At 57.7% G+C, this 55999-nt stretch carries 56 protein-coding genes and 1 pseudogene (1 of these 57 cut by a window edge); 17 read left to right on the forward strand and 40 right to left on the reverse strand.

Going from position 1 to position 55999, the window contains the following annotated elements:
- The 9 genes and pseudogenes from ACMGEE_RS16565 to fkpA form a co-directional block, all read right to left on the reverse strand.
- Nucleotides 1–81, reverse strand: a pseudogene (locus tag ACMGEE_RS16565) (GTP-binding protein); the annotation flags it as partial.
- Between the two features lie 70 nt (nt 82–151).
- Complete coding sequence (gene fusA, locus ACMGEE_RS16570; protein ID WP_253457736.1) at nt 152–2266, reverse strand: elongation factor G; 2115 nt, start codon at nt 2264–2266, stop codon at nt 152–154.
- Nucleotides 2267–2353: 87 nt separating this feature from the next.
- Nucleotides 2354–2824, reverse strand: coding sequence for a 30S ribosomal protein S7 (rpsG, locus tag ACMGEE_RS16575; protein ID WP_125289829.1), 471 nt, complete (start codon nt 2822–2824; stop codon nt 2354–2356).
- A gap of 96 nt (nt 2825–2920) precedes the next feature.
- On the reverse strand, nt 2921–3295 hold the full coding sequence (gene rpsL, locus ACMGEE_RS16580) for a 30S ribosomal protein S12 (protein WP_075182598.1): 375 nt from the start codon (nt 3293–3295) through the stop codon (nt 2921–2923).
- A 124-nt stretch (nt 3296–3419) separates the two neighbouring features.
- Complete coding sequence (tusB, locus tag ACMGEE_RS16585; RefSeq protein ID WP_253457734.1) at nt 3420–3707, reverse strand: sulfurtransferase complex subunit TusB; 288 nt, start codon at nt 3705–3707, stop codon at nt 3420–3422.
- Nucleotides 3708–3714: 7 nt separating this feature from the next.
- The gene (gene tusC, locus ACMGEE_RS16590; protein WP_253457732.1) at nt 3715–4074 is read right to left on the reverse strand and encodes a sulfurtransferase complex subunit TusC; all 360 of its coding nucleotides are present in this window, start codon (nt 4072–4074) and stop codon (nt 3715–3717) included.
- Nucleotides 4074–4460, reverse strand: coding sequence for a sulfurtransferase complex subunit TusD (gene tusD / locus ACMGEE_RS16595; protein ID WP_253457730.1), 387 nt, complete (start codon nt 4458–4460; stop codon nt 4074–4076). Before tusD ends, tusC begins: the two co-directional genes overlap by 1 nt.
- Nucleotides 4460–5182 (reverse strand): helix-turn-helix transcriptional regulator, encoded by a 723-nt coding sequence (locus tag ACMGEE_RS16600; protein ID WP_253457728.1) that lies wholly within the window; start codon nt 5180–5182, stop codon nt 4460–4462. The genes tusD and ACMGEE_RS16600 overlap by 1 nt, the downstream gene beginning before the upstream one ends.
- 179 nt (nt 5183–5361) lie before the next feature.
- Complete coding sequence (gene fkpA / locus ACMGEE_RS16605; RefSeq protein ID WP_253457725.1) at nt 5362–6192, reverse strand: FKBP-type peptidyl-prolyl cis-trans isomerase; 831 nt, start codon at nt 6190–6192, stop codon at nt 5362–5364.
- Nucleotides 6193–6467: 275 nt separating this feature from the next.
- Here fkpA and ACMGEE_RS16610 point away from each other — a divergent pair, with 275 nt between their 5' ends.
- The gene (locus ACMGEE_RS16610; protein ID WP_125289835.1) at nt 6468–6686 is read left to right on the forward strand and encodes a protein SlyX; all 219 of its coding nucleotides are present in this window, start codon (nt 6468–6470) and stop codon (nt 6684–6686) included.
- A 51-nt stretch (nt 6687–6737) separates the two neighbouring features.
- Here ACMGEE_RS16610 and slyD read toward each other — a convergent pair whose 3' ends face one another.
- The 4 genes from slyD to kefG form a co-directional block, all read right to left on the reverse strand.
- Entirely contained in the window at nt 6738–7286 is a 549-nt protein-coding gene (gene slyD, locus ACMGEE_RS16615) for a peptidylprolyl isomerase (RefSeq protein ID WP_125289836.1), read from the reverse strand.
- 126 nt (nt 7287–7412) lie between these two features.
- Nucleotides 7413–7607, reverse strand: coding sequence for a YheV family putative zinc ribbon protein (locus tag ACMGEE_RS16620; RefSeq protein ID WP_125289837.1), 195 nt, complete (start codon nt 7605–7607; stop codon nt 7413–7415).
- A 67-nt stretch (nt 7608–7674) separates the two neighbouring features.
- The gene (gene kefB, locus ACMGEE_RS16625) at nt 7675–9480 is read right to left on the reverse strand and encodes a glutathione-regulated potassium-efflux system protein KefB (protein WP_253457721.1); all 1806 of its coding nucleotides are present in this window, start codon (nt 9478–9480) and stop codon (nt 7675–7677) included.
- Nucleotides 9481–10032 (reverse strand): glutathione-regulated potassium-efflux system ancillary protein KefG, encoded by a 552-nt coding sequence (kefG, locus tag ACMGEE_RS16630; RefSeq protein ID WP_125289994.1) that lies wholly within the window; start codon nt 10030–10032, stop codon nt 9481–9483. It lies immediately after the preceding gene.
- 125 nt (nt 10033–10157) lie between these two features.
- Here kefG and ACMGEE_RS16635 point away from each other — a divergent pair, with 125 nt between their 5' ends.
- Entirely contained in the window at nt 10158–12059 is a 1902-nt protein-coding gene (locus tag ACMGEE_RS16635; RefSeq protein ID WP_301730890.1) for an ABC transporter ATP-binding protein, read from the forward strand.
- A gap of 37 nt (nt 12060–12096) precedes the next feature.
- On the opposite strand, the gene ACMGEE_RS16640 is transcribed toward ACMGEE_RS16635, so the two are convergent.
- Nucleotides 12097–13584, reverse strand: coding sequence for a nicotinate phosphoribosyltransferase (locus ACMGEE_RS16640; RefSeq protein ID WP_370734926.1), 1488 nt, complete (start codon nt 13582–13584; stop codon nt 12097–12099).
- Nucleotides 13574–14446, reverse strand: coding sequence for a ribose-phosphate diphosphokinase (prs, locus tag ACMGEE_RS16645; protein ID WP_436830359.1), 873 nt, complete (start codon nt 14444–14446; stop codon nt 13574–13576). Before prs ends, ACMGEE_RS16640 begins: the two co-directional genes overlap by 11 nt.
- A 210-nt stretch (nt 14447–14656) precedes the next feature.
- Here prs and ACMGEE_RS16650 point away from each other — a divergent pair, with 210 nt between their 5' ends.
- The gene (locus tag ACMGEE_RS16650; protein WP_253457709.1) at nt 14657–15382 is read left to right on the forward strand and encodes an NUDIX hydrolase; all 726 of its coding nucleotides are present in this window, start codon (nt 14657–14659) and stop codon (nt 15380–15382) included.
- Nucleotides 15383–15392: 10 nt separating this feature from the next.
- On the opposite strand, the gene tauD is transcribed toward ACMGEE_RS16650, so the two are convergent.
- The 5 genes from tauD to ACMGEE_RS16675 form a co-directional block, all read right to left on the reverse strand.
- Nucleotides 15393–16250, reverse strand: a complete 858-nt coding sequence (gene tauD, locus ACMGEE_RS16655; RefSeq protein ID WP_125289843.1) for a taurine dioxygenase — start codon at nt 16248–16250, stop codon at nt 15393–15395.
- Nucleotides 16247–17074 carry a taurine ABC transporter permease TauC gene (gene tauC, locus ACMGEE_RS16660; RefSeq protein ID WP_253457706.1) on the reverse strand — a complete coding sequence of 276 codons (828 nt, stop codon included), beginning with the start codon at nt 17072–17074 and terminating at the stop codon, nt 16247–16249. Before tauC ends, tauD begins: the two co-directional genes overlap by 4 nt.
- Nucleotides 17071–17838: a taurine ABC transporter ATP-binding subunit gene (tauB, locus tag ACMGEE_RS16665; protein ID WP_253457703.1), complete on the reverse strand. Its 768-nt coding sequence runs from the start codon at nt 17836–17838 to the stop codon at nt 17071–17073. Before tauB ends, tauC begins: the two co-directional genes overlap by 4 nt.
- A gap of 9 nt (nt 17839–17847) precedes the next feature.
- A complete protein-coding gene (gene tauA, locus ACMGEE_RS16670) occupies nt 17848–18825 on the reverse strand; it encodes a taurine ABC transporter substrate-binding protein (protein ID WP_253457700.1) in 978 nt (325 codons plus the stop codon).
- 277 nt (nt 18826–19102) lie between these two features.
- On the reverse strand, nt 19103–19705 hold the full coding sequence (locus tag ACMGEE_RS16675) for a LysE family translocator (protein WP_301730892.1): 603 nt from the start codon (nt 19703–19705) through the stop codon (nt 19103–19105).
- 83 nt (nt 19706–19788) lie between these two features.
- Between ACMGEE_RS16675 and ACMGEE_RS16680 the strand changes: the two genes are divergently transcribed.
- From ACMGEE_RS16680 to ACMGEE_RS16690, 3 genes are all read left to right on the forward strand, one after another.
- A complete protein-coding gene (locus ACMGEE_RS16680; RefSeq protein WP_369896209.1) occupies nt 19789–20823 on the forward strand; it encodes a hydrolase in 1035 nt (344 codons plus the stop codon).
- Entirely contained in the window at nt 20780–20995 is a 216-nt protein-coding gene (locus ACMGEE_RS16685; protein WP_253457694.1) for a YheU family protein, read from the forward strand. Before ACMGEE_RS16680 ends, ACMGEE_RS16685 begins: the two co-directional genes overlap by 44 nt.
- A 221-nt stretch (nt 20996–21216) precedes the next feature.
- On the forward strand, nt 21217–22086 hold the full coding sequence (locus tag ACMGEE_RS16690; protein WP_125289852.1) for a phosphoribulokinase: 870 nt from the start codon (nt 21217–21219) through the stop codon (nt 22084–22086).
- On the opposite strand, the gene ACMGEE_RS16695 is transcribed toward ACMGEE_RS16690, so the two are convergent.
- Nucleotides 22079–22483, reverse strand: a complete 405-nt coding sequence (locus ACMGEE_RS16695) for an OsmC family protein (RefSeq protein ID WP_253457690.1) — start codon at nt 22481–22483, stop codon at nt 22079–22081. The two genes, ACMGEE_RS16690 and ACMGEE_RS16695, sit on opposite strands and share 8 nt — an antisense overlap.
- 305 nt (nt 22484–22788) lie before the next feature.
- Between ACMGEE_RS16695 and crp the strand changes: the two genes are divergently transcribed.
- Both crp and ACMGEE_RS16705 read left to right on the forward strand, forming a co-directional pair.
- On the forward strand, nt 22789–23421 hold the full coding sequence (crp, locus tag ACMGEE_RS16700) for a cAMP-activated global transcriptional regulator CRP (RefSeq protein WP_017803012.1): 633 nt from the start codon (nt 22789–22791) through the stop codon (nt 23419–23421).
- Between the two features lie 58 nt (nt 23422–23479).
- Entirely contained in the window at nt 23480–25558 is a 2079-nt protein-coding gene (locus ACMGEE_RS16705; RefSeq protein ID WP_253457687.1) for a YccS/YhfK family putative transporter, read from the forward strand.
- A 94-nt stretch (nt 25559–25652) separates the two neighbouring features.
- On the opposite strand, the gene argD is transcribed toward ACMGEE_RS16705, so the two are convergent.
- The 4 genes from argD to ppiA form a co-directional block, all read right to left on the reverse strand.
- Entirely contained in the window at nt 25653–26870 is a 1218-nt protein-coding gene (gene argD, locus ACMGEE_RS16710; RefSeq protein WP_394150159.1) for a bifunctional acetylornithine/succinyldiaminopimelate transaminase, read from the reverse strand.
- Between the two features lie 85 nt (nt 26871–26955).
- The gene (locus tag ACMGEE_RS16715) at nt 26956–27531 is read right to left on the reverse strand and encodes an aminodeoxychorismate synthase component II (protein ID WP_253457682.1); all 576 of its coding nucleotides are present in this window, start codon (nt 27529–27531) and stop codon (nt 26956–26958) included.
- A 32-nt stretch (nt 27532–27563) separates the two neighbouring features.
- A complete protein-coding gene (locus ACMGEE_RS16720) occupies nt 27564–28124 on the reverse strand; it encodes a putative adenosine monophosphate-protein transferase Fic (RefSeq protein WP_301251824.1) in 561 nt (186 codons plus the stop codon).
- A gap of 72 nt (nt 28125–28196) precedes the next feature.
- Nucleotides 28197–28769: a peptidylprolyl isomerase A gene (gene ppiA, locus ACMGEE_RS16725; protein ID WP_253457676.1), complete on the reverse strand. Its 573-nt coding sequence runs from the start codon at nt 28767–28769 to the stop codon at nt 28197–28199.
- A 266-nt stretch (nt 28770–29035) separates the two neighbouring features.
- Between ppiA and tsgA the strand changes: the two genes are divergently transcribed.
- Nucleotides 29036–30217 (forward strand): MFS transporter TsgA, encoded by a 1182-nt coding sequence (gene tsgA, locus ACMGEE_RS16730; protein ID WP_436830360.1) that lies wholly within the window; start codon nt 29036–29038, stop codon nt 30215–30217.
- A gap of 30 nt (nt 30218–30247) precedes the next feature.
- On the opposite strand, the gene ACMGEE_RS16735 is transcribed toward tsgA, so the two are convergent.
- Nucleotides 30248–31528: a cytosine deaminase gene (locus ACMGEE_RS16735; protein ID WP_301730896.1), complete on the reverse strand. Its 1281-nt coding sequence runs from the start codon at nt 31526–31528 to the stop codon at nt 30248–30250.
- Nucleotides 31529–31747: 219 nt separating this feature from the next.
- On the opposite strand from ACMGEE_RS16735, the gene nirB reads away from it, so the two are divergent.
- From nirB to cysG, 3 genes are read left to right on the forward strand one after another with little or no spacing between them, the layout of a single operon-like run.
- Nucleotides 31748–34279, forward strand: a complete 2532-nt coding sequence (gene nirB / locus ACMGEE_RS16740; protein ID WP_436830361.1) for a nitrite reductase large subunit NirB — start codon at nt 31748–31750, stop codon at nt 34277–34279.
- Nucleotides 34276–34602, forward strand: a complete 327-nt coding sequence (gene nirD / locus ACMGEE_RS16745; RefSeq protein ID WP_253457664.1) for a nitrite reductase small subunit NirD — start codon at nt 34276–34278, stop codon at nt 34600–34602. Before nirB ends, nirD begins: the two co-directional genes overlap by 4 nt.
- A gap of 57 nt (nt 34603–34659) precedes the next feature.
- The gene (gene cysG / locus ACMGEE_RS16750; RefSeq protein ID WP_369896187.1) at nt 34660–36024 is read left to right on the forward strand and encodes a siroheme synthase CysG; all 1365 of its coding nucleotides are present in this window, start codon (nt 34660–34662) and stop codon (nt 36022–36024) included.
- Between the two features lie 59 nt (nt 36025–36083).
- On the opposite strand, the gene trpS is transcribed toward cysG, so the two are convergent.
- The 12 genes from trpS to pilM all read right to left on the reverse strand — a co-directional run bounded on the left by trpS (nt 36084) and on the right by pilM (nt 46010).
- Nucleotides 36084–37085 carry a tryptophan--tRNA ligase gene (gene trpS / locus ACMGEE_RS16755; RefSeq protein ID WP_436830362.1) on the reverse strand — a complete coding sequence of 334 codons (1002 nt, stop codon included), beginning with the start codon at nt 37083–37085 and terminating at the stop codon, nt 36084–36086.
- A 17-nt stretch (nt 37086–37102) separates the two neighbouring features.
- Nucleotides 37103–37780 carry a phosphoglycolate phosphatase gene (locus ACMGEE_RS16760; protein ID WP_436830363.1) on the reverse strand — a complete coding sequence of 226 codons (678 nt, stop codon included), beginning with the start codon at nt 37778–37780 and terminating at the stop codon, nt 37103–37105.
- Nucleotides 37764–38450: a ribulose-phosphate 3-epimerase gene (gene rpe, locus ACMGEE_RS16765; protein WP_125289868.1), complete on the reverse strand. Its 687-nt coding sequence runs from the start codon at nt 38448–38450 to the stop codon at nt 37764–37766. The genes ACMGEE_RS16760 and rpe overlap by 17 nt, the downstream gene beginning before the upstream one ends.
- Before the next feature lie 53 nt (nt 38451–38503).
- Nucleotides 38504–39322: an adenine-specific DNA-methyltransferase gene (dam, locus tag ACMGEE_RS16770; RefSeq protein WP_253457652.1), complete on the reverse strand. Its 819-nt coding sequence runs from the start codon at nt 39320–39322 to the stop codon at nt 38504–38506.
- A gap of 119 nt (nt 39323–39441) precedes the next feature.
- Nucleotides 39442–40449 carry an SPOR domain-containing protein gene (locus tag ACMGEE_RS16775; protein WP_301251834.1) on the reverse strand — a complete coding sequence of 336 codons (1008 nt, stop codon included), beginning with the start codon at nt 40447–40449 and terminating at the stop codon, nt 39442–39444.
- A gap of 62 nt (nt 40450–40511) precedes the next feature.
- On the reverse strand, nt 40512–41603 hold the full coding sequence (gene aroB, locus ACMGEE_RS16780; RefSeq protein WP_253457647.1) for a 3-dehydroquinate synthase: 1092 nt from the start codon (nt 41601–41603) through the stop codon (nt 40512–40514).
- A 38-nt stretch (nt 41604–41641) separates the two neighbouring features.
- Entirely contained in the window at nt 41642–42163 is a 522-nt protein-coding gene (gene aroK, locus ACMGEE_RS16785) for a shikimate kinase AroK (protein WP_034934892.1), read from the reverse strand.
- Between the two features lie 389 nt (nt 42164–42552).
- Nucleotides 42553–43815: a DNA uptake porin HofQ gene (gene hofQ / locus ACMGEE_RS16790; protein WP_370734934.1), complete on the reverse strand. Its 1263-nt coding sequence runs from the start codon at nt 43813–43815 to the stop codon at nt 42553–42555.
- The gene (locus ACMGEE_RS16795) at nt 43715–44167 is read right to left on the reverse strand and encodes a hypothetical protein (protein WP_369896181.1); all 453 of its coding nucleotides are present in this window, start codon (nt 44165–44167) and stop codon (nt 43715–43717) included. Before ACMGEE_RS16795 ends, hofQ begins: the two co-directional genes overlap by 101 nt.
- Nucleotides 44157–44654: a HofO family protein gene (locus ACMGEE_RS16800; RefSeq protein ID WP_253457640.1), complete on the reverse strand. Its 498-nt coding sequence runs from the start codon at nt 44652–44654 to the stop codon at nt 44157–44159. The genes ACMGEE_RS16795 and ACMGEE_RS16800 overlap by 11 nt, the downstream gene beginning before the upstream one ends.
- Nucleotides 44647–45186 carry a PilN domain-containing protein gene (locus ACMGEE_RS16805; protein WP_436830364.1) on the reverse strand — a complete coding sequence of 180 codons (540 nt, stop codon included), beginning with the start codon at nt 45184–45186 and terminating at the stop codon, nt 44647–44649. Before ACMGEE_RS16805 ends, ACMGEE_RS16800 begins: the two co-directional genes overlap by 8 nt.
- Entirely contained in the window at nt 45186–46010 is an 825-nt protein-coding gene (gene pilM / locus ACMGEE_RS16810) for a pilus assembly protein PilM (protein WP_394150145.1), read from the reverse strand. Before pilM ends, ACMGEE_RS16805 begins: the two co-directional genes overlap by 1 nt.
- A 116-nt stretch (nt 46011–46126) precedes the next feature.
- Here pilM and mrcA point away from each other — a divergent pair, with 116 nt between their 5' ends.
- Nucleotides 46127–48673 carry a peptidoglycan glycosyltransferase/peptidoglycan DD-transpeptidase MrcA gene (gene mrcA / locus ACMGEE_RS16815; protein WP_253457629.1) on the forward strand — a complete coding sequence of 849 codons (2547 nt, stop codon included), beginning with the start codon at nt 46127–46129 and terminating at the stop codon, nt 48671–48673.
- Between the two features lie 82 nt (nt 48674–48755).
- On the opposite strand, the gene nudE is transcribed toward mrcA, so the two are convergent.
- Nucleotides 48756–49322 carry an ADP compounds hydrolase NudE gene (gene nudE, locus ACMGEE_RS16820; RefSeq protein ID WP_253457626.1) on the reverse strand — a complete coding sequence of 189 codons (567 nt, stop codon included), beginning with the start codon at nt 49320–49322 and terminating at the stop codon, nt 48756–48758.
- Between the two features lie 406 nt (nt 49323–49728).
- Between nudE and ACMGEE_RS16825 the strand changes: the two genes are divergently transcribed.
- The 4 genes from ACMGEE_RS16825 to pckA all read left to right on the forward strand — a co-directional run bounded on the left by ACMGEE_RS16825 (nt 49729) and on the right by pckA (nt 55211).
- Complete coding sequence (locus ACMGEE_RS16825) at nt 49729–51867, forward strand: intracellular growth attenuator family protein (RefSeq protein WP_301251841.1); 2139 nt, start codon at nt 49729–49731, stop codon at nt 51865–51867.
- Between the two features lie 140 nt (nt 51868–52007).
- Complete coding sequence (gene hslR, locus ACMGEE_RS16830) at nt 52008–52409, forward strand: ribosome-associated heat shock protein Hsp15 (protein ID WP_301251843.1); 402 nt, start codon at nt 52008–52010, stop codon at nt 52407–52409.
- A 23-nt stretch (nt 52410–52432) separates the two neighbouring features.
- Nucleotides 52433–53311 carry an Hsp33 family molecular chaperone HslO gene (gene hslO / locus ACMGEE_RS16835; RefSeq protein WP_253457617.1) on the forward strand — a complete coding sequence of 293 codons (879 nt, stop codon included), beginning with the start codon at nt 52433–52435 and terminating at the stop codon, nt 53309–53311.
- Nucleotides 53312–53597: 286 nt separating this feature from the next.
- Nucleotides 53598–55211 (forward strand): phosphoenolpyruvate carboxykinase (ATP), encoded by a 1614-nt coding sequence (gene pckA, locus ACMGEE_RS16840; protein WP_253457614.1) that lies wholly within the window; start codon nt 53598–53600, stop codon nt 55209–55211.
- Between the two features lie 58 nt (nt 55212–55269).
- Here pckA and envZ read toward each other — a convergent pair whose 3' ends face one another.
- Nucleotides 55270–55999 carry the 3' portion of a two-component system sensor histidine kinase EnvZ gene (envZ, locus tag ACMGEE_RS16845; protein WP_253457611.1) on the reverse strand. 620 nt of this gene lie beyond the right edge of the window, so the window shows 730 of its 1350 coding nt (coding positions 621–1350); the start codon falls outside the window, past its right edge — the gene reads right to left on this strand; the stop codon is at nt 55270–55272.

Below are 55999 nucleotides of genomic sequence, written 5' to 3' on the forward strand. Positions count from 1 at the left end.
GGTAGTTTTACCGTGGTCAACGTGGCCGATAGTACCAACGTTGACGTGCGGTTTGGAACGTTCAAATTTTTCTTTAGCCACGGCGATATTCCTTACTTTCTGTGCTCTCCCCTGTGGAAAGGAGAGCACGGGATCAATTGGTTAAACCCGATTATTTACCACGGGCTTCAATAACAGCCTGAGCGACGTTGTTTGGCGCGTCATCATACTTCAGGAATTCCATGGAGTAAGATGCACGGCCTTTGGTGATAGAACGCAGCTGTGTAGCATATCCGAACATTTCGGACAGCGGCACTTCAGCGTGGATCACAACGCCAGTCACGTTGGATTCCTGACCGCGCAGCGTACCACGACGACGGCTCAGGTCACCGATAACGTCACCAGTGTTCTCTTCTGGCGTTTCAACTTCAACCTTCATGATAGGCTCAAGCAGCACAGGCTGTGCTTTCTTAAAGCCATCTTTAAAGGCGATTGATGCCGCCAGTTTAAACGCCAGCTCAGAGGAGTCAACGTCATGGTAAGAACCGAAGTGCAGACGCACGCCCAGATCTACTACCGGGTAACCCGCCAGTGGGCCAGCTTTCAGCTGTTCCTGAATGCCTTTATCAACCGCAGGGATGTATTCGCCAGGAATTACACCACCTTTGATGTCGTTGACAAATTCGTAGCCTTTCGGGTTTGAACCCGGCTCCAGTGGGTACATGTCGATAACAACATGACCGTACTGACCGCGACCACCAGACTGCTTGGCGTGTTTACCTTCGACGTCAGTTACTTTAGAGCGAATCGCTTCGCGGTAAGCAACCTGAGGTTTACCGACGTTCGCTTCAACGTTGAATTCACGCTTCATGCGGTCAACGATGATGTCGAGGTGCAGCTCACCCATACCGGCGATGATAGTCTGGTTAGACTCTTCATCAGTCCATACGCGGAATGATGGGTCTTCTTTAGCCAGACGGCCCAGAGCCAGACCCATTTTTTCCTGGTCAGCTTTGGTTTTCGGTTCTACAGCGATAGAGATTACCGGCTCAGGGAATTCCATGCGCTCCAGAATGATAACGTTGTCCGGGTCACACAGGGTGTCACCGGTAGTCACGTCTTTCAGACCGATAGCCGCAGCGATATCGCCTGCGCGAACTTCTTTGATCTCTTCACGCTTGTTAGCGTGCATCTGTACGATACGGCCCAGACGCTCGCGCTGAGATTTAACCGGGTTGTACACGGTGTCGCCAGAGTTAACGATACCAGAGTAAACGCGGAAGAATGTCAGGTTACCAACAAACGGGTCGGTCGCGATTTTAAACGCCAGCGCAGCAAACGGCTCGTTGTCGTCTGAGTGACGAACTGCCGGCGTATCTTTACCGTCGTCCAGAATACCGTTGATCGCTGTAACGTCAGTTGGTGACGGCAGATATTCGATCACGGCATCCAGCATCGCCTGAACACCTTTGTTCTTAAATGCAGAACCACAGGTAACCAGGATGATTTCGTTGTTCAGTACGCGCTTACGCAGAGAAGTTTTGATCTCTTCTTCGGTCAGCTCTTCGCCGCCAAAGAATTTCTCCATCAGCTCATCAGAGCCTTCAGCTGCGGCTTCAATCAGTTTCTGGCGCCATTCTTCAGCCAGTTCCTGCATATCAGCTGGGATCTCTTCGTAATCGAAGGTCACGCCTGCGTCTGCGTCGTTCCAGTTGATCGCTTTCATCTTGATCAGGTCAACAACGCCGGTGAAGTTCTCTTCTGCGCCGATAGCCAGCTGCAGAGGGACCGGAGTTGCGCCCAGACGTGCTTCAATCTGGCCAACTACTTTCAGGAAGTTAGCACCCATGCGGTCCATTTTGTTAACGAACGCAATGCGTGGAACTTTATATTTGTTAGCCTGACGCCATACGGTCTCAGACTGTGGCTGAACACCACCAACTGCACAGTAAACCATTACTGCGCCGTCAAGAACACGCATGGAACGTTCTACTTCGATGGTGAAGTCAACGTGTCCTGGGGTGTCGATGATGTTAACGCGGTGCGGCTCGAACTGCTTAGCCATACCTGACCAGAAAGCGGTAGTCGCTGCGGAGGTAATGGTAATACCACGCTCCTGCTCCTGCGCCATCCAGTCCATTGTGGCTGCGCCATCATGAACTTCACCGATTTTATGGTTTACACCGGTGTAGAACAGAATACGTTCGGTAGTGGTCGTCTTACCGGCGTCGATGTGTGCACTGATACCAATGTTACGGTAGCGTGTAATGGGTGTTGTACGAGCCATTTGATTCCTCTGATTCTAGGACGTTCAAAGTTAAATCCCAGCGGGGTCAACTGAACGCCCGCTGGGTTAATAACAACTACTGAGCTGTTACCAGCGGTAGTGTGCGAACGCCTTGTTGGCTTCGGCCATACGGTGAACGTCTTCACGTTTCTTCACTGCGGTACCTTTGTTTTCCGCAGCATCAGAAAGTTCGTTCGCCAGGCGCAGAGCCATTGATTTATCACCGCGTTTACGAGCAGCTTCAACGATCCAACGCATTGCCAGAGCATTACGACGAACCGGACGGACTTCAACTGGTACCTGATAAGTAGAACCACCAACGCGACGGGATTTAACTTCCACGGTTGGGCGGACGTTGTCCAGGGCTACTTCGAATGCTTCCAGTTCGCCTTTACCAGCACGCTGAGCCAGGGTCTCAAGTGCAGTATAAACGATTGATTCGGCAGTAGATTTTTTACCATCTACCATCAGGATATTTACAAATTTGGCCAGCAGCTCTGATCCGAACTTAGGATCTGGCAGAATTTTACGCTGACCAATGACGCGACGACGTGGCATGGAAATACTCCGTTGTTAATTCAGGATTGTCCAAAACTCTACGAGTTTATTATGACATTTAAGATAAAACGTTTGGCCTTACTTAACGGAGAACCATTAAGCCTTTGGCTTCTTCACGCCGTACTTGGAGCGAGCCTGCTTACGGTCTTTAACACCTGAGCAGTCCAGCGCGCCACGAACGGTGTGGTAACGCACACCTGGCAAGTCTTTAACACGACCGCCACGGATCAGGATCACGGAGTGTTCCTGCAGGTTATGACCTTCACCGCCGATATAGGAGGTGACTTCAAAACCGTTGGTCAAACGCACACGGCAAACTTTACGCAGTGCGGAGTTTGGTTTTTTAGGGGTAGTGGTGTACACACGAGTACATACGCCACGTTTCTGCGGGCAAGCTTCCAGCGCAGGCACGTTGCTCTTTGCAACTTTGCGTGCGCGTGGTTTGCGAACCAGCTGGTTAACTGTTGCCATTAAATAGCTCCTGGAATTTGCTTTTGCTTCGTAAACACGTAATAAATCGCCTCGTCAGATAACGAGGACGCGGAATTTTAGGGCTGAGCAGAAAAGGTGTCAAGAAATAACCAGGATATCGTACTCACCAGGTCATTTGTTGAGTCTGTTTTACCGTCAGCGCGACGAACTCAGTATAGCTTACTGCGGCCGCGCTGGATGAAATTTGAGCAGAAAGCCCGCGAGCGATAACATCGTCCTGCAGCACGTAAAGAGAAATGGGGGCGGCACGCAGCGATTCAAGGGCCTGGCTACCTTCCAGCGCCGCCAGCACGCCGTCCTGAAGCAGCAGCACCTCGTCCCCTTCCGCCAGCAGCCGCAGCATGGCGTTGAAATCGCACTTAAAAGGCGAGTTGATCAGCGTATGCAGCATACTTCCCTCAGAAAGAAATTATTTGATCGTATTTTTCCAGCTCCGCACGCAATGCGTGAGGCGACAGCACCGCTACCGGCAGTGCCTTTAACGCGGCGGCGTCAATGCCTCGCTCGGCCAGCGAAGCTGAACAGGCATAAAAATTTTCCAGATCGTAGAGCGGCAGCACGCCAAAGGTGGCGACGTAGTTGCGCGCCAGCACTTTTTCCGGCTGCTGGTCGCCCAACAGCTGCATCACGCCGTCGCTGATAAAAAACAGCGCCACGTCCTCGCTAAGCGCGGAAACGGCCAGCACCGCATCCAGCCCCTCTCTTCCGGCGCTGGAGCCGTGCGGCGCCTGGCTGAATACAAAGGCGATTCGCTTCATCAAAACTGCACCATTCGTTCACTGCTTAATGCGGCTTCCGCCAGCGCGCCCAGGCCGGCAAGCTGAAAGCCTTCAGCCAGATTGGCGGCGGGCAGGCCCTGGTTTTTCGCTTCCTGCTCGTCCGTGATACCGCGGCGCAGCGCGGCGGCCACACAGATATTGAGCGCAACGTGATGGTCACGATGCAGCTGCTGCCAGGCCTGGGTCAGATTGAACTCGTCGCTGGCGGGCGAGGTCAGCGCGCTGGCGTTAAGTACGCCCTCGCGATAAAAAAAGACGCTTTCCAGCTCGTGACCTTCCGCCAGCAGCGCCTGCGCGAACAGCCAGGCCGAGCTGGCCTGCTGGGTGCCATAGGCCGGGCCGGTAACTAACAGCGTGTAACGCATCAGCGCTCGCTTCCCTGGAAGTCGCCGTTTTTAAACTGGCGGATATAGAGATAAACGGTGTGCTTGGAAATATTCAGTCGATCCGCCACCTGATTTATCGCGTCTTTGATGTCGAAGATGCCTTTCTCATAGAGGTTCAGCACAATCTGGCGGTTCTTGGCATTGTTGGAGATATTACGGTCGTTGCTGACCTCTTCAATCGTAAACTCCAGCGTCTGCATTACCAGATCCTCTACCGAGGAGGCGAAGTTGACGGAAGAGTCCATCTCCGGCGTTTCCGGCGGGATAAAAGTCGCCATAATCTGCGAGAAAGGCACGTCCAGGTTCATATTGATACACAGCAAACCGATAACGCGCTGTTTGCCGTTACGGATAGCGATGGTCACGGATTTCATCAGCACGCCGCTTTTGGCGCGGGTGAAATAGGCTCTGGAAACATTACTTTCCGCATCGGTCATATCATGCAGCATTCGCAACGCCAGATCGGTTATCGGTGAACCGATTTTGCGGCCGGTATGTTCGCCATTAGCGATCCTGACCGCCGAGCATTTCAAATCTTCCAGCGAATGCAGGACGATTTCGCAGTGCGAGCCGATCAGCATCGCCAGCCCGTCGACCACGGCTTCGTAAGATTTAAGAATATCAAAATCGGTTTGTTCGAAGGGATGCTGCTCCAGTAATTCCAGATCGTTCACATCACCGGTAAAAATTGAACCAGACATTAAGACACCACCCTTAAAAGAGCCCGCGGTATGCGGCTCGCGCAGGTTAGTTTCGAAGAGCGTCAGTCTAGCAAATATCGGAAATGCCTGTCCTGACCTTTGTCATGTATTTCTTGTGGACATAGCGCGGGGGAGGAAAAAGCGGGGAAAATGCCGCCACGAGCGTGGCGGCACGGGCATTATTTGGTCTGGGCAGCGGCTGGCGCTTCGGTCGGTGCCTGCGCGCTAGCGTCCGCTTTAGCGGCCGGTTTGATGTCCAGCAGTTCTACATCGAACACCAGCGTAGAGTTAGCCGGGATACCCGGTACGCCGTTTTTACCGTAGGCAAGCTGCGGTGGGATCACCAGCTTGATCTTGCCGCCTTTTTTCACGTGCTTCAGGCCTTCGGTCCAGCCAGGGATCACGCCGTCAAGACGGAAAGAGAGCGGCTCGCCGCGCGTGTAGGAGTTGTCGAACTCGGAGCCGTCGATCAGCGTCCCTTTGTAGTTAACCACTACGGTATCGCTGTCTTTCGGCGCGTCGCCGGTGCCTTCTTTCTCTACCTGATACAGCAGGCCGGATTCGGTTTTCTTCACGCCTTTTTCTTTGGCGAATTTAGTCGCGAAAGCGTTGCCTTTCTCGGTGTTTTCTTTCGCATCTTTTTCCATCTTCGCCTGAGCGGCGGTTTTCACGCGGCCTTCAAACGCCTGCAGGGTCTGCTCGATCTCCTGATCGGAAAGCTTGCTCTTGCCGGCGAAAGCGTCCTGGACGCCGGAGATCAGCTGCTGCTTATCCAGCGTGATGCCCAGTTTCTCCTGCTCTTTCAGCGAGTTTTCCATGTAGCGGCCAAGCGATGCGCCCAGTGCATAGGCAGACTGCTGGTCTTCGTTTGTAAACGCGGCATTCTTCGGTGCCTGCTGTGCGGCTGGAGCTGATGGCGCCGCGGCGGTTTCGGCTGCTGAGGCCAGCGGTGCGTTCAGCGCAACGCCCAGGGTGGTGGCTAACAGTGTGACTTTAAATAGTGATTTCATCCATTTCTCCAAAACCGAAGCCTCTCACCTCGGAAATCGTTTTACAGACAGAGCCTGTACTCTAACAACCGTGCGCGAGCAAACTGCATACTCTCGCAATGAAAACTAACTACTTCCGACCGCTTGTCTGTCCGAAAGTTTCACTATGAAGATGCAGGCAACCAGGGCTTTTTTCAACGGTAAGGGCGAAATTAAACCGGCTATGCCTGTGCTGGCCCGGTTTTTGTCGTTAGAATCGGAACAATCCAGCCCTGGCGGCAGCAAGAGGAAAGAATATGCAACAATCCGTGTTTGAGCAGCGCTTAGAGCTGTTGGAAAGCCGTTTGGCCTTTCAGGAGCACACTATCGAAGAGCTGAACCAGACGGTGGTTCATCACGAGCTGGAAATGGCCCGCCTGCGCGAACAGATGCGCCTGCTGACCGACAAACTGAAGGCGGCAGCGCCGTCAATGGTCGCCTCGCAGTCGGAAGAGACGCCGCCGCCGCACTATTGATTTCGCGCCAAAAAAAAGGCCACCTTATCGGTGGCCTTTTTTCATTTAAGCTTAGTGGCTGCAGCCGCAGCCGCCGGTGCCACAACCGCCTTTGCCGTGGTCATGATCGTGGTCGTGATCGTGATGATGGTCGTGCTCGCCGTGAACATGGCCATGAGCCAGCTCTTCTTCGGTCGCTTCACGGATCGCCACCACTTCCACGTTGAAGTTCAGGTTCTGGCCAGCCAGCATATGGTTACCGTCAACCACCACGTGGTCATCTTCCACTTCGGTGATTTCAACCGGTACCGGGCCCTGATCGGTTTCCGCCAGGAAACGCATGCCAACCTGCAGTTCATCAACGCCCATAAAGACGTCTTTCGGCACGCGCTGCACCAGGTTGTCGTCGTACTGGCCGTAGGCTTCGTCAGCTGCGATGTGCACTTCAAACTTGTCGCCGGCTTCGTGATTTTCCAGCGCCTTTTCCAGACCAGAAATCAGGGAACCATGACCGTGCAGATAGTCCAGCGGTGCGGTCACCGGAGACTCATCAACCAACACACCGTCTTCCGTACGTACCTGATATGCCAGGCTGACTACCAGGTCTTTTGCTACTTTCATGATTACTCCTAACCGTTGAGAGCTTGAAACATCGGCGGATTTGCCGGCAAGCTCTGAGTTTGCGCTGATTGTAATGAATTTCAACGCCGCTGTAAGATACAGCTTAAAAAAAGCTGAGCCATAACGCTACTCAGGATGAAAAATTCCGATCACTTGCTCATTAGTGCGAACTTCGTCACGAACATGCTTGTCTGCTTCGCGCATCTGATGACCGCACTTAACGCATTCAACCACATCGACATTATTTTCAACCCACAGAGCAAGGGTATCTTTAGCCTGGCACTTTGGACAAGTCGCCCCGGCAATAAATCTTTTACGCATAGGTTTTCCGATTAAATAAAAGGCAACGCAAAGCGATGCCGACTCAGTAAGAGGCTTTCGCCCCGCCCTATTCCGATTCGTCCCAGCCGTCAAACTGGCGCTTTTCGTGCCGCATTTCGGCCTGGAAGATATCTTCCAGCTCGCGCCGGGCTTCTTTCACGCGGGAAATCTGCTGGCTGTCGCCGTGGTTCGGCATCAGCTCGCGCAGCATGCGCATATCCAGACGGCGGAAGTGCTGCTGCGCGCGAAAGGCCTGATGCGGATGCATCCCCAGCGACATCAGCGTTTTACGGCCAAGCTCCAGCGCGCTGGAGAAGGTTTCACGCGAGAACTGGGTGACGCCGGCCTGCAACAGTTCGTGCGCCTCCACGCGGCCGCGCGCCCGCGCCAGGATTTGCAGATGCGGGAAATGATGCTGGCAGAGCCGCACGATTTCCATCGCGTCTTCCGGGCCGTTGCAGGTAATGACGATAGACTGCGCCGTTTCTGCGCCTGCGGCGCGTAACAGCTCCAGCTCGGTGGCATCGCCATAGTATACTTTATAGCCATAGGTTCGCATCAGGCTGACCGCGCTGATATCGCGCTCCAGCACCGTGATCCGCTTTTCGTTGGCCATCAGCAAACGCGCCACCACCTGACCAAAACGTCCGAAGCCGACCACGATAACCTGCGGCTTGTCGTCTTCGACAAAGTGCTTCTCTTCGCTGTCGTCGCCGTCGTTAAACCGCTTCGCCAGGATTTTATCCACGCTCTGCATCAGCAGCGGCGTGGTCATCATCGATAGCGTTACCGTCACCAGCAGCAGCGGCATCTGGTCGCCGCTGAACAGTTTTGCCGACGAGGCGGCGGAAAAAAGCACGAACGCGAACTCGCCGCCCTGGCTCAACACCGCCGAAAACTGTAGCCGCTCAGAACTGCGCAGGCCAAAGATACGCGACAGCAGATAAAGCACGCCCGCTTTGATCGCGACCAGCAGCACCACGCCCACTAAAATCTCGACGATATGGGTATAAAGCACGCCCAGATTCAGCGCCATGCCTACCGAGATAAAGAACAGCCCCAGCAGCAAGCCTTTAAAAGGATCGATAGCGACTTCCAGCTCGTGTCGGTATTCGCTTTCCGCCAGCAGAATGCCGGCGATAAAGGTCCCCAGCGCCATCGACAGCCCCAGCGCGTCCATAAACAGCGCCGATCCCAGCACCAGCAGCAGGGCAGCGGCGGTAAAAACTTCCCGCACGCCGGAAGCGGCGATAAAGCGGAAAATAGGCCGCAGCAGAAAACGGCCGCCGACCAGCATCCCGGCAAACGCCAGCACCTTCATGCCCACTTTCATCCAGTCGGTGTGGCCGCTGTCGCCGCCCGCCAGCAGCGGCACCAGCGCCAGCGCCGGGATCACCGCCAGATCCTGGAACAGCAGCACCGAAAAACCCAGCTGGCCGGATTCATTGCGCTTCATGCCCTTGTCGCTCATCAGCTGCAGCGCCATCGCCGTAGAGGACATCGCCAGGCCAAGACCGCCGATCGCCGCCGCCTGCCAGGAGAAGTCGGTCAGCCAGAGCAGGCCGCCCAGTATCGCCGCGCTGAAAATAACCTGCGCCGCGCCAACGCCGAAAATCGAGCGCCGCAGCTCCCAGAGTTTGGAAGGATTCAGCTCCAGACCGATGATAAACATCAGGAAGACCACGCCCAGCTCGGAGAAATGCAGAATTTCCTCTACGTCGCTGATAAAGCCCAGTCCCCACGGCCCGATAGCGATACCGGCCAGCAGATAGCCCAGCACCGCGCCAATGCCGAGCCGGGCCGCGATCGGAACGGCAATAACCGCCGCAAAAAGATAGACCACGCCAGCCGTGAGCAGGGTTTGTCCTTCCATTCAGGTGCCTCCATAGGGCAAAGGTGACGACAGCCAGTCGCCGTAGGCGCGCGCATAATTTTTCATGACTTCCGGGGTCTGCCGTCGCGCCCAGTAGATAATCATCGGCGTCAGCCAGTGCATACGGCACATTTGCGCCGTCAGCTCGAACGGCCGCATGATGGCCGACAGCGGATAACGGTTAAGCCCTTCCTGGTGGTAGGCCGTTTCCGGTTCGCCGGTGGTCACCACGCTGCGCCAGTATTTTCCTTCCAGCACGTTGCCGCCAGGGCCGCTGGCGAAGCCGCGCGACAGCACGCGATCCAGCCACTCCTTCAGCAGCGCGGGGCAGCTGTAGGTATAAAGCGGATGTTGAAAAACAATGATGTCATGCTCGCGCAGCAGCTGCTGTTCGTAGTGGATATCAATAAAAAAGTCTGGATAGTGCGCGTACAGGTCGTGAACGGTCACGTTAGGTAACGCTTTAGCCGGCTCCAGCAAAACCCGATTGGCAATCGAGTCCTGGGATTCCGGATGCGCGTAAAGCAGCAAAACTTTGGGCGGCTGCGACATCAATCCCCTCCAAATCGTCGTCACGGCGGGGAAATTCCGCTACCATGCTCGACACCGCGGAATCGTGCATTCCGCAAAGCATTTATGATGTTTCAATTTAACATATTCTGGTTATTACGGCGCTTATGATTCTCTTCTCATCGTTACAAATCCGACGCGGCGTGCGCGTCCTGCTGGATAACGCCTCCGCCACCATCAATCCCGGTCAGAAAGTGGGGCTGGTAGGCAAAAACGGCTGCGGTAAATCCACGCTGCTGTCGCTGCTTAAGAACGAGATAAGCGCCGATGCGGGCAGCTTTACCTATCCGGGCAACTGGTCGCTGGCCTGGGTTAACCAGGAGACGCCCGCGCTGAATACGCCCGCTATCGAATATGTCATTGATGGCGATCGCGAGTACCGCCAGCTGCAGGCGGAGCTGGCGAAGGCCAACGAGAACGACGACGGGCACGCTATCGCCACGCTGCACGGCAAGCTGGACGCCGTCCAGGCATGGACAATACAGTCGCGCGCCGCCAGCCTGCTTAACGGTTTGGGCTTTTCTCAGGAACAGCTTCAGCGCCCCGTCAGCGACTTCTCCGGCGGCTGGCGGATGCGCCTGAACCTGGCGCAGGCGCTGATTTGCCGCTCCGACCTGCTGCTGCTTGACGAACCAACCAACCACCTCGATCTGGACGCGGTGATCTGGCTGGAGCGCTGGCTGAAAAGCTATCAGGGTACGCTGATCCTGATTTCCCACGACCGCGACTTTCTCGATCCCGTGGTGGATAAAATCCTGCATATCGAACAGCAGTCGATCTTTGAATACACCGGCAACTACAGCTCGTTTGAGATCCAGCGCGCCACCAAACTGGCGCAGCAGCAGTCGATGTTTGAAAACCAGCAGCAGAAGGTGGCGCATCTGCAAAGCTTTATCGACCGCTTTAAGGCCAAGGCCAGCAAGGCGAAGCAGGCGCAAAGCCGCATCAAAATGCTGGAGCGCATGGAGCTTATCGCGCCCGCCCACGTCGATAATCCTTTTACTTTCAGCTTCCGCGCGCCGGAAAGCCTGCCTAATCCGCTGTTGAAGATGGAAAAAGTCAGCGCGGGCTATGCCGATCGCATCATTCTGGATTCTATCAAGCTGAACCTGGTTCCCGGCTCGCGCATCGGTCTGCTGGGCCGCAACGGCGCGGGCAAATCCACGCTGATTAAGCTGCTGGCCGGCGAGCTGGCCCCGCTGCAAGGCGATATCGGCCTGGCGAAAGGCATCAAGCTCGGCTACTTCGCCCAGCATCAGCTGGAATTCTTACGGGCGGATGAATCACCGTTGCAGCATCTGGTGCGGCTGGCGCCAAAAGTGCTGGAACAGCAGCTGCGCGACTACCTGGGCGGCTTTGGTTTTCAGGGCGATAAGGTCACCGAGCAGACCGAACGCTTCTCCGGCGGCGAAAAAGCGCGGCTGGTGCTGGCGCTGATTGTCTGGCAGCGCCCTAACCTGCTGCTGCTGGATGAACCGACCAACCACCTCGATCTGGATATGCGCCAGGCGCTGACCGAAGCGCTGATCGATTTTGAAGGGGCGCTGGTGGTGGTTTCGCACGACCGCCATCTGCTGCGCTCCACTACTGACGATCTCTACCTGGTCCACGACGGTAAAGTAGAAGCCTTTGACGGCGATCTGGAAGACTACCAGCAGTGGCTGAGCGATCTGCAAAAGCAGACCAGCGCCGCCGCTGAACCTAAACAGGAGAGCGGCAACAGCGCGCAGGCCAGAAAGGATCAGAAGCGCCGCGAGGCGGAACTGCGCACGCAAACGCAGCCGCTGCGCAAGCAGATCGAAAAGCTGGAAAAGCAGATGGAAAAACTCAACGCCACGCTGGCCGATGCGGAAACAAAGCTGGCGGATACCGCGCTGTACGATCAGAGCCGCAAGGCCGATCTTACGGCGGCGCTGCAGCAGCAGGCTGAAGCGAAATCCGCGCTGGAAGCGTGCGAGATGGACTGGCTGGATGCGCAGGAGCAGCTCGAAACGATGCTGGCTTCATAAACAGAGCCGGGAGAAAGGTTTCTTTCTCCCGACCTGATTACCGCTCCGCCAGGCGTCGACGCAGCGTGGACAGATCCTCAGCGTTAAGCAGTTTGCCGTTTAAAAAACGGGTTTTCAGTTCGCCGCCCTGCTCCTGCTCCCGGCTCTGCCGATCCAACAGGTAGTAGTCGCCTGCGCTATCCCGCTCTACCCGTAGCAGCCCTCTGGCGGATTTTTTCAGGCCGCCGTCGGTTTTCGGCTGCTTGAAAATCTCACGCTCAACGCCCCGCACCTCGCCCCATGTCGCCTTCATCGCAAAGCCGAACGTATCGCGCGTACTGTATTGATAAGTATAAGATCCGACGCCGAAGACCACGTTGCTGCTGGCGAAACCTTTAGCCTCCAGACGGGCAAGGATCTGGTTAGCCCGCTCCAGCGTAATCGAGTCGCCATAGATCAGCCCAACGTGCTCATCCAACACCCGGTAGCCTTTCGCATTAACGGTGCCGCCAAAAATATCCCACAGCACCTCTACCGAGCCTTTTTGCTGTGGCGTCCGCGCCGGATCGCTGTCGCTATCGTCGCTGGTTCCGCAAAGGATCTCCACCGGGTCGCCGCTGTCCGGGCGAAAAACCAGACGCCCCTGCCGCGCCATGATGTCTGCTTTCAGCTCGCGGCTGTATTCCGTAAGCACCTTCCAGTAATCCCAGGTATCCGAGACGATGGAAACGAAGCCGTGGGGATAGAGCTCGGTGATCAGACGACGAAAGGTGGCGATCTCTCCCTGCTCTTCGCCCATGCACATAACGCTGTGCTCCGTCGCCGGAATGCTGCCCGCAATAAAATAGTCTTTGGGCGGCGTGTAGTACTGACGAAGATAAAGAATCGAAGGAATGCTGTCGGTGCCGGTAAAGCTCAGCAGATGGCCGGCGCCCGCCTGGGCGGCATCATGCAGCCCGGACATGCCCCGCAGCGAAAAATCATGGCACTGAAAATCCAGATGGCTCTGGTCATCACAGGTCAGGGCCGCCCAACGCTCGCAGACCAGCCGGTAATGGTAAGCGATAGTGGCGTTAGTAGAGGCTTTCCATAATTCTGCTGACATCACGCTTTCCAGGTAATTAACCAGCCAGAAAAAATCATCAACGGTGTTGGTAATGGTCAGAACCGGCACCTGCATCGGCACCTTGCTGCCTTCATCCAGGCTTTTGATTTCCAGCGGCAGATAGCCCAGGCGATGCAGCGCCCGGATGTGTTCCACATCAATACGCGCTTTGCCAAGATAGCTGTCCATCAGCTGTTGGTATTCCGTGACGACTTCCTCTTCGGGTCGGGCAAAAAACGCCTCGTTAAACAGATCGACCATAAACCACTGCAGAAAGCCCTGTAGCCCAAAGAATACCAGCCGGTTATCCGACAGCGGCGAGGTAAAAAAGCGGTTACCGCGCGGCGTAAAATTTGAGTAAATGCGGCTGGTTCCCTGCGGGTACTGTTCGCGATGGGAGGTTTTATAGCCGTCGATAGCCAGAATGGGATTAATGCGCATGGGCCGCTCTTTCGTTGTTATAAATAGTTTCAATATCAATCAGTTCAACCCGCTCCCCGGCTATCGCCGGATCGGCTACTGAAGTCGTCGTCCAGATATGGTCGATGCCCTGCTGCAACAGCGCGGCGACGCCCCGGCTAAACAAGCCGTGGGTAACGTACAGGCTGACCGAACGCGCGCCCGCCGCACGCAGCACCGCGGCCGAGCCGATAAAGGTGCCGCCCGCATCGCACAAATCATCGGCTATCAGCACATCTTTGCCGGCTACGTCGCCCTGCAGCAGTGAAAAACCACTCAGCGCACCGCTGCCCAGGTCGCGGTGTTTCCCCAGGATGCCGTACTCGCGGGCCGCCACCTGCTGCGCAACAGCGTGGATTTTTTTTAGCGCGCCCGCGTCCGGCGCCATCAGCATCATGCCGCTTTGCAGTTTTTCTATCAGGTTCGCGCTGTGTCGCAGGCAAAGGTGCTGCGGAATAGCCACCATGTTATTGACCACGGCACCCGCCACGTCGCTATGGGGATCCAGCACCCGTATCCGGTCAAAGCCCAGCTGATTCAAAAAACCGGCAAAGATCTTCAGGGCGAAACTGTCGCCTTCCTGCATACTGCGGTCCTGACGGGCATAGGGAAGCCAGGGCAGCTCCAGCGTTGTCCAGTGCAAATCGTATTGGCTGCGGGCGGCGTCCATAACCTGCGCCAGCAGCATCAAATCGTCCATATTGCGCATGGCCGTGGCGCGGATTTTCAATTTTTCCGCCCGGGGAAGCCGTGGCGGCAGCAGCCTTACGCGGACTGCGCCATCGGGAAAGCGGCCTGTTTCCAGCGCGACTTTGTTTCCATCAAGAAAGAGTTCCAGCAGCATTGTTTTCCTCCGGGGCTAATAATGTCCTTGTGACATTTATATAATTGTCCCTGTGACATTATTTAGCAAGCGGAATTTACCATCCTGTAGAAAAAATCAATTAACAAGCTGATTAATAATGATTAAAAAAAGGAAAAGGCGGTCGTACATTGCAGGATATCCGTCCGCAATGCTAATGTGTCTGAGCGACAATTATTTACGGAAAAGCTTATGCTTTCAGAATCAGAGTATCTGGCCAGCTACGACGCCTCGCGCTACCCCTCTCCCATTGTGACCGTCGACAGCGTACTTTTTACGCTGCACGAGCAACAGCTCTGCGTACTGCTGGTACAGCGGGCCAATCATCCGCAAAAAGGCTGGTGGGGATTGCCGGGAGGGTTTATCGATATGCAGCATGATGCTTCAACGCGCGCCACCGCGTTAAGGAAGCTGCAGGAGAAAACCGGTGTGGTTCCGCCGTGGCTGGAACAGCTCGAAACTTTTTCCGGCCCCGATCGCGACCCGCGCGGCTGGAGCCTGACCACCGCCTGGTATGCGCTGATTGCGCAGGAGAGCTGTCGATCGTACAGCGGCGATGTCAGCGACGCCGCGTGGCTGCCGGTCAACACCGTGATGCAGCGCAAGGATATCGCCTTCGATCACCAGACTATTATTACCAGCGCCTTAAAAAGGCTGCGGCAAAAAACGCTGTATACGCTGCTGCCGGTGTTTTGCCTGCCGGAACGCTTTACGCTGACTCAGCTACAGGAAGCCACCGAAGCCATCCTTGGCCGCCCGGTGCAGCGGAAAAGCCTGATCCGCCGCTTTGATTCCTCAGAGATGTTTGAGGAAACGGGCGAGAGCGTAGCTACCGGCGCGCGCAAAGCCAAACTGTACCGCCGCAGGAAAGAGGCCGACGTGCACAACTTTACGCGTAATCTTATGCCTGCCGATTAGGCCGTGGCGTTTATGCCCGGCCAGGCTGATAGAAAGGCTTGTCGCCCAGAATAGTGGCGCGATGCATAATCCGCCGTGCAGGCAGGTAGTCTGCATTGGCGTAGTGCTGGGTCACGCGGTTATCCCAAATCGCCACATCGTCCTGCTGCCATCGCCAGCGCACCTGGAACTCCGGTTTGGTGATATGCGCAAACAGGAAATTCAGCAGCGCGTCGCTCTCTTTCGGGCTGAGATCGACAATGCGCGTGGTGAATCCCTCATTAACAAACAGCGCCGACTTGCCGCTAACCGGATGCGTGCGCACGACCGGATGCAGCAGCGGCGGATTCTTCGCCACGGCCTGCCGCCAGCGCGCATGCTCCTCCTCGCTGCCGCGATACTTAAATTCCTGAAACGATTTGGTGAAGTCGTGCTCCGCCCGCAGGCCGGCAAGCAGGGCCTTAAAAGGCTCTGAAAGCGCGTTGTAAGCAGCAATGCCGCTGGCCCAGAGCGTATCGCCGCCCGTTTCCGGCAGCTGCTTTGCCGCCAGGATCGCCCCGGCCGGCGGCGTCTCGATAAAGGTCACGTCGGTGTGCCAGTTATCGTTGTCCGGCGGGTTATCATCATGCGTATCCAGCACGATAATCTCTTCCACATCCGGCGCGTGCGGATAGACGGGATGGATGTGCAGATCGCCAAAACGGGCCGCCAGCGCTCGCTGTTGGGCAGGCGTAACGGGCTGATTGCGGAAGAACAGCACCTGATGACGGATCAGCGCATGGTAAAGCTGCTCAAACTGCGCGTCGCTCAGCGGGCGGCTGAGATCCACGTCAGCGACCAGCGCGCCGATATAGGGGCCAAGCGCGGTAACAGACAGACGTTCGTTCATGATGTGACTCCATGCCAGGGGGTTAAACGGCGCTGTAAGGCTCGCAGCCCCAGCTCAAGCGAAAAAGCAATCAGCGCGATAACGGCGATGCCTGCCAGTACCACATCGGTTGCCAGAAATTCACCGGCAGACTGCACCATAAAGCCCAGCCCGCGCGTGGCGGCGATAAGTTCGGCGGCCACCAGCGTTGACCAGCCGACGCCAAGACCGATCCGCAGCCCGGTTAAAATTTCCGGCAGCGCGCCGGGCAGCACCACGAACCACAGCGTTTGCCAGCGGCTGGCGCCCAGCGACTGCGCGGCGCGCAGACGAACCTGCTGCGCGCTTTTGACGCCCGCCAGCGTGGACATCACCACGGGCGCGAAGATGGCCAGATAGATCAGCAGGATTTTGGACGTTTCGCCGATACCGAACCAGATCACCATCAGCGGCAGATAGGCCAGCGGCGGCACCGGTCGATACAGCTCAATCAGCGGGTCAAGGATGCCGCGCGCGGTGGCGTTCAGCCCCATCAGGATACCAACCGGCACGCCGATCAGCGTGGCCGCCAGCAGCGCTATCGCTATCCTTGTCAGGCTGGCGGCAAGATGCTGCCAGAGCGTCGCATCCATAAAACCCTGCGGGCCGGCAACCACCAGCAGCTGATGGAAAACCTGCTGCGGCGCGGGCAGAAAGAGCGGCGCGATCAGGCCAAAAGCGGTTACTGCCCACCAGATGCCCAGCAGCACCAGCAGGGTCGCCACGCTCAGGGTAAGCTGACGGCCAAACGGCCAGCGCAGCCTCAATCGGCGCACCGCGACTTTCTCCGTGGATAACAGGCTCATGAAAACACCTCGCGCTGTTGGAACACCCGGCTTAATACATATTCCCGCGTGGCGATAAAAGCGGGATCGGATTTAATGCTGCGGCAGGCTTCGCCGGCGGCATAGCGGCGGCCAAACGCCAGCGGCAGACGCTCGATAATTTTGCCGGGGCCGGGCGACAGCAGGATCAGCTCGCTGGCCAGAAAAACCGCCTCCTCGATATCGTGCGTAATCAGCAGCACCTGCTTGCCGCTGTCCCGCCACAGGTTCAGCAGCAGCTCCTGCATTTGCTCGCGGGTAAAGGCATCCAGCGCGCCGAAGGGCTCATCCAGCAACAGCAGCTGCGGATCGGCGGCTAAGGCTCTGGCAATACCTACGCGCTGGCGCATCCCGCCGGAAAGCTGCCAGATAAATTTCTTTTCCGCGCCGCCCAGCCCGACGCTTTTCAGCATCTGACGGGCCGTTTGATGGCGCGTCGCTTTATCCATCCCGGCCAGCTGCAGGCCAAAGGCGACGTTATCCAGCACGTTGCGCCACGGCAGCAGCCCTTCATGCTGAAACACCACGCCGCGCTCGGCTCCCGGCCCGGTTACGCGCTGGCCGTCCAGCGTAATGCTGCCCGACTCCGGCGTCAGAAAACCGGCAATCAGATTCAGCAGCGTGGTTTTGCCACAGCCTGAAGGCCCCAGCACCACCACCAGCTCTTCCCCGGCAATCGTCAGGTTAATATCTTCAAGCGCGAGGTGGCCGTCGTAACGGGCCGTCAGATGCGAGACTGAAAGCATGGCGGCTCCTTACTGGGTAAGATTTTTAACAAAGCGGTTGGTGACAAAGCCACTGTAATCGCTGGCAACCTGCGGCACTTTGCCCTGCTCTTTTAAAAACTGTGCGGTATCGCCGATAGCCTTATCGACCGGCTGGCCCAGCTGTTCAACCTGCTGCTGCGCCGTCAGGTAAGTGTTGCCTTTTACCAGCCCCGGCACCTGCTGTGTCGGCACGCCGCTCAGACGCGACAGCTTGTTGAGGTGATTGTCATCTTTCAGCCACTGCTCAGGGCTGTCCAGGTAGGCTTTTTGCGCCTCCAGCGCGCTACGGGCGAAAGCGGTGACCACTTCAGGATGCTGCTGCGCGAAATCTTTACGCACAACCCAGACGTCCAGCGTTGGCGCGCCCCACTTGCCGACCTGCGCGGAGTCGGTCAGTACCTTTCCTTCCTTCTCCAGCTCGTTCACCGCCGGCGCCCAGACGTAGGCGCCGTCAATGTCGCCACGTTGCCAGGCAGCGATAATCGCGGGCGGCTGAAGATTGACGATTTGCACCTGGCCCGGCTTGATGCCCCAGTGCTTAAGCGCGGCCAGCAGGCTGTAGTGAGTGGTGGAGATAAAAGGCACGGCGATACGTTTGCCGATCAAATCTTTGGGATCCTTGATGCTTTTCTTCACCACCAGCGCTTCGGAACTGCCGAGCTGCGACGCCAGCAGAAACACCTCAATCGGCACCTGCTGGCTGGCCGCTACGGCAAGCGGGCTGGAGCCGATATTGCCGATTTGCACATCGCCCGAAGCCAGCGCTCTGACCACGCTGGAGCCGCTGTCAAACTTGCGCCAGTCCACTTTTGCGCCGCTGGCTTTGGCAAAAGCGTCATCGGCCTGGGCCACTTTGGCCGGTTCTGCCGAGGTCTGATACGCCACGGTAACGTCCAAAGCCTGTGCGCTCAGCGCCGAAAAAGAAAGGCTGAAGGCCAGCAGTGAAAGAGTAAATTTATGCGCCATGCTTTGCTCCGGTCGTTATTGTTATAAAAGTGAACAACGCCTTTGTAACCGAGAGCGCTTGCCGCGATAAAGTAATAAAAAATTATCGGTTATAACGATAAGTCCTTAGAAGAAAAACAGGATTTTAATGCCGGAGAGTGGGATTGCCTTTAAGACGTCAGAGGCTGGCAGCAGCGTAAGTAGCGGGTTCGAAAACCCGCCGCAACGGCGCCCGCTGCTTACGAATTGAGAATGGGGAAAGCACTTTGCCCGAAGCGACGTTCGCCAGGCACTCTGCTTAGCGCCAGATAAGCAGCACGCAGGCCGCTGTCAGCACGCCCATCGCCATATTGAACAGCGTCCAGGCGCGACGGCTGCGCAGCAGGCGGCCAATCAGCGTACCAAAGCCAAGCCAGATCAGGCCGGAAACCAGGTTGACCAGCGCCATCGCAAAGCTGATAGCCATTACCGATCCCCGATAGGCCTCACCGCCCAGGCTGAAGCTGGCGACCGCGCCCAGCGCCATCAGCCAGGCTTTGGGATTGATCAGCTGTAGCAGGCCGCCCTGCCAGAACGGCATTGGCGCTGTGGGGAGAGTGCCGGTATCCAGCCGCTCATATTTCGCCGTGGCGATTTTCCACGCCAGCCACAGCAGATAGACGCTCCCGGCGATTTTCAACACCAGATGCAAAGCAGGATAAAGCAGGATCAGGCCGCCAATACCGAACGCGACCAGCAGCAGCATGACCTGCATCCCGATCATGATGCCGATCAGCAGCCACAGCGAACGCAGAAAACCAAAGTTGGCGCCCGAGGCGGTGAGTAACATATTATTAGGGCCTGGCGTGATCGCAGCGACCCACAAAAAACCCAGCATCGACAAAAACAGTTTCAGTTCCATATGAAACGGGCGCTCCTCACCCCACTTAACAACAAACTTATCGAAGCTAACAGTATGACAAGGATCCGGGAAGCCTTTTGAAGATGAATTTTGACGGGTCGCTGGAAAATACTTTTCGTCCGCTGGCGGGCATGAGCAACGCGCATTTGCAAACCATCCTGCCGCGCCTGGTTCGTCGCCGTATCGCTTTGCAGCCGCACTGGCAGCGCCTGACGCTGCCGGACAGTGATTTTGTCGATCTTGCCTGGAGCGAAGATCCGGCGCAGGCGAGCCACAAGCCGCGCGTGGTGCTTTTTCATGGCCTTGAGGGCAGCTTTCACAGCCCTTACGCGCACGGGCTTTTGCAGGCCTGTCGACAGCGCGGCTGGCTGGGCGTGGTGATGCATTTTCGCGGCTGCGGCGGCGAACCGAACCGTCTCGAGCGCATTTATCATTCGGGCGAAACCGAAGACGCCAGCTATTTTTTACGCTGGCTACGGGAAACCTGGGGAACGGTGGCGACCGCTGCCGTGGGCTTTTCGCTTGGCGGTAATATGCTGGGCTGCCTGATGGGCCAACAGGGCGACAGCTGTTTGCTGGATGCCGGCGTTATCGTTTCCGCGCCGCTGATGCTGGAACCCTGCAGCCAGCGGCTGGAGCAGGGATTCTCGCGTGTCTATCAGCGCTACCTGCTAAACTTGCTGAAGCAGAACGCCACCCGCAAACTGCACGCCTGGCCCGGCACGCTGCCTGTCGATCTGACGCAGCTTAAGGCGCTTAAGAGACTCAGGGAGTTTGACGACGCCATTACCGCCAGAGCGCACGGTTTTGTGGACGCAACGGATTACTATCGCCGCTGTAGCGCGCTGCCGCTGCTTTCCGGCGTGCGTAAACCTCTGCTGATTATTCATGCTAAAGACGATCCCTTTATGACCGACGAGGTCATTCCTGCAACCGAGAGGCTGCCCGATTGCGTAACGTATCAGCTGACGCAGCACGGCGGACATGTGGGATTCGTGGGGGGAACGCTGCGCAGGCCGCAAATGTGGCTGGAGCAGCGTATACCGCAATGGCTTTCAACCTGGCTGGACAACGATGATTATTCCCTGGAAAGAACTGGACCCGGACACGCTCGCTAACCTGATTGAAGCCTTCGTGCTGCGGGAAGGCACCGACTATGGCGAGCAGGAGCGCTCGCTGGAGCAAAAAGTCAATGACGTTCGTCGTCAGCTGACAAACGGCGAGGCGGTGCTGGTCTGGTCAGAGCTGCACGAGACGGTCAATATCATGCCTAAAGGCCAGATCCGTTAACGCCTCCCTCTGAGGGGGCAAAAGCCTATCGGCGACGCCGTGTTCTTCTTACCGCTTGGCTAGTCGGAAGACGGCGATCTCGTTTTCCTGACGGCTAAACCGCTGTTCGCGCTTGGCTTTATTGCATAACCTCTGCCGCGCGCTCACCCCTGGGCAGAAGATGACAGGCTATAGCAAAACGTGATAACAATGGCGGAATAACGTTCACAGGAAACTCGTTTATGTCCGCCATACATCCAGTGATTGCCGTGACCGGTTCCAGCGGCGCGGGCACCACCACCACCAGCCTGGCCTTCCGCAAAATTTTTCAGCAGCTGAACCTGCACGCGGCGGAAGTGGAAGGCGACAGCTTCCATCGTTATACCCGTCCCGAAATGGATATGGCAATCCGCAAAGCGCGCGATATGGGCCGCCATATCAGCTATTTCGGCCCGGAGGCCAACGATTTTTCGCTGCTGGAGCAAACCTTCGCGGAATATGGCCGCAGCGGCAGCGGCCAGTCCAGAAAATATCTGCACACCTATGACGAAGCGGTGCCCTGGAACCAGGTGCCCGGCACTTTTACGCCGTGGCAGCCGCTGCCCGAACCCACCGACGTGCTGTTTTACGAAGGGCTGCACGGCGGCGTGGTGACGCCGCAGAACAATGTCTCGCAGCATGTCGATCTGCTGGTGGGCGTGGTGCCTATCGTCAACCTGGAGTGGATCCAAAAAATGATCCGCGATACCAGCGAACGCGGTCATTCACGCGAGGCGGTGATGGATTCCGTGGTGCGCTCAATGGACGATTATATTAACTTCATTACGCCACAATTTTCCCGCACCCATATTAACTTTCAGCGTGTCCCTACCGTGGATACGTCCAACCCTTTTGCCGCGCGCGGCATTCCTTCGCTCGACGAGAGCTTCGTGGTTATCCATTTCCAGGCGCTGGAACAGATTGACTTCCCCTATCTGCTGGCGATGCTGCAAGGCTCTTTTATCTCCCATATCAACACGCTGGTGGTGCCGGGCGGCAAAATGGGCCTGGCGATGGAGCTGATTATGGGGCCGCTGGTCAAGCGCCTGATGGAAGGCAAAGCTATCAAGTAACGCCCATCTCATGGCTATGGGTAAGGGTCACGCCCTTACCCAGCATCAGCGCGACCGGGCAATATTTCCCGACCGCAAGGCTGACCGCGCGCGCCAGCGCCTTATCCGTCAGCCCGCTGCCGCTGACAATAAAATGCAGGTTGATGCGGGTAAACAGGCGCGGCGGCTTCTCGCGCCGGGTTGACGTCAGCTTCACCTCGCAGTTGTCTACCGTGAAACGCCCTTTTTGCAGAATGGCAACCACTTCCGCCGCGCTACAGCCGCCTGCCGCCATCAGCAGCATTTCCATCGGGCTGGGCGCTTTATCGCCCGCGTTGCCGTCCATCACGATCTGATGGCCCGATGAGGATCCTCCCAAAAAGGTCAGCCCTTCCACCCATTTGACGCTCGCTTGCATAACAAACTCCTCTAATTCATTTAGTTAAGCCGCGGTCGGCTTAGGGCAACTAAAACAGCAGCGCGGCAGATTTCCCGCTATGCTGAAGCGAGACAACAGAAGACACCCATGCAAAGCTGTGCTACAAACAAGGCTGTATTTCGTCAGTACTCTACAGACCAGACGAAACGGGACGACATAACGAGCCCGGCACTCAACAGAGAGCCGAATAACTTTCCTGCATGGGAAGCGCTTGACTATTTCAACGCCTGTCAGGGAACTCTGCCCCTGTATTTAGGCACGATAACAACAGAGGATAACAGCGAATGGTTCTCGGCAAACCGCAAACAGACCCGACACTTGAATGGTTCCTGTCACATTGCCATATTCATAAGTATCCATCCAAAAGCACGCTGATCCACCAGGGTGAGAAAGCAGAAACCCTTTACTACATCGTCAAAGGCGCGGTAGCGGTGCTCATCAAGGATGAAGAAGGTAAAGAGATGATCCTGTCTTACCTTAACCAGGGCGATTTTATCGGCGAGCTTGGCCTGTTTGAAGAAGGCCAGGAGCGCAGCGCATGGGTGCGGGCAAAAACGGCCTGTGAAGTGGCGGAAATCTCCTATAAGAAGTTTCGCCAGCTGATCCAGGTCAACCCGGATATTCTGATGCGTCTCTCTTCACAGATGGCGCGCCGCCTGCAGGTTACCTCCGAGAAAGTGGGCAATTTAGCTTTCCTCGATGTGACAGGTCGCATCGCGCAAACGCTATTGAATCTGGCCAAACAGCCGGACGCTATGACCCACCCGGATGGGATGCAGATCAAAATTACCCGCCAGGAGATTGGCCAGATCGTCGGCTGCTCGCGCGAAACCGTCGGCCGTATTCTGAAGATGCTGGAAGATCAGAATCTGATCTCCGCACACGGTAAAACCATCGTGGTCTACGGTACACGCTAAACCGCTCTGATTGCATGGCGCAATGCCTTCGTTGCGCCTTTTCAGCGGGTACAAAGCAATGTGGCGCCGACTCATCTACCATCCCGAAGTTAACTACGCCCTGCGGCAGACGCTGGTGCTTTGCCTGCCCGTCGCCGTCGGCTGGCTGCTGGGCAATTTGCAAAACGGCCTGCTGTTCTCGCTGGTGCCGGCCTGCTGCAATATCGCCGGTCTGGATACGCCCCATAAACGCTTCTTTAAACGTCTGCTGATCGGCGGCGGCCTTTTCGCCTTCAGCAGCTTTCTGGTGCAGTATCTTGGCGACTATGCCGTTCCCCTGCCCATTATCCTGTTTTCCATGGCCATGCTGCTGGGCGTGACCGGCGAAATCAGCCCGCTGCATGGCAGACTGCTGCCCGGCGCGCTGATTGCCGGCATCTTTACCCTGAGCCTGGCCGGTCGGATGCCCATCTGGCAGCCGCCGTCGCTTTATATCCTGGGCACGGTCTGGTACGGCCTCTTTAACTGGTTCTGGTTCTGGCTGTGGAAAGAGCAGCCGATGCGGGAAACGCTCAGCCTGCTTTATCGCGAGCTGGCCGGCTACTGCGAGGCCAAATACAGCCTGCTGACGCAGCTTGCCGACCCGGAAAAAACGCTGCCGCCGCTGCTGGCTCGCCAGCAAAAAGCGGTCGACCTTATCAATACCTGCTATCAGCAAATGCACATGCTGGCCGCCAGCAACGATAATCACCATAAGCGGTTGACCCGCGCTTTTCAGGTTGCGCTGGATTTGCAGGAGCATATCGCTGTCAGCCTGCATCAGCCGGAAGAGGTGCAGAAACTGGTGGAGCAGAGCCATGCCGAGGCGGTGATCCGCTGGAACGCGCAGACCATTGCGGCCAGGCTGCGCGAGCTGGCGGACGATATTCTCTATCACCGTCTGCCGACACGTTTCAGCATGGATAAACAGCTGCAGGCGCTGGAAAAAATTGCCCGCCAGCATCCCGCCAACCCGGTCGGCAACTTTTGCGCCTGGCATTTCAGCCGTATCGCCCGCGTGCTGCGTACCCAGCGTCCGCTTTACCAGCGCGATCTGATGGCGGATCGTCAGAAACGACTGCCGCTGCTATCTGCCATCAGAAGCTATCTGTCGCTGAAATCCGCCGCGCTGCGCACCGCCGCCAGGTTTGCGGTTATGCTCGCTTTCGCCAGCACCCTGGCGCTCTCGTTTAATCTGCCCAAGCCTTACTGGCTGCTGATGACGGTGATGTTTGTCAGCCAGAACGGCTACAGCGCGACCAGGGTACGTATTCAGCACCGTGCGCTGGGCACGCTGGGCGGGCTGGTGGTGGCCGCGCTGACGCTACGCTTTCAGGTGCCGGAATCGGCTGTGCTGCTGGTGATGCTGACGCTGACGCTGGCGGGCTATCTGGTGATCCGCAAATATTACGGCCTGGCGACGATCGGCTTTACCGTGACGGCGGTATATTCGCTTCAGCTGCTGTCGCTGAACGGCGCCGACTTTCTGCTGCCGCGCCTGCTGGATACGCTGATGGGCTGCCTGATCGCCTTTGCCGGGATGATCTGGCTGTGGCCGCAGTGGCAAAGCGGCCTGCTGCGGCAGAATGCGCACGACGCGCTGGAAACCTATCAGGAAGCGCTCCAGAAACTGCTGGGGGACGAAGAGAGTCCGCAGAAGCTTGCCTGGCAGCGTATGCGCGTTAACCAGGCGCACAACGCGCTGTTTAACTCGCTGAACCAGGCGATGCAGGAGCCGGGTTTCGACGCCCGCTACCTGGCCGATATGAAGCTTTGGGTTACGCACAGTCAGTTTATCGTTGAGCATATCAACGCCATGACCATTTTAGCGCGTGAACATACCATGCTGACGCCGCAGCTGGCCGAGCGCTATCTACAGGCGTGCGAAATTGCGCTACAGCGCTGCCAGCAGCGGCTGGAGTATGACGGGCCGAGTTCCACAAACAACGTGCTGGAGACGGATACGCCCTTTCAGCAGGGCGCGACCACGGTGATGGAGAGGCACATAAAGCGCATTCTGGAACATCTTGGCGTGATGCACACTATTTCTTCGTTGGCCTGGAGCAGCCGACCTCATCATGGCCGCTGGCTGTCGCGCCATTTACGGAAATCAGCCTGATGATGCTGAGCAGAAGTTTTTCGGCGCGTGTAAGCGGCCTGGTGCAGACGACGCGCCTGTTTAGCCGGAAGCGCGAGGCTTCCGGCCTGACGAGTTAAGCCAGCAGTTTTTTCACGGCGGTGGCGAAGCGGTTCATGCCCTCTTCGATATCGGTCGGTTCAATGACCAGCGACGGCGCAAAACGGATCACGTCCGTCCCGGCATTGAGGATCATTACGCCTTCGGCGGCGGCGGCGTTCAGAATATCGCGCGCTTTACCGGCATGCTGCGGCTTCAGCGCCGCGCCAATCAGCAGGCCTTTGCCGCGAATGTCGCTGAACAGATCCAGCTGCGCGTCCAGCGCTTTCAGCGCGGCGACAAACTGTTCGCGGCGCGCCTCTACACCGTTCAGCACTTCTTGCGTATTGATGATATCCAGCGCCGCTTCCGCTACCGCGCAGGCCAGCGGGTTGCCGCCATAGGTGGTGCCGTGCACGCCGGGCGCCATCACCGAGGCGATCTCGTTGGTGGTCAGCATGGCGCTGACCGGAAAGCCGCCGCCCAGCGCTTTGGCGGTGGTCAGAATATCGGGCTGGACGCCGTAGTGTTCATACGCAAACAGCTTGCCGCTGCGGCCCATGCCGCTCTGTACCTCATCCAGCACCAGCAGCGCCTGATGCTGGTCGCACAGCTCGCGCAGCCCCTGCATAAACGCCTGAGTAGCCGGCATCACGCCGCCTTCGCCCTGGATAGGTTCCACCACGATGGCGCAGGTATGGTCGTCGATAACCGCTTTTACCGCGTTAAGATCGTTAAACGGCACGTGGACGATGTCCGCCGGTTTAGGGCCAAAGCCGTCGGAATATTTCGGCTGGCCGCCGACGGAAACGGTAAACAGCGTGCGGCCGTGGAAGGCGTTATGAAACGCGATAATTTTGCTTTTAAAAGGCGAATGGCGTTTAGTCGCGTAATAACGAGCCAGCTTAAAGGCCGCCTCGTTGGCTTCCGCGCCGGAGTTAGCGAAGAACACACGTTCGGCGAAGGTGGCGGCAATCAGCTTGCTGGCCAGGCGCAGCGCGGGTTCGTTGGTGAAGACGTTGCTGGTGTGCCACAGGGTTTCACCCTGCGTTTTCAGCGCTTCCACCAGCGCCGGATGACAGTGGCCCAGCGCGGTAACGGCGATACCGCCGGAAAAGTCGACGTACTCTTTACCCTGCTGATCCCAGACGCGGCTGCCTTTTCCCTTAACCGGCACAAACTGCGCTGGTGCATAAACAGGCAAAATCACTTCATCAAACGTCGAACGCGTTACCGCTAATTTATCCGCTGCCATTGCCAACCTCATCTTTTTACGTTACAGAGCCACTGAAATTATAATCACAAAATATGCATAAAAAATCACTTTAAGGCAACCAAATTTATTGCCTGAGGAAATTCTTCAGCAGCTGATGCCCCTGCTCGCTGAGGATACTTTCCGGATGAAACTGCACGCCCTCCAGCGGCAAATCACGATGCCGCACGCCCATGATCTCGTCCTTCTCGCCGTCGCGCAGCGACCAGGCCGTCACCTCAAAATCGGCGGGGAGCGAGGCAGCCTCGACGATTAGCGAATGATAGCGCGTTACCCGTAGCGGATGATTCAGGCCGTTAAAAACGCCGCTGTTATTATGCTCAATCAGCGAGGTTTTACCGTGCATTACCTCACGCGCCCGCACAATACGCGCGCCAAAAGCCTGCGCTATCGCCTGATGTCCCAGACAAACGCCAAGCACCGGGATTTTTCCGGCGAAGGCCCGGATAGCCTCCAGCGAGATGCCCGCCTCGTTGGGCGTGCACGGCCCCGGCGAAATCACCAGATGTTCAGGCTTTAGCTCGCTTATTTGCGCCAGCGTCAGCTCGTCGTTACGTCTGACGTGAACATCTGCGCCTGCTTCACAAAAATATTGATAAAGGTTCCAGGTAAAAGAGTCATAGTTATCGATCAGCAGCAGCATACAAGCTCCGGGAAAAAAGAAACGCCGCTATTCTACGCGTTTTCGTCCCGCTCGCTGATGACTTTGCCGAAAGCGGCTTCCAGCAGCGATAAGTCGCCCGCCAGGCTTGCCTTAACGGCCGCCTGCCAGCTTTCGCTGTCGATCAGGCTCCATTGAATGTCGCAACCGGCATGGATAATCAGCTGTTCGAAAAAAAGCCGCTGGGCGCGTCCGTTGCCGCGCAGAAAAGGATGCAGCACGGTCAGCTCGCAGTAATACCAGGCGAGCCTTTCCGCCATGCGATCCAGCGGCAGATCGGCCAGACCGTTCTCTTCTTCCAGCGCCTGCATCAGCGCGTTGCCTTCTTTCTCGATGTATTCAAAGTGGCAGCAGGGCGTGTCGCCGATGGCGATATCGACTTCGCGCAGCTCGCCCGCCTCCTCCAGCACATCCTGAAAAAGCGCGCGGTGCATGGCGCGCAGATGAGGCAGACCCGGATTGCGCGTGCCCAGTTCGGGCAGGGAACCCGTTAATAAAAAGCTCGCCAGGAAGTTGGTCGGCAGACGCTGCTGCCAGAGCGTATTTTTTTGCTTGTCGGTGAGCTTTCTGGACATGAGTTCTCCTTGAAGGGGTAATTGCTGCTAAAAGCTTAGCTGATTATCAGCAGCAATCCCCCGACCGGAGCGTTAAGGCAGGATTTTTGCGGAAAGGATCACGACAGGTTTAACCGGCACGTTCTGGTATGGCCCCATATTCTGGGTCGGCACCTGAGCAATTTTATCCACCACTTCCTGGCCTTTCACCACTTTGCCAAAGACGGCATAGCCAAAGTCACGCTGGCCGTGATCCAGGAAAGCGTTGTCCGCTACGTTGAGAAAGAACTGGCTGGTAGCGCTGTCTTTATCGGCGGTGCGGGCCATGGAGATGGTGCCGCGCTTGTTCAGCAGGCCGTTATCCGCTTCGTTTTTAATCGGCGCGGCGCCAGGTTTCTGCTGCATATCGGCGGTAAAGCCGCCGCCCTGCACCATAAAGCCCGGGATCACGCGATGGAAAACGGTGTTGTTGTAGAAGCCATTGTTGACGTAATCAACAAAGTTCTTCGTGGAAATCGGGGCCTTTTGATTATTGAGTTCCAGCTCAATATTGCCAGCAGAGGTGGTCAGCAGCACGTGCGTATCTCCTTTTGCCGCCAGGGCAGAAGCAGAGAGCGTAGATAACGCAAACACGGTGGCGACCGCTGTCAAAGTACGTTTTAACATAAAAGATTCCTTACTTAAGGGCTACAGGCCGAAAGCTGATTGTAAAGAGGCGCTTATCCCTGCGCCAGCGTTTTACCTATTTTTACGCGTGCCGGGCCGACGCAAACGCTTTCGCCAGGCAAAAAACGGTGATATTCATCACGAATATCCTGAAATCGCTGGGGAAACTTGCATTATTTATTTAAGCAGATCACGAATCCAGCTAAACTGCCCGCGCTTAGCGTGAGCGTCCAGCCTCACAACTCTTGACTCCACGGGCCACAACTATGACTAATCGCGATCGAATCGGGCTTACCTGGATCAGCTTTTTCTCCTATGCGCTAACCGGCGCGGTAGTAATCGTCACCGGTATGGTATTGGAGAATATTGCTGACTATTTTCATCTGCCAGTTGCGCAGATGAGCAACACCTTCACCTTCCTGAACGCCGGCATTTTAGTCGCCGTGTTTCTTAACGCCTGGCTGATGGAAATCATTCCTCTGCGCCAACAGCTGATTTTCGGCTTCGTGCTGATGGTGCTCGCCATACTGGGGCTAATGACCAGCCACTCGCTGAGCGTCTTCTCGCTCTGTATGTTCGTGTTGGGCGTGGTCAGCGGCATCACAATGTCGATTGGTACTTTCCTGATCACCCATCTGTACGAAGGCCGTCAGCGCGGTTCGCGCCTGCTGTTTACCGACTCCTTCTTCAGCATGGCGGGCACTATTTTTCCCATTATCGCCGCCGCGCTGCTGGCGCGTTCGCTGCCGTGGTACTGGGTTTATGTCTGTATCGGCGTGATCTACCTGGCTATTTTTGTGCTGGCGCTCTGCTTTGAGTTTCCCGTGTTGGGCAAAAAAGCCGCCGTTCAGAACGTGGAAAAAGAGAAATGGGGCATCGGCGTGCTGTTCCTGTCTGTCGCCGCGCTCTGCTACATCCTCGGCCAGCTTGGCTTTATCGGCTGGGTGCCGCTGTACGCCACAAAAACCATGGGCATGGATCTGACCCAGGCTGGCGCGCTGGTCGGCAACTTCTGGACCGCCTATATGATCGGCATGTGGGCGTTCAGCGCCATTCTGCGCTTCTTCGATCCGCAGCGCATCGTCACCGTACTGGCGCTGCTGGCGACGGCGCTGATGTACTGGTTTATCAGCAGCAGCGACGCCAGTATGCTGAAGTGGATCATGATGAGCCTGGGCTTCTTCTCCAGCGCCATCTACACCACCATCATTACGCTGGGATCGCTCCAGACTAAAGTCTCTTCGCCAAAGCTGGTGAACTTTATTCTGACCTGCGGCACCGTTGGCACCATGCTGACTTTCGTGGTCACCGGCCCGATTGTGGATAAGCACGGCGCTCACGCGGCGCTCTCTACCGCTAACATGCTGTACGCGGTGGTGTTCGTGATGTGCCTGCTGCTGGGCTTCGTCAGCAAACACAAGCTGCACGGGCATATGTCCTCGCACTAACGGGAAAGGCCGGGAAACCGGCCTTTTTTATTAGCGCCGAAAATCCACTTTTTCGCTCTCCGCTAAATAAATTGTGCTCGCCGCAGGCTGCGTTTGTGCAATCACCCTTCCCTGACGGATCGAATAACGCGTCGGCACCTGACGCCGCAGCGCATCAAAACCGTTCTCCGCAGGCAGGATAATCAGGTTGGCGCTGTTGCCGCTCTGAATGCCGTAATCCTGCAGCTGTAGGGTTCTGGCGCTGTTATGCGTAATCAGCTTAATGCCTTCATCCAGCTGGCCATACCCCATCAGCTGACAAACATGCATCCCCATATGCAGCACCTGAAGCATATTGGCGGTGCCGAGCGGATACCAGGGATCGAAAACGTCATCGTGGCCAAAGCAGACGTTGATCTCCGCCTCCAGCATCTCTTTTACCCGCGTTACGCCGCGCCGTTTGGGATAGCTGTCGAAGCGTCCCTGAAGATGGATATTCACCAGCGGATTGGCGACAAAATTAATGCCGGAAAGCTTCAGCAGCCGAAACAGACGCGAGGTATAAGCGCCGTTATAAGAGTGCATCGCCGTGGTATGGCTGGCGGTGACGCGGGCGCCCATTTTCTCGCGCAGCGCCAGCGCGGCGACGGTTTCCACAAAGCGCGACTGTTCGTCGTCGATTTCGTCGCAGTGCACGTCAATCATGCGCTGATACTTCTGCGCCAGCGCGAAAGTTTTATGCAGCGACTCCACGCCATACTCGCGGGTAAATTCAAAATGCGGGATAGCGCCGACCACGTCCGCGCCCAGCCGCAGCGCCTCTTCCAGCAGGGCTTCGCCATCGGGGTACGAGAGAATGCCCTCCTGCGGAAACGCGACGATCTGGATATCGACCCAGGGTGCCATCTCGCTTTTCACTTCCAGCATGGCCCGCAGCGCGGTAAGCGAGGGATCGGACACGTCTACGTGCGTGCGCACATGCTGGATACCGTTGGCGATCTGCCATTTCAGCGTCTGCCGCGCGCGGGTTTTGACATCTTCATGATCCAACATCGCTTTGCGCTCTGCCCAGCGCTCAATGCCTTCAAACAGCGTACCGGATTCATTCCAGGCCGGTTCGCCTGCGGTCTGGGTGGTATCAAGATGGATATGCGGCTCAATAAAAGGCGGAAAAGCCAGCCCGCCCTCCGCATCCAGCGATCCTTCCGGCGCGGCGCCGTGTGACTGGGGCGAGATCGTGGCGATTTTGCCGTCGCGGATAGCAATCTGCCAGAGTCCCTCACGCCACGGCAATCGCACATGGTGAATGCTTTTTAATGGAATAGCCTGCATAAACACGCTCCTGAACGTCGGTGGTTTTTTTAACCATACCATCCTTTGTGGCGGAGCGAGACGGGAGCAATACCAGTAAAATCCATAACTTACTTAAAAAAGCTTAAAAATCATCACTCTACCCATAAAGGGGTATTTAAAAACTGGCTTGATATACATCAATAACCCTGGAGTTTTGCGCGCTATTGTAGCGGCATTATTTTGTAATGTGAGGCACAAATGCGCACCCGACTCGTTATTATTGGCAACGGCATGGTAGGGCATCGCCTGCTGGAAGAGCTGGCCGAAAAGGCCGCGCCGGAGCAGTTCGACATCACGGTTTTTTGCGAAGAGCCTCGCGTGGCTTACGATCGCGTGCATCTCTCCGCTTATTTCACCCATCACAGCGCCGAGGCCCTTTCGCTGGTGGCGGAAGGCTTCTGCGAAAAGCATAAAATAAGCGTGCTAACTGGTGAAAAGGCCTTAACAATCGACCGCCAGGAAAAGGTGGTGTATTCCGACCAGGGCCGCGCGGTGAGTTACGATAAGCTGGTGCTGGCGACCGGCTCTTATCCCTGGGTGCCGCCAATTGCAGGCGCCGACGGGAACAGCTGCTTTGTTTATCGTACGCTGGACGATCTGGACGCAATCGAAGCCTGCGCCCGTAACAGCCGTAGCGGCGCGGTGATCGGCGGCGGTCTGCTGGGGCTGGAGGCCGCCGGCGCGCTGAAAAATCTGGGCATGGAAACGCACGTGGTGGAGTTCGCACCCGTGCTGATGGCGGAACAGCTCGATCCGCTGGGCGGAAAGCTGCTGCGGAAAAAAATCGAAGGAATGGGCGTTGCCGTTCATACCAGCAAAAATACCCGACAGATTATTGACGGCCCGTCAGGCGGAAAAATCCTGCAGTTTGCGGATGAAAGCCAGCTGGCGGTCGATTTTATCGTGTTTTCCACCGGCATTCGCCCGCAGGATCGTCTCGCCAGAGAAGCCGGCCTTGCCATTGGCCCGCGCGGCGGCGTAGTGATTGACGACAGCTGCCGCACTACGGATGCAGATATTTACGCCATTGGCGAATGCGCCGCCTGGCAGGAACGCGTGTATGGCCTGGTGGCGCCGGGCTACAAAATGGCGCAGGTTACGGCAGACAGCCTGCTGGGTCGGGAGAACGCCTTTACCGGCGCGGATATGAGCGCGAAGCTCAAGCTGCTGGGCGTGGACGTCGGCGGTATCGGCGATGCGCACGGCCGGACGGAAGGCGCGCGCAGCTATCTCTACCTGGATGAAAACAAAGAGGTCTATAAGCGTCTGGTGGTCAGCGCGGACAATAAAAAGCTGCTGGGCGCGGTGCTGGTGGGCGATACCAGCGACTACGGCAATCTGCTGCAGCTGATGCTTAACGGCATCGAACTGCCGGACAACCCCGACACGCTGATCCTGCCCGCCCGTGCGGGAAGCAAACCGGCGCTGGGCGTGGATTCGCTGCCGGAAACGGCGCAAATCTGTTCCTGCTTTGACGTCACCAAAGGCGACCTGGTGCTGGCGATCCACAACGGCTGCCATACCGTGGCGGCGCTGAAGGCGGAAACCAAAGCCGGCACCGGCTGCGGCGGCTGCGTGCCGCTGATGACCCAGGTGCTGAACGCCGAGCTGAGCCGCCAGGGCATTGAAGTTAACAGCCACCTTTGCGAACACTTTCACTATTCCCGCCAGGAGCTGTATCACCTGATCCGCGTGGAAGAGATCCAAACCTTTGAGCAGCTGCTTAGCAAATATGGCCAGGGCTACGGCTGCGAGGTCTGTAAACCCACGGTAGCGTCATTACTTGCCTCGTGCTGGAACGATTATGCCCTCCAGCCTTCGCTGGTGCCTTTGCAGGACAGCAACGACAGCTTTCTTGGCAATATTCAGAAGGACGGCACCTACTCCGTGATCCCGCGCTCTGCGGGCGGCGAGATCACCCCAGCCGGGCTGATAGCCATTGGCGAGGTTGCCAGCCGCTACGGCCTTTACACCAAGATCACCGGCTCGCAGCGCATCGGTCTGTTCGGCGCGCAGAAAGACGATCTGCCCGCCATCTGGCAGACGCTGATCGAAGCCGGTTTTGAAACCGGCCACGCCTACGCCAAAGCGCTGCGCATGGCGAAAACCTGCGTGGGCAGCAGCTGGTGCCGCTTCGGCGTCGGCGACTCTGTGGGGCTGGGCGTGGAGCTGGAAAACCGCTACAAGGGCATCCGCACGCCGCACAAGATGAAGTTTGGCGTGTCGGGCTGCACCCGTGAATGCTCGGAAGCGCAAAGCAAAGATGTCGGCATCATCGCTACGGAAAAAGGCTGGAACCTTTACGTCTGCGGCAACGGCGGTATGAAGCCGCGCCACGGCGATCTGCTGGCGGCGGATCTGGATCGGGACACGCTTATCCGCTATCTGGATCGCTTTATGCTGTTTTACATCCGCACCGCCGATAAATTGCAGCGCACCTCGCTGTGGCTGGAGAGCCTGGATGGCGGCATCGACTATCTGCGCCAGGTCATAATCCACGACAAGCTGGGCCTCAACGCGCAGCTGGAGGCCGACCTGGCCCGCCTGCGCGAGCGCTTCGTCTGTGAGTGGCAGGCAACCCTTGCGCAACCGGAGCGGCTTGCCCGCTTCCGCCACTTTATCAACAGCGACAGCCGCGACCCGCTGGTGCAGAGCGTGCCGGAGCGTCAGCAGCACCGGCCCGCGCGGCCCGAAGAGCGTATTCCCGTTGTTATGGAGGAACAGCCATGAGCCAGTGGCATAGCGTTTGCCCTTTAGAAAGTATTCAGCCCGCCACCGGCGTTTGTGCGCTGGTGGCGGGAGAACAGGTTGCCCTGTTTCGCCCTCGCGCCGATGAAGCGGTGTTCGCCCTGAGCAATATCGATCCCTTTGCCCAGGCCAGCGTGCTCTCACGTGGCCTGATTGCCGAGCACCAGCAAAGCCTGTGGGTTGCCAGCCCGCTGAAGAAGCAGCGTTTTCGCCTGAGCGACGGCCTCTGTATGGAGGATGAGAGCCGCTCGATCCCCGCCTGGCCCGCCAGAGTCCGCGACGGCATGGTGGAAGTGGCGATATAAGCCCTTCTCTCTTTTTCACGGCCGCGCATTGCGGCCCTTTTTTATTGCGAGCCTCCTGTGAACTGGTTTCCTCTTTTTTGCGACCTGCGCCATAAGACCGTCCTGCTGGTCGGCGGCGGCGCCGTGGCCGAGCGCAAAGCGCGGCTGCTGCTGAAGGCTGGGGCGGATGTCCGCGTCTGCGCCACGCATTTTTCCTCCCCCTTTTACGAATGGCAGCAGGCCGGGAAGCTGACGCTGCGGGAAGCGCGCTTCAGCCCTGAACACCTTGACGGCTGCTGGCTGGCAATAGCGGCGACGGACAGTCATGAGGTCAATCAGCAGGTCAGCGACTACGCCAGCGCCCGGCAGATGTTCTGCAACGTGGTGGACGCGCCTGCCCAGGCCAGCGCCATCATGCCTTCCGTGGTCGATCGTTCGCCGCTGATGATTGCCATTTCCAGCGCTGGCGACGCGCCGGTGATGGCTCGCCTGCTGCGGGAAAAAATCGAAGCGCTGCTGCCGCAGCATTTGGGCAAAGTTGCCGCGTGGGCGGGCGCGTTACGACCACGGGTAAAATCAACCTTCAACGAAGCCGGGCAGCGCAGGCGCTTCTGGGAAAAACTGTTCCACCACGACCGGCTGGCGCAAACGCTCGCCAACGGGGACGATAAGCAGGCGGAAAAGCTGACGGAAGCATTGTTTAACGAGCCGCTGGCGCAACAGGGCGAAGTGGTGCTGGTCGGCGCCGGGCCAGGCGATGCGGGCCTGCTGACGCTGAAAGGGCTACAGCAGATCCAGCAGGCGGACGTGGTGGTTTACGACAGGCTGGTATCTGAAGAGGTGCTGGAGCTGGTCAGGCGCGATGCGGAAAGGATTTTCGTCGGTAAACGCGCGGGCTATCACTGCGTGCCGCAGGAGGCCATCAATCAAATCCTGCTGGAGCAGGCGGGCCAGGGAAAACGCGTGGTGCGGCTGAAAGGCGGCGATCCCTTTATTTTTGGGCGCGGCGCGGAAGAGCTGGAGGCGCTGTCCGGATCGGGCATTCCTTTTTCCGTGGTGCCGGGCATTACCGCCGCCTCGGGCTGCTCGGCCTACAGCGGCATCCCGCTCACCCATCGCGATTACGCGCAGAGCGTGCGGCTGGTGACCGGCCACGTGCAGAAAAACGGTGAGCTGGACTGGCAAAACCTGGCGGCGGAGCGGCAGACGCTGGTGTTCTATATGGGGCTGACGCAGGCGGCGGAGATCCAGCGGCAGCTGCTGGCGCACGGTATGAGCGGCGGGATGCCGGTGGCGCTGGTGGAAAACGGCACCTCGACCCGACAACGCGTTGTGGCAGGGCAGCTGAGCGAGCTGGCCGAGCTGGCCACGCAGGCGCAAAGCCCGTCGTTGATTATCATCGGTCGGGTGGTGGCCTTACGCGAGCCGCTTCGCTGGTTTTAGCCAGCCCATAAAAAACGGCGCCCCGGACTGACTTTCAAGGGCGCCGTTCAGGTTAGCCGTTACGGCTGGGCGACAAAGCCTACGGCTTCGTAGACTTTTTTCAGCGTTTCCTGCGCCTGAGCGCGAGCTTTCACCGCGCCGTCACGCATAACCTGCTCCAGGAAAGCCTCATCATTGCGATAACGATGATAGCGCTCCTGCAGCTCGCTCAGCATCCCGGAAACCGCATCGGCTACCGCGCCTTTCAGGTGCCCATACATCTGGCCTTCAAACTGCTTTTCCAGATCGGGAATGCTGGTGCCGGTCACGCCGGACAGGATATCCAACAGGTTAGAAACGCCCGCTTTGTTTTTTACGTCATAGCGCACGACCGGCGGCTGGTCGCCATCGGTCATGGCGCGCTTGATCTTCTTGACCACCGACTTCGGATCTTCCAGCAGGCCGATCACGTTGTTGCGGTTATCGTCCGACTTGGACATCTTTTTGGTCGGCTCCAGCAGCGACATGACGCGCGCGCCGGATTTCGGAATAAACGGCTCCGGCACCTTAAACACATCGCCATAGAGCGCATTGAAACGCGCGGCCACGTCGCGGCTCAGCTCCAGATGCTGCTTCTGATCTTCGCCAACCGGCACCTGCGTGGTCTGGTAAAGCAGGATATCCGCCGCCATCAGCACCGGATAATCGAACAGGCCCGCGTTGATGTTCTCTTCATAGCGTGCGGATTTGTCCTTGAACTGCGTCATGCGGCTCAGCTCGCCGAAATAGGTATAGCAGTTCAGGATCCAGCTCAGCTGCGTGTGCTCCGGCACGTGCGACTGCACGAAGATAGTGCTTTTCTGGGGATCGATGCCGCAGGCCAGATAGAGCGCCAGCGTATCCAGGGTCGCTTTACGCAGCGCAGCCGGATCCTGACGTACCGTAATGGCATGAAGATCGACAATGCAGTAAATGCAGTTGTAGTCGTCCTGCATGCTGACCCACTGACGCAACGCTCCCATATAGTTACCGATGGTCAGTTCGCCGGAAGGCTGCGCGCCGCTAAATACGATGGGTTTCATCTTTTTCGTCCTGGTCGTTACAGCCCTAATTCGGGCAACAAATCGTTAAAATGGTCAAGCACCAGCGTCGGCTGGCTGCTCGCAATCGGCTCGCCGTAGTTATAGCCGTAGGTCAGCCCTACGCAGGGCGTGCCCGCCGCTTTCGCCGCCTGAATATCGTTGCGGGAATCGCCCACGAACAGCAGTTCGCCGGGCAGCAGGCCGAACTTGCCCAGCACCAGAAACAGCGGGGCCGGATGCGGTTTTTTCGCCGTCACGTCGTCGCCGCCGATAATCAGCGAAAAGCAGTCGTCAATGCCGAGCGAGGCCAGCAAAGGCGCGACAAACGGCGTCGGCTTGTTGGTCACGATAGCCATCGGCATCCCGGTGGCCGCCAGTTTTTGCAGGCCTTCTTTCACGCCGGGGAAGAGTTTACTGCCGCTTTCGACAACGACAGCATAATGCTTATCAAGCAGCACCCGCGCGTCGCGCAGCAGATCGCTTTCCGGCGCGTGTCCCAGCGCCCAGGTCAGCGCGCGTTCAATCAGCACGTCCGCGCCGTTGCCAATCCAGGTGGAGACGCGCGCCAGACCCGCCGCCGGAAGGTTGAGCGACTGCAAAGCGGCGTCTACCGCGCTGGTCAGGCCCGGCGCGCTGTCGGTCAGCGTGCCGTCAAGATCGAACGCCAGCGCGCGAATATCAGTGAAATGAGCCATGACGAGATTTCTCCAGTTCCGTGCGCATATCATCAATGACTTTTTTATAGTCAGGCTGATTGAAAATAGCGGATCCGGCCACGAACATATCGGCGCCGGCCGCGGCGATTTCGCCGATGTTTTCTGTCTTCACGCCGCCGTCCACTTCCAGGCGAATATCGTAGCCGCTTTGGTCGATTAGCTTACGGGCCTGGCGCAGCTTGTCCAGCGTGCCGGGAATAAACGACTGACCGCCGAAGCCCGGGTTAACGGACATGATCAGCACCACGTCGATTTTGTCCATAACGTAGTCCAGATAGCTGAGCGACGTGGCCGGGTTAAACACCAGCCCTGCTTTACAGCCATGCTCTCTGATCAGCTGTAGCGTGCGGTCAACATGCTCGGACGCTTCCGGGTGGAAGGTGATATAGCTGGCGCCAGCCTTGGCAAAATCGGGGATCAGGCGATCGACCGGTTTCACCATCAGGTGCACATCGATCGGGGCGGTAATGCCGTAATCACGCAGCGCTTTCAGCACCATCGGCCCCATAGTCAGATTGGGCACGTAGTGATTATCCATGACGTCGAAATGCACGACATCGCCACCGGCAGCCAGCGCTTTGGCCGTGTCTTCGCCCAGGCGAGCAAAGTCTGCAGACAGAATTGACGGAGCGAGCAAAAACTTTTTCATCCATTTCTCCCAATTTAGCGCGCCTGGCGACAGGCACGTAGTGCTGTTGAGGATCAGTCGCTGCTAAACAGCGCCAGCAGCTCGTTGACCTGCAAACGCCCGCTGCCGCTGCGGCTGATCGAGCGACGAGCTTTAATCTGATGCAGCTGCGCGGCCTGATACCACTCGCGGGTCAGCGGCGTATCGTGATTGGAGATCAGTACCGGAATACGGCTTTCACGCGCCAGCTTCTCCGCCAGCTCCGCCAGGTGCTGCTGCTGCGCCAGGCTAAAGCTGTTGGTGTGGTAAGCGGTGAAATTTGCCGTGGCCGACAGCGGCGCATAGGGCGGATCGCAGTAGACCACCGATCCCGGCTCCGCCCGACCCAGCGTATCAGCGTATGATTCGCAGATAAAGGTGGCGTTTTGCGACCGCTCGGAGAACCAGTACAGCTCATCCTGAGGAAAATAGGGTTTGCGGTAGCGGCCAAAAGGTACGTTAAACTCGCCGCTTAAATTGTAGCGGCACAGTCCATTGTAGCAGTGGCGGTTAAGGTACAAAAACAGCACGCTGCGGCGCCAGGCATCAGTAGATCGATTAAACTCCAGCCGGCGAGCGTAGTAGAACTCAGCGTCGTTGCTTTCGGTCGTGAAAAGCTGGCTGGCATCCGCCACAAACTCGTCCGCGCGATCTCTTACCACGTTGTACAGGTTGATCAAATCTTTGTTGATATCCGCCAGCACGTAGCGCGAGAAATGCGTATTGAGGAATACGGACCCTGCGCCAACGAAGGGTTCAATCAGGCAATCCCCTTCCGGCAGGTGACGCTGGATATCGTTAAGCAGCGGGAACTTGCCGCCCGCCCATTTTAAAAAAGCGCGATTTTTTTTCATGCCGTCGTTTTATTACACTTACTCTTCTGGCTGCGGTTACACCGACAGCATATCTGCGCTTTAAATTACCAGCCCGCATAACGCGGGCTGGCAGAGAACATCGTCAGGCTCAATAGCCGTTAATTTGCTGACTCTTTTTTCACCTGGCTGACAGGTTTCACCCAGGGGTTTTTCGCCTGCACCTCTGACGGCAGCGAAGCTACCGCGCGTTTTGCATCTGCCGGCGTGGCGTAAGCGCCGCTTACCAGTACGTACCAGGGCTGGCCGTTGCGCGTGGTTTTATACACGTGATAGCCGCTCAGGTTCTGCTTTTTCGCCCAGGCGTTAAGCGTATCGGGACGCGAAGCGCTGCTCAGCTGCAACGTATAGTTGCCGCCGGTTACCGCAGCAGGCGCGGCTACCGGCGCGCTGTGGCTCTCTTTCGCGACCGGTTTCGCCGCCGCAGGTTTGTGCGTGGCGGGTCTGGTGTGCTGCTGAGGCGCGGCAGGCTGACGCGTAGCCGAACGTGCAGGCGCAGGCTGAGACGTCTGCGGCGCGGTGACCGGTTTGCCAGCAGTGCCGCCGCCCGCAACGGTCGCCGGTGCCAGCGGCAGCGAGCTGCCCTGCATATCCGTGCTGGCCGCATCCACCTGATTCTGCTGGTTAGAGAGCGCGCTATTGAGATCGCCCGGCAGCTCGACGCGCTGTTGGCCCGCCGGGGTCTGCACGGGCTGCGCTTCGGTCGGCGTGGAGGCGACCGGCGGGGCACTCAGTTCCTGAGGTGCATTACCGGATGCGGCTGAGCCCTCGGCAGGCTGCCCGCCCGCGCCAGAGGCGCTTGCATCAGCGCCAGGCTGCTGCGCGCCGCTCTGTCCGCTCATGGAAGAAGAGCCGGTCAGATCGATATTTTTATCGCTGCCGCCGGAGGTGGCCGGCGTCTGGGCGGCTTTTTTATCGCCGCTGTCCGACGAGTTCAGCGTTGAACCGATGCCAAGCACGATCAGCAGCAGCACCAGCACGCCTACCCCCATCATCAGATGCTGGCGTGATACCGGCACCTTAGGGGCAGAGGACGTTTTTCGCGCTCGCTGTGGACGGCGATCGCTGGTATCAGGCTTTAACTCATCTTCCGGTTTAAAATCGTCCATTTCACCTCCTCCGGTAAAGCAGCCGCGCCGCTTTACGTGTACGCCAGTAGTTAACTAACGGCTCAGGCCGGTTTCTGACAGTCGTTAATCGCTGCCAGCACCGTATCATGCGCAACGCCGCCGCGCACGCAGGCCTGTCCTAAAGCCAGCGGCAGCACCAGACGCAGCTCGCCCGCCAGCACTTTTTTATCACGCAGCATATGCGGCAGATAATCCGTCGCCGCCATGCTCTCCGGGCCGTGCACCGGCAGTCCGGCACGCTGCAGCAGGCTGATGATCCTGTCGGTATCGCCAGCGGAAAACTCGCCCAGCCGCTCTGCGGTACGCGCGGCCATCACCATGCCGGCCGCCACGGCCTCGCCATGCAGCCAGTTGCCGTAGCCCATATGCGCTTCGATGGCGTGTCCGTAAGTGTGGCCCAGATTCAGCAACGCGCGCTGCCCCATTTCGCGCTCGTCGGCGGCGACGACCTCGGCTTTCAGCTCGCAGCAGCGGCGAATACAGTAGGCCATCGCCTTGCCGTCCAGCGCCAGCAGCGCATCCAGGTTAGCTTCCAGCCAGCAGAAGAACTCACCGTCGAGGATGATGCCGTATTTGATCACTTCCGCAAGACCTGACGCCAGCTCGCGAGCGGGCAGGCTGCTCAGGCAGTTGATATCGATCACTACCGAAGCCGGCTGATAGAACGCGCCGATCATGTTCTTGCCAAGGGGATGATTAACGGCCGTTTTGCCGCCAACGGAGGAGTCCACCTGCGACAGCAGCGTGGTAGGAACCTGAATAAACCGCACGCCGCGCTGGTAGCTGGCCGCCGCGAAACCGGTCAGATCGCCAATCACGCCGCCGCCCAGGGCAATCAGCGTGGTATCGCGACCGTGCGGTTTTTCCAGCAGCGCGGTAAAGACCCGATCCATCACCGCCAGCGTTTTGTGCTGCTCGCCATCGGGCAGGATCACCTGGTCCACTTCTATACCAGCGCTTTCCAGCCGCTGACGAACAGGTTGAAGATAAAGCGGTGCCAGCGTGTCGTTAGTGACCAGCATTGCCCGCTCGCCCGCCTTAAGCGGCCAAAAAGAAGCCGGATCGTTAAACAGTCCGGCAGCGATGGTAATGGGGTAACTGCGTTCCCCCAGAGTGACGGTAATCTTCTCCATGAAGCACTCCTTTTCGGCCCGCAGGCGGAGCAGAGCCGCTAGCTCTTTTCCAGCATGTTAATGATTTGATTTGCGACGACTTTAGCACTTTGGTCATCGGTACGAATGGTGACGTCAGCAATCTCTTCATACAGCGGATTACGTTCGTCCGCCAACGCTTCCAGCACTTCGCGCGGTGGAGAATCCACCTGCAGCAAAGGACGCTTTTTATCGCGCTGCGTACGAGCCAGCTGTTTTTCGATCGTGGTCTCCAGATAGACCACCACGCCGCGAGCGGAAAGACGGTTGCGTGTTTCGCGAGACTTAACGGAACCGCCGCCGGTCGCCAGGACAATGCCCTGCTTCTCGGTGAGTTCGTTAATGATCTTTTCTTCGCGATCGCGGAAGCCTTCTTCGCCTTCGACGTCGAACACCCAGCCCACATCCGCTCCGGTACGTCGCTCAATTTCTTGATCGGAATCGAAAAATTCCATATTGAGTTGCTGAGCTAACTGACGCCCAATAGTGCTTTTGCCGGCACCCATAGGCCCAACCAGAAAGATATTGCGTTTCTCTGCCATTTTTTCGGTATTACTAAGACAATTCGTTAATGATACCCCGTCCTACAGCGGACAGGACATGAACTGAAACCTCATGAGCGATAGTGCGAGAGTCAGAGGAAAATTATCTCAACACTGAAGGTGTTTTGGCAACCGATTAAATTGACCTTGCCCATTGCGCCCACAGCTGGCGCGTTCAGTCCGCTTCATTTATCACGCCGATGTCACAGCATCGGTTACGCCGGTTGCGCACGATAAAAAACGGGTAAATGCTTTTTCTTAAAGCCAAACCGAGGCCTGTAATTCAAAAATCGCTAAACCTTGTAAGCTAATTCCGCCCTTGCGTCAAACGCATATGGCTGCAATCCGCTAAAAAAGCACTCGCTCGCTCAGTTTGTTACAAAAAAGCTTTACTCGTCACGAATCAGTCTTGGGGTTATGAAGATCACCAGCTCACGTTTTTTTTGGCCGGTAGTCGCATGGCGAAAAAGCGCGCCCAACAGCGGTACAGAGCCAAGAAACGGCACCCGGCTCTGCCCTTTTGCGCGCTGCTGCTGGAAGATGCCGCCCAGCGCCAGCGTTTCACCATCTTTCAGCGTGACCTGGGTCTGGATCTCCTGTTTATCGATGGCGATATATTCGCCCTCGCCGCTGCGTACCGTACTGCCGGGCAGGTTCTGGCTGATATGCAGCTTTAGCATGATGCGGCCGTTCGGCTGCACGTAAGGCGTTACGTCCATGCCTAAGACCGCCTCCCTGAACTCCACGCTGGTTTTACCGTTGCTACCGCTGGAGACCTCATAGGGGATTTCGGTGCCCTGTTTAATACTGGCGGGCTGCTGATGCGAGGTGAACAGTCGGGGACTGGCGATAATCTCCAGTTTGTTTTCCTGCTCCAGCGCGTTCAGCTCCAGATCCAGCATCCTGCCGTTCAGGCGCGCCAGGGTAAAGCCTAAGGCCAGTGCGGGATTAGCCACCGGCAGATCAACGCGCAGCTGGCTGACCCGCAGCGCGCGGGCGATCTGCTCTTCGCCGCCCAGGCCCCAGCGCACGCCCAGCTCGCGCAGGCTCTCTTCGCTGAGGGTAACGATATGCGCGGCGAGTTCGACCTGCTCCAGCGGCGTATCCAATGCCGTGACCCAGCGCTGGATCTCGTTCAGCGCGGCTCGGGTGTCGCGCAGGATCAGGCTGTTGGTGCGTTTATCTACCGTCACGCTGCCGCGCGAACTCAGCAGCTTCGCCTGCGCGCTCTGCAGGCTGCCGTAGACTTTTTCCGCCTCTGCATAGCGCAGCGGCAACGCCAGCGTATCAAGCGGCAGCGCCTTTTCCGCCTCCTCCCGCTCAAGCGTTTGCCGTCGCTGCTGCTCTTCCTGCCAGCCCTGCGGGAAAACCAGCAGCACGTTGCCTTCTTTATTCACCTTCAGCTTCGCCAGGCGGGAAACCAGCGTCAGCGCCTGCTGCCAGCTGACCTCTTTTAAACGGACGGAAAGCCGTCCCTCGACGCCGGGCGCAACCAGCAAATTCAGCTGCTGATAGTCCGCCAGCGCCTGAAGAATTTGCCCGACAGGCGCGTCATCGAACGCCAGGGAAAGCGGCGCCGGGCTGCCCCGCAATGGCGTTGCCAGCCATAGCGGCAGCAGGAGAAGAACTTTCCACAGGCGAATGTGTTTCATAAAGGCTTCCTTGCAAGTTAATCCTTAAAGGCGCGCTGCACGGCGTGGCGGCCGCCAGCGTAATGCCCAGCGCGGTGACGTCCCGCAGCTGCCAGTAAGCGTCCGGCCAGCTCTGCGCAGCCCATAATTTACCGCTGCCGCTACGGGTCACCAGCCAGGCGCGGTAGTTCGCTGGCCGACCGATGATGCCGCGCAGCTGCGGCGGCGGCATGGGTAACAGGGGGTCACAAAACATGTTTTCCGGCGGCGAAAAGGGATCGCGGGCCGCCAGCGCGCTACACCCCAGCAGCAGCGCAGCCACCAGTATTACCGGGCGTTTTAGCCAATCTTTTAAAAAGGCACTAGCGTTCATATTGCACCACCAGATTTAACCGCAGCTGTTCATCCACCCGCTTCAGGCTGAACTGCGCCAGCCTGACGGCGGGTTGCCGCTCGCTCAGATAGCGAAACGCGGACTGCAGCTGCGGCCAGCTAAGCAGCAGGGTTAATTCGCCGCCCTGAGGCGTTGGCTGCCAGCCCTGTAAACGGTTGCCCGCCGCCTCGCTCAGCTGTAGCCACGAGAAAGGCCGCGCCGCCCCAGGCCGTAACGCCAGTTGCAGGCCAGCGATATCCGCTTCGGCTTCGTGCAGCGAGCTTCGCTGTTGCAAATTGTGCAGCAGCAGCCGATAGCGCTTGTGCTCCTGTTGCCGCTGCTGCGCCACCTGTAAAGCCTGCTGCTGAAGAGGCCGCAGCCAGACCTGGCGTACCATCAGCGCGCCCGTGATAAAGCAGAGCACCAGCAACAGCAGCCTTAGCCAGAACGGCAAAGCGAGCCAGCGATGCAGCAGAACGCTACTCATGTTCCTGTTCCGGCAGCGTGGCCTCCAGGCTGAAGCGGATAATGCCCTTTCCGTCGCGGCTGAGCCTGCCGGTGTTGACCTGTTGAAACAGGTGAAACCGCTCTAACTGCTGACGAAACGCCTCAACCTCAGCCAGCTGCAGGCAAAATCCGGTGACGGTCAGACTCTGCGCGGTTTTACTGATTTCGTTCAGCCAGAGCGCCGCTGGCAGGGTTGCGGCCAGGTCGCGCGTAAATGCCTGCCACTCGCGCAGGCGCGCCTGCCTGCCTTCACTGATGACCAGCGCGCGTCGAAGCGTATCGCGCCGGGCTTCCAGACGAGCCAGGCGAGCGCTGAGCCTGTCGAGCTGGTCGTTAGTCTCTTTCAGCCAGCGCAGGCCGGTCTGCTGCCGCTTGCCGAGCGTCTGCTGCTCCAGCAAGGGCATCGTCAGCGCGAGCAACAGAACCAGTAGCGCCATAAGCAACAGGCCGTCGCGGCGCAGCTGTTGGCGCTGCCGCTGCCGACGCCAGGGAAGAAAATTTACCCAGACCATCAGGCGTCCTCCGGCCGCAGCGCCAGCCCGGCGGCCAGCGCAAAAGCGCCGCTGTACGCGGGCAACGGCAGCGACTTAAAAGCGAAAGCCGCCAGCGGCTCCAGCCACAGCGCATTGGCAGGCAGCGCTTCCGGCAAGGCCGAGCTATAGTAAAGCGTGGCCGCATCGGCCAGGTATTTTTCGCGCAGCGCCGCCAGGTTGGCCGCTTCATCAGCGGGACACCACCCCCATGGCGGCTGTAGCCGCGCGCCAAACCAGAGCCAGTGGTCGGGTAAACGGTGCACCAGCACGGCATCCGGGCTGAGCCGCAGGCTTTGCGCCAGCGCAAACAGCGCGGCCGGGGCCAGCTCCAGCACCCGAGGGTTGAGTCCCGCCGTCTTCAGCATCGATAGCCAGTCATGAACCGCGTCCCGACGGGCGGCGGTCAGCCACAGCTGCCCGCTGTCGGCAGCTGCCTGGCGGTAGTCAAGCGCAAGTTTTTCAGGCTCTATCGGAAAAAATCGCTTCGCCGCGGCCGCGATATAGCTGCTACGCTCTGGTTCACGCAGTGAGGTTTGCGGCAGCGCCAGCGCGTGCTGCAACGCCAGCCGGGCGGGAAAGCCGACGCGCAGCGAGATCTGCCGCGGCAGCCGTTTTCGCCACTGTCGCAGCAGGGGAATAAGCGGGTCGGGCCGTTGCACCAGCCCGTTGGTTAACGTATCGTGCGGCAGCGCATGTTGCCACCAGTGGCGCAGTTGCCAGCCGTTACGACGGTATTGAATACCCAGGGCGCAAAGCTGTCCGTTCTGAATATCCAGGCCGACTTGCCATGTCTGAAATGCCATTTCGCGCGGTCTCCCTGCTCAGTAGAAAAATGATGTATCCAGGCCTCTGGCTTGCCTTTATACTACCGCGCGATTGTTTATAAACTGTCCAGGCGACTTAAGATGGAAAATATCAGGTGAAGTTCGTAAAGTATTTTTTGATCCTTGCAGTGTGTTGCATTTTGTTGGGAGCCGGCTCGATTTATGGTCTGTATCAGTACATACAGCCGCAGCTGCCCGACGTCGCCACGCTGAAAGATGTCCGGCTGCAAACGCCCATGCAGGTCTACAGCGCGGATAACGAGCTGATTGCTCAATACGGCGAAAAGCGCCGCATCCCGTTAAAGCTTGGGCAGATCCCGCCCGTCATGGTCAAGGCCTTTATCGCTACCGAAGACAGCCGCTTTTATGAGCATCACGGTATCGATCCTATCGGCATTTTCCGCGCGGTAAGCATTGCGCTGGTTTCCGGCCACGCTTCCCAGGGCGCCAGTACCATCACGCAGCAGCTGGCCCGTAACTTTTTCCTCAGCCCCGAGCGTACGCTGATGCGTAAAATCAAGGAGGCTTTTCTCGCCATTCGCATTGAGCAAATGATGAGCAAAGACGAAATCCTTGAGCTTTACCTGAACAAAATCTATCTGGGCTACCGCGCCTATGGCGTGGGCGCCGCTGCACAGGTCTATTTCGGCAAAAATGTCGATCAACTCTCGCTGGGCGAGATGGCGATGATCGCCGGTCTGCCTAAAGCGCCATCGACCTTTAACCCGCTCTATTCCCCTACTCGCGCGCTGTCTCGTCGCAACGTCGTGCTCAGCCGCATGCTGGATCAGAATTACATTACGCAGGCGCAGTATGACGAAGCGCGCCTTTCGCCGCTGGAAGCGCACTATCACGCGCCGGAAATCGCCTTCTCCGCCCCTTATCTGACCGAGATGGTGCGTCAGGAGATGGTGAAACGCTACGGCGACAACGCGTATAACGACGGCTTTAAAGTCACCACGACCATTACCCGTAAATTACAGTTGGGCGCGCAGAAAGCGTTGCAGGACAACGTGCTGAATTACGATATGCGTCATGGCTACCGCGGCCCGGCCAACGTGCTGTGGAAAGTCGGCCAGACCGCCTGGGGCCGTACGGAGATCCTGAAAACGCTGAAGGCGCTGCCGGTTTACGGCCCGCTCTTCCCGGCGGTGGTAACCGAAGCCAACCGCGAAGAAGCCACGGTACTGATGCGCGACGGCAGCAGCGTGACGCTGAACCTGGCTGGCGTACGCTGGGCGCGGCCTTATAAATCCGATACCGTCCAGGGCCGCACGCCGACTTCCGTGACCGAAGTGGTGCAGCCGGGCCAGCAGATTTGGGTTCGCCAGATGGATACCGGCTGGTGGCTGGCGCAGGTGCCGGACGTTAACTCGTCGCTGGTTTCGCTGGATCCGCACAACGGCGCCGTTCGCGCACTGGTAGGCGGTTTCGACTTTAACCTGAGCAAATTTAACCGCGCGACCCAGGCGCTGCGCCAGGTAGGCTCGAACATCAAGCCGTTCCTGTATACCGCAGCGATGGATCGCGGGCTGACGCTGGCCTCTATCCTGAACGACGTGCCGATCTCCCGCTGGGATGCCGGCTCGGGCGCCGACTGGCGGCCAAAAAACTCACCGGCGACCTACGACGGCCCGATCCGCCTGCGTCAGGGGCTGGGTCAGTCCAAGAACGTGGTCATGGTGCGCGCTATGCGTGCGATGGGCGTTGATTACGCCGCGCAGTATCTGCAACGCTTTGGCTTCCCGGCGCAGAATATCGTGCACACCGAATCGCTGGCGCTTGGCTCCGCTTCGTTTACGCCATTGCAGATGGTGCGCGGCTATTCGGTGATGGCCAACGGCGGCTTCCTGGTCGATCCTTTCTTTATCAGCAAGATTGAGGATGAACAGGGCAATACGCTGTTTGAAGCCAGGCCGAAAGTAGCCTGCCCGGAATGCAATCTGCCGGTGATTTACGGCGAGACGCAGAAAGCGGTAGCGCTGAATGAAGACAGCGTGGAAAACCCGACGGTATCGCAGCAGGGCGGCAACGCAGTCGTTCCGCAGCCGCAGCTGGAGCAGGTTTCCCAGCCGCCACAGCAGGATGAACAGTACGCGCCGCACGTGATCAACACGCCGCTCTCTTTCCTGATCAAAAGCGCGATGAACTCCAATATCTTTGGCGAACCGGGCTGGATGGGCACCGGCTGGCGCGCAGGACGCGATCTGAAGCGCAACGATATCGGCGGTAAAACGGGCACCACCAACAGCTCGAAAGACGCCTGGTTCTCAGGCTATGGTCCGGGCGTGGTGACCTCTGTGTGGATCGGCTTTGACGATCACCGCCGCGATTTGGGCCGAACGACCGCTTCCGGCGCGATTAAAGATCAGATTTCAGGCTATGAAGGCGGCGCGAAGAGCGCTCAGCCAGCGTGGGACGACTACATGAAGGTCGCGCTGGATGGCGTACCGGTGCAGCCGCTGACGCCGCCTGAAGGCGTGGTTACCGTCACCATCGATCGCCGTACCGGCAAGCTGGCCAACGGCGGCGGCAATACCCGTCAGGAGTACTTTATCAACGGCACACAGCCGACCGAGTATTCCGTCCATGATGTCGGCACCACGCTGATGGACAACGGCGAAAGCCACGAGCTGTTCTGATGCCGGGCCATGTCGCCCGTGCCTGATGGCCACAAAAAAGCCCGGTTTTTACCGGGCTTTTCTTTGGAATGCTGTCGCGTTTTTAGTAGCTCAGCCGCCCCTGGCGAATCAACCACTCCCGCACCATAAACAGCGCGCTGACGTTGCGCGCCTCGCAAAAATCAGGCTCCTGCAGCAGCGCCATCAGGTTATCCAACGGCCAGCGAACCTGCGGCAGCGGTTCCGGCTCGTCGCCTTCCAGCCGCTCTTCGTAAAGATCTTCCGCCACGATGATATTCATCTTGCTGGAAAAATAGGACGGCGCCATGGTGAGCTTGCCCAGCCATTCCTGCTGACGCGCGCCAAAACCTACCTCTTCCTTCAGCTCGCGGTTGGCGGCTTCCGCAGGCGTTTCGCCCGGATCGATCAGGCCTTTAGGGAACCCCAGCTCATAATTTTCCAGTCCGACGGCATATTCCCGGATAAGAATAAGATGGTTGTCCACAATGGGGACGATCATCACGGCTTCACGTTCAGTGGGTTTCATTCGCTCATAAACGCGCTCAGCACCGTTGCTGAACACTAAATCCACGGCCTCCACGGTAAACAGACGCGACCGCGCGACGGTTTCAACATTCAGGATTTTAGGTTTTTGCAGTTGTCCGGTCATAGTGGCCCCAGGGAAAAGCCAAAAAAATGAGCGTAATAGCTCGCCAGTCGCGGTAAATTTACCGACAGTTACGCTATTGTGCGGCAGTGAAAGAAGGTTGCCAATCAGCGCATGAATTATTTTACACCGTTATAACAAATCCACCCGTAAGTAATTAAAAAGTTTTAAAAAAGTCAATGCGTGTTTTACAAAATAAGAATATACCGATATTGCTACGGCCTATGGCTTGTTACCATCTCGGTCGGGGCTAATCTACTATTATTCTAATTTTATGATTTTGCGCGTTATTTTATTAAACTTCGCGGATTGCCAGCGCTGCCTGAAGCCGTCACAATATCGATATAACTATGATTCAGGCCGGTAATTTCCAGCACAATGGCAGGAGCAGGATGGCAGGGAGAAAAGCATGAGCACAATAGTCATTATATTGGCTGTAATGCTGGCCTGTTCACTCGGAGCGGGTTGTTTTTTCTGGTACGCTATGCGGCATCGCCCGCCGTTGGCGAAACCGCTGCCATTCATTAGTCCGCCTTTTCGCAAGCTGAGCGACGACGAGCGTAAAGCCGTTGAACGCTACATCGGCTCTTTAGCGAAGCACCGCAGCATTCCGCTTCCCGGCGGCAATACACATGCAAACGATAATCTGGCGCTAACCTCGCAAAGCAGCAACGTCTATCCGGTTACCCGCTCTATTACCCGCTACGGCCTTTCCACCGACGATCCGCACAAATGGCGTTACTATCTGGATGCGGTTGAAGTGCATCTGCCGCCGCTGTGGGAACAGTACATCGCCGAAGAAAATTACGTCGAGCTGATCAAAACGCAAACTATTCCGCTGGTGGTTTCGCTCAACGGGCATTCGCTGGTCAACTACGTTTACGAGCCGCCTGCGCTGGGGACGGTAACGCGGCCTGCGGCGCAAAACGCCTCGATCAGAAAAGAAGAAAGCGAAAACATTGAGCTGCTTAGCGTGCGTAAAGAGACGCCTGAAGAGTATATGCTCAGCCGTCCCGACGGCACGCGCGAGGCGGTAGCTATCAGCCTGGGGCTGCTGCTGCTCTTTTTTAGCCTGATTAGCCCGGCGGTAATGATGCCGTGGCTGGTGGTCACCGCGCTGGTCATTATCCTTATCAGCGCCTGGTCGCTCTGGCGGCGGCCAGGCGAGAAAGACCTGCGGGAAATCCACTGCCTGCGCGGCGCGCCCAAACGCTGGGGTCTGTTCGGCGAATCCAACCAGGGCCAGGTCAGCAATATTTCACTCGGCATTATCGATCTGATCTATCCTCCCCACTGGCAGCCTTACGTGGCGCACGATTTAGGCCAGCCTACCGAAGTGGATATCTATCTTAACCGTCAGGTCGTGCGTCAGGGCCGCTTTCTGTCACTACAGGATGAAGTCCGCAATTTCCCTATTCATCGCTGGCGCAAAAACCTGGTGCTGGCTACGGGTTCGCTGCTGGTGCTGGTGCTGCTGGTTTTTCTGGTGCCGCTAAGTATGCCGCTCAAGCTAAGCATCGCCTGGCTGAAAGGCACCGAAAGCGTCCAGGTGCACAGCGTGGGCGATCTGGAAAACGTTGCCTTGCGCATCGGCGACTCCCTTAAAGTCAGCGGTGAAGGCATGTGTTCAGTCCCGGCGACCTATCAGGGCAACCGCAGCTACGCGTTTATGCCTTTCGACTGTTCGGCCGTCTACTGGAATAACGCCGCTCCCCTGCCCCAGCCGCAGTCGGATATTATCGATAAGGCTACCGCCCTGCTGAACACCACCAGCCTGCAGCTGCATCCACAGAACAGCACCGATCCCAAGCTTAATCCGCAGCTCGCCACGGCTATCCAAAAATCAGGCATGATCCTGCTGGATGACTTTTCCGATATCGTGCTGAAAACGCAGGATCTGTGCAGCCAGGAGCAGGACTGCGTCAGGCTGAAAAACGCGCTGGTCAACCTTGGCAACGCTAAAGACTGGGAAACGCTGGTGCGTCGGGCGGACTCTGGCGCGCTGGCCGGCACCAATGTGCTGCTGCGACCGGTCAGCGCCGAAGCGCTGGAAAACCTGGTCAACACCGCCACCTCTTCGTTTTTCTATCGGGAAACAAGACGCGCGGCGGAAGCGCTTAACAGCCCGCCGCCCGGCGGTTTTCTGATCCTCAGCGATGAAGGCCGCCAGCTGGTCAATCAGCAGGCGCCCGGCATCTCCCTGTTCGACTTCAACGCGCCCGACCAGTGGCCGGAATTACAGCGCCTGGCGGGCATGCTGCTGCACACGCCGTTTTCCGCCAGCGGCATCGTGACCAGCATTACCACCGACGCCAACGGCACGCGGCATATCGCGCTGCACAGCGAGCCGGACGCCACCCGACTGGGCCACTATCTCGGCACCACCCTGCTGCTACTGATCGTTGCCTTAAGCTTTATCTTTAACGGTCTGCTGGCCCTCAGACGTATTCATCTCAATCGCGTGCGCACCACGGCGATTCAGGACTATTACGATAAGTGTTTTAACCCCGCGCTAAGCACGCCGCAGACTATCCGACCGCTGTTCTGAGCCCGTCGGTTTTATGCTATTTTTAAGGTTATCGTCCTCTCTGCGCCATCCCGCATGACGCTCTCCGGCTTAAGCCGGAGAGGCACCTTGATTTCCGACAGGCAACCCATACATAGGGATATTCCCAAACAGGAGCAGCGATGAAAGAGAAATCCGCAGAAGCGGTTCGGCTCGATAAATGGCTGTGGGCCGCTCGCTTCTATAAAACCCGCGCGGTCGCACGTGAGATGATTGAAGGCGGCAAAGTGCACTACAACGGCCAGCGCAGCAAGCCGAGCAAGCTGGTGGAGCTGAACGCCCAGCTAACCTTACGCCAGGGCAATGATGAACGTACGATCATCGTTCTGGCAACGGGTGACCAGCGTCGTCCGGCCGCAGAAGCCCAGCAGATGTATGCCGAAACGGCTGAAAGTATTGAGAAGCGGGAAAAGATAGCGCTGGCGCGAAAAATGAACGCGTTGACTATGCCGCATCCTGACCGTCGCCCTGACAAAAAAGAGCGCCGGGACCTGATGAAATTTAAAAATTCTGGCGACGAATAAGCTTGCCACAACGAGAGAGAATTATGGCTCATCAAGACCAAATGCACCGTTATCTGTTTGAAAATTACGCCGTACGCGGCGAACTGGTGACGGTATCCGACACCTGGCAGCAGATTATCAACGGTCACGATTACCCGCTGCCGGTACAGAAAGTGCTGGGCGAGCTGCTGGTCGCCACCAGCCTGCTGACCGCCACGCTGAAGTTCGACGGCGACATCACCGTGCAGCTTCAGGGCGACGGCCCGCTGAACCTGGCCGTGATCAACGGTAACAATCGTCAGGAAATGCGCGGTGTGGCCCGTGTTAACAGCGAGATCGCGCCGGACAGCAGCCTGAAAGAGATGGTCGGCAACGGCTACCTGGTGATCACCATCACGCCAGCCAAAGGCGAACGCTATCAGGGCGTGGTTGGGCTGGAAGGCGAAACCCTGGCCGAGTGTCTGGAAGACTACTTTATGCGTTCGGAGCAGCTGCCGACCCGCCTGTTTATCCGTACCGGCGAAGCGGAAGGCCAGGCTGGCGCAGGCGGTATTCTGCTGCAGGTTCTGCCCGCACAGGACGCCAAAACAGAGGACTTCGAGCATCTGGCGACGCTGACCGACACCATTAAAACGGAAGAGCTGCTGGGCCTGCCAGCCAACGAAGTGCTGTGGCGACTGTATCATCAGGAAGAAGTCACGCTCTACGATCCGCAGGACGTGATCTTCCGCTGCACCTGTTCGCATGAACGCTGCGGTGAAGTTCTGCGCAGCCTGCCGGAAGAAGAAGTGAATGAGATCCTGGCCGAAGACGGCAAGATCGATATGCATTGCGACTACTGCGGCAGCCACTATATTTACGATGCTGTAGATATCGCAGCGATCCGCAACGACTCTGCCGCCGGCGACGAGCGCGTGCACTGATAATACTGCGCCGTCGCCAGGCGGCGCATCTCTCTGACCATCCTATGCCTTTTTACCGTAGTCATTCCGCAAAACCCTTACGCAAATGCATACGCTGAGGCGATAATAAGCGTTTCATGTGTCGCCTCTCATTTCTGCCTCCTGTTGCTTTTCCTCAGCCTTTAGCCGTGTAAACTGCGCGCGATCGCAATTTACACTTTATTAAGAATTTGATAACCACTACGGTTAACGGCACGTGATTTCCCTTCATCTGTAATTACAACCGACCCGACAAAGGAGCAGTAACATGCGTGACCTGACCCAGCAGGATCTCGTCGATTATGGCATCACGGACGTGGTTGAGATCCTTTACAACCCGGATTTCGACACGCTGTACAGGGAAGAAACGCGTCCCGAACTGAGCGGATATGAACGCGGTATCGAAACGCAATCCGGCGCGATTGCCGTCGATACCGGCATCTTTACCGGCCGTTCCCCCAAAGATAAATATATCGTGCGTGACGAGACAACTCGCGACACGCTGTGGTGGAACGATCAGGGCAAAGGCAAAAATGACAACCAGCCGCTTTCGCAGGAAATCTGGCAGGATCTGAAAGCCAAAGTCACCAAACAGCTCTCCGGCAAACGTCTTTTTGTTGTGGATGCCTGGTGCGGCGCTAACCCGGATACGCGTCTCAGCGTGCGTTTTATTACCGAAGTGGCCTGGCAGGCGCATTTCGTTAAGAACATGTTTATCCGGCCGGATGAGGCGGCGCTGGCCAGCTTCGAACCTGACTTTGTGGTGATGAACGGCGCGAAATGCACTAACCCCGACTGGCAACAGCAGGGGCTGCATTCCGAAAACTTTGTCGCGTTTAACCTGACCGAGCGCATCCAACTGATTGGCGGCACCTGGTACGGCGGCGAGATGAAGAAAGGGCTGTTCGCCATCATGAACTATCTGCTGCCGCTGAAGGGTATCGCGTCGATGCACTGTTCGGCCAACGTTGGCGAAAAAGGCGATGTGGCGGTGTTTTTCGGCCTCTCCGGCACCGGCAAGACCACGCTGTCGACCGATCCAAACCGCCAGCTGATCGGCGACGATGAGCACGGCTGGGACGATGACGGCGTCTTCAACTTTGAAGGCGGCTGCTACGCCAAAACCATCAAGCTGTCTGAACAGGCGGAGCCGGAAATCTATCACGCTATTCGTCGCGATGCGCTGCTGGAAAACGTGGTGGTACGCGCCGACGGTTCGGTGGACTATGACGACGGCAGCAAGACCGAGAATACCCGCGTCTCCTACCCGATTTACCACATCGACAACATCGTGAAGCCCGTGTCGAAAGCGGGACACGCCCGTAAGGTGATCTTTCTGACGGCGGACGCTTTCGGCGTGCTGCCGCCGGTGTCGCGCCTGACGCCGGATCAGACGCAGTATCACTTTCTGTCGGGCTTTACCGCCAAGCTGGCCGGTACGGAGCGTGGCGTCACCGAACCGACGCCGACCTTTTCCGCCTGCTTTGGCGCGGCGTTCCTGACGCTGCATCCGACGCAATACGCCGAGGTGCTGGTAAAACGCATGGCGGCGGCGGGCGCGGAAGCTTATCTGGTCAATACCGGCTGGAACGGCAGCGGCAAACGTATTTCGCTGAAGGACACACGCGCCATTATCAACGCTATCCTCAGCGATGAGATTGCCGGGGCGGAAACCATCACGCTGCCGATCTTTAACCTGACGGTGCCGCTGGCGCTGCCAGGCGTGGACAGTGCGATCCTCGACCCGCGCAACACTTACGCCGATGCCGCACGGTGGGAAGAGAAAGCGCGCGACCTGGCGCAGCTGTTTATTACTAATTTTGATAAGTATACCGATACGGCCGCCGGTGCGGCGCTGGTATCCGCCGGCCCGCAGCTGTAGGCCAGGCGTGATAAAAAAGGCCGGATGTCTGACATCCGGCCTTTTTCATTGTTGCGGCTTATCCCGTCACGACCGCAGGCGCGGTGCTGGGCGGCAAAGGCAGCCAGGCGCGGATACATAATCCGCCCCGCTCGCTTTCGCCAATTTCCAGCGATCCCTGATGCGCATCGATAATACGCTGCACGATCGCCAGCCCCAGCCCTGTACCGCTGGTGCTGCGGGCGCTGTCGCCGCGCACAAAAGGCTGAAGCAGGTGCTTAAGCTGCTCGGGCTTGATCCCCGGCCCGTCATCCTCTACCTGGAACCAGGCGCGCTGTAGCTCGCTGCCGCTGCTGACCTTGATCCAGCCGTTGCCATAGCGAGCGGCATTAACCACCAGATTGGCGACCGCGCGCTTGATCGACAACGGATTGATATCCAGCATCAGTTCCGTCGGCATTACCGCGTTCTCGATTTCCCGCTCGTAGCCGCTTTCCGCCGCCACGACCTCGCCCACCACGCTATTGAGATCCGCACGCTCGGTCTGCATCTCCTGCCCGGTACGCAGGTAGTCGATAAACTGCTCGATAATGGCGTTGCATTCTTCAATATCTTTGTTGATCGATTCCGCCAGGTAGCCGTCTTCCTGCGACATCATTTCAGTGGCCAGGCGAATACGCGTCAAAGGCGTGCGCAAATCGTGGCTGACGCCTGCCATCAACAGCGTGCGGTCGTCGGCCAGCTGCTTCACGCCTGCCGCCATCTGATTAAACGCCCGCGTCACCGATCGCACTTCAGACGCGCCGTAT

The organism is Erwinia artemisiae, from assembly GCF_051400835.1.
Classification (GTDB): Bacteria; Pseudomonadota; Gammaproteobacteria; order Enterobacterales; family Enterobacteriaceae; genus Erwinia; species Erwinia aeris.

Coding starts and splice junctions, on each gene's coding strand:
- tusC (WP_253457732.1), bottom strand. CDS start 4,074: ATGAAGCGAATCGCCTTTGTATTCAGCCAGGCGCCGCACGGCTCCAGC.
- fkpA (WP_253457725.1), bottom strand. CDS start 6,192: ATGAAATCACTATTTAAAGTCACACTGTTAGCCACCACCCTGGGCGTT.
- hslR (WP_301251843.1), top strand. CDS start 52,008: ATGAAAGAGAAATCCGCAGAAGCGGTTCGGCTCGATAAATGGCTGTGG.
- nirB (WP_436830361.1), top strand. CDS start 31,748: ATGCGCACCCGACTCGTTATTATTGGCAACGGCATGGTAGGGCATCGC.
- ACMGEE_RS16695 (WP_253457690.1), bottom strand. CDS start 22,483: ATGCAAGCGAGCGTCAAATGGGTGGAAGGGCTGACCTTTTTGGGAGGA.
- ACMGEE_RS16705 (WP_253457687.1), top strand. CDS start 23,480: ATGTGGCGCCGACTCATCTACCATCCCGAAGTTAACTACGCCCTGCGG.
- rpe (WP_125289868.1), bottom strand. CDS start 38,450: ATGAAAAAGTTTTTGCTCGCTCCGTCAATTCTGTCTGCAGACTTTGCT.
- ACMGEE_RS16685 (WP_253457694.1), top strand. CDS start 20,780: ATGATTATTCCCTGGAAAGAACTGGACCCGGACACGCTCGCTAACCTG.
- kefB (WP_253457721.1), bottom strand. CDS start 9,480: ATGGAAGGACAAACCCTGCTCACGGCTGGCGTGGTCTATCTTTTTGCG.
- nudE (WP_253457626.1), bottom strand. CDS start 49,322: ATGACCGGACAACTGCAAAAACCTAAAATCCTGAATGTTGAAACCGTC.
- hslO (WP_253457617.1), top strand. CDS start 52,433: ATGGCTCATCAAGACCAAATGCACCGTTATCTGTTTGAAAATTACGCC.
- ACMGEE_RS16690 (WP_125289852.1), top strand. CDS start 21,217: ATGTCCGCCATACATCCAGTGATTGCCGTGACCGGTTCCAGCGGCGCG.
- tusB (WP_253457734.1), bottom strand. CDS start 3,707: ATGCTGCATACGCTGATCAACTCGCCTTTTAAGTGCGATTTCAACGCC.
- slyD (WP_125289836.1), bottom strand. CDS start 7,286: ATGAAAGTAGCAAAAGACCTGGTAGTCAGCCTGGCATATCAGGTACGT.
- tauA (WP_253457700.1), bottom strand. CDS start 18,825: ATGGCGCATAAATTTACTCTTTCACTGCTGGCCTTCAGCCTTTCTTTT.
- ACMGEE_RS16635 (WP_301730890.1), top strand. CDS start 10,158: ATGATTCTCTTCTCATCGTTACAAATCCGACGCGGCGTGCGCGTCCTG.
- prs (WP_436830359.1), bottom strand. CDS start 14,446: ATGCTGCTGGAACTCTTTCTTGATGGAAACAAAGTCGCGCTGGAAACA.
- hofQ (WP_370734934.1), bottom strand. CDS start 43,815: ATGAAACACATTCGCCTGTGGAAAGTTCTTCTCCTGCTGCCGCTATGG.
- crp (WP_017803012.1), top strand. CDS start 22,789: ATGGTTCTCGGCAAACCGCAAACAGACCCGACACTTGAATGGTTCCTG.
- ACMGEE_RS16795 (WP_369896181.1), bottom strand. CDS start 44,167: ATGAACGCTAGTGCCTTTTTAAAAGATTGGCTAAAACGCCCGGTAATA.
- ACMGEE_RS16775 (WP_301251834.1), bottom strand. CDS start 40,449: ATGGACGATTTTAAACCGGAAGATGAGTTAAAGCCTGATACCAGCGAT.
- tsgA (WP_436830360.1), top strand. CDS start 29,036: ATGACTAATCGCGATCGAATCGGGCTTACCTGGATCAGCTTTTTCTCC.
- ACMGEE_RS16675 (WP_301730892.1), bottom strand. CDS start 19,705: ATGGAACTGAAACTGTTTTTGTCGATGCTGGGTTTTTTGTGGGTCGCT.
- dam (WP_253457652.1), bottom strand. CDS start 39,322: ATGAAAAAAAATCGCGCTTTTTTAAAATGGGCGGGCGGCAAGTTCCCG.
- rpsG (WP_125289829.1), bottom strand. CDS start 2,824: ATGCCACGTCGTCGCGTCATTGGTCAGCGTAAAATTCTGCCAGATCCT.
- ACMGEE_RS16800 (WP_253457640.1), bottom strand. CDS start 44,654: ATGAGTAGCGTTCTGCTGCATCGCTGGCTCGCTTTGCCGTTCTGGCTA.
- ACMGEE_RS16600 (WP_253457728.1), bottom strand. CDS start 5,182: ATGTCTGGTTCAATTTTTACCGGTGATGTGAACGATCTGGAATTACTG.
- ACMGEE_RS16650 (WP_253457709.1), top strand. CDS start 14,657: ATGCTTTCAGAATCAGAGTATCTGGCCAGCTACGACGCCTCGCGCTAC.
- ACMGEE_RS16610 (WP_125289835.1), top strand. CDS start 6,468: ATGCAACAATCCGTGTTTGAGCAGCGCTTAGAGCTGTTGGAAAGCCGT.
- ACMGEE_RS16825 (WP_301251841.1), top strand. CDS start 49,729: ATGAGCACAATAGTCATTATATTGGCTGTAATGCTGGCCTGTTCACTC.
- ACMGEE_RS16680 (WP_369896209.1), top strand. CDS start 19,789: ATGAATTTTGACGGGTCGCTGGAAAATACTTTTCGTCCGCTGGCGGGC.
- kefG (WP_125289994.1), bottom strand. CDS start 10,032: ATGTCGCAGCCGCCCAAAGTTTTGCTGCTTTACGCGCATCCGGAATCC.
- ACMGEE_RS16620 (WP_125289837.1), bottom strand. CDS start 7,607: ATGCGTAAAAGATTTATTGCCGGGGCGACTTGTCCAAAGTGCCAGGCT.
- ACMGEE_RS16715 (WP_253457682.1), bottom strand. CDS start 27,531: ATGCTGCTGCTGATCGATAACTATGACTCTTTTACCTGGAACCTTTAT.
- ppiA (WP_253457676.1), bottom strand. CDS start 28,769: ATGTTAAAACGTACTTTGACAGCGGTCGCCACCGTGTTTGCGTTATCT.
- ACMGEE_RS16720 (WP_301251824.1), bottom strand. CDS start 28,124: ATGTCCAGAAAGCTCACCGACAAGCAAAAAAATACGCTCTGGCAGCAG.
- pckA (WP_253457614.1), top strand. CDS start 53,598: ATGCGTGACCTGACCCAGCAGGATCTCGTCGATTATGGCATCACGGAC.
- ACMGEE_RS16640 (WP_370734926.1), bottom strand. CDS start 13,584: ATGCGCATTAATCCCATTCTGGCTATCGACGGCTATAAAACCTCCCAT.
- aroK (WP_034934892.1), bottom strand. CDS start 42,163: ATGGCAGAGAAACGCAATATCTTTCTGGTTGGGCCTATGGGTGCCGGC.
- nirD (WP_253457664.1), top strand. CDS start 34,276: ATGAGCCAGTGGCATAGCGTTTGCCCTTTAGAAAGTATTCAGCCCGCC.
- argD (WP_394150159.1), bottom strand. CDS start 26,870: ATGGCAGCGGATAAATTAGCGGTAACGCGTTCGACGTTTGATGAAGTG.
- tauD (WP_125289843.1), bottom strand. CDS start 16,250: ATGAACGAACGTCTGTCTGTTACCGCGCTTGGCCCCTATATCGGCGCG.
- tauB (WP_253457703.1), bottom strand. CDS start 17,838: ATGCTTTCAGTCTCGCATCTGACGGCCCGTTACGACGGCCACCTCGCG.
- aroB (WP_253457647.1), bottom strand. CDS start 41,603: ATGGAGAAGATTACCGTCACTCTGGGGGAACGCAGTTACCCCATTACC.
- tauC (WP_253457706.1), bottom strand. CDS start 17,074: ATGAGCCTGTTATCCACGGAGAAAGTCGCGGTGCGCCGATTGAGGCTG.
- ACMGEE_RS16760 (WP_436830363.1), bottom strand. CDS start 37,780: ATGGCTCATTTCACTGATATTCGCGCGCTGGCGTTCGATCTTGACGGC.
- fusA (WP_253457736.1), bottom strand. CDS start 2,266: ATGGCTCGTACAACACCCATTACACGCTACCGTAACATTGGTATCAGT.
- trpS (WP_436830362.1), bottom strand. CDS start 37,085: ATGAAACCCATCGTATTTAGCGGCGCGCAGCCTTCCGGCGAACTGACC.
- tusD (WP_253457730.1), bottom strand. CDS start 4,460: ATGCGTTACACGCTGTTAGTTACCGGCCCGGCCTATGGCACCCAGCAG.
- ACMGEE_RS16735 (WP_301730896.1), bottom strand. CDS start 31,528: ATGCAGGCTATTCCATTAAAAAGCATTCACCATGTGCGATTGCCGTGG.
- rpsL (WP_075182598.1), bottom strand. CDS start 3,295: ATGGCAACAGTTAACCAGCTGGTTCGCAAACCACGCGCACGCAAAGTT.
- pilM (WP_394150145.1), bottom strand. CDS start 46,010: ATGGCATTTCAGACATGGCAAGTCGGCCTGGATATTCAGAACGGACAG.
- ACMGEE_RS16805 (WP_436830364.1), bottom strand. CDS start 45,186: ATGGTCTGGGTAAATTTTCTTCCCTGGCGTCGGCAGCGGCAGCGCCAA.